Annotated in this window: 48 protein-coding genes and 1 other RNA gene (1 of these 49 running past the window's edge); 41 read left to right on the top strand and 8 right to left on the bottom strand. The window is 60.9% G+C overall.

Annotation, left to right across the window (positions count from 1 at the left end):
- The 13 genes from ACTQZK_RS09330 to recR form a co-directional block, all read left to right on the top strand.
- On the top strand, positions 1-360 hold the 3' portion of the coding sequence (locus ACTQZK_RS09330; protein ID WP_216528861.1) for a recombinase family protein. The gene continues 288 nt to the left of window position 1, outside the view; 360 of the gene's 648 nt are visible here — the last part of the coding sequence; its start codon lies beyond the left edge, outside the window; the stop codon is at positions 358-360.
- Positions 361-570: 210 nt separating this feature from the next.
- Positions 571-810 (top strand): hypothetical protein, encoded by a 240-nt coding sequence (locus tag ACTQZK_RS09325; RefSeq protein ID WP_114566261.1) that lies wholly within the window; start codon positions 571-573, stop codon positions 808-810.
- A gap of 312 nt (positions 811-1,122) precedes the next feature.
- Positions 1,123-1,632 (top strand): PadR family transcriptional regulator, encoded by a 510-nt coding sequence (locus ACTQZK_RS09320; RefSeq protein WP_216528783.1) that lies wholly within the window; start codon positions 1,123-1,125, stop codon positions 1,630-1,632.
- Entirely contained in the window at positions 1,625-2,005 is a 381-nt protein-coding gene (locus ACTQZK_RS09315) for a NifB/NifX family molybdenum-iron cluster-binding protein (protein ID WP_441899468.1), read from the top strand. Before ACTQZK_RS09320 ends, ACTQZK_RS09315 begins: the two co-directional genes overlap by 8 nt.
- A 152-nt stretch (positions 2,006-2,157) precedes the next feature.
- Positions 2,158-4,875 carry a hypothetical protein gene (locus ACTQZK_RS09310; RefSeq protein WP_441899466.1) on the top strand — a complete coding sequence of 906 codons (2,718 nt, stop codon included), beginning with the start codon at positions 2,158-2,160 and terminating at the stop codon, positions 4,873-4,875.
- A 54-nt stretch (positions 4,876-4,929) separates the two neighbouring features.
- Entirely contained in the window at positions 4,930-6,306 is a 1,377-nt protein-coding gene (gene hisS / locus ACTQZK_RS09305) for a histidine--tRNA ligase (protein WP_441899464.1), read from the top strand.
- Between the two features lie 51 nt (positions 6,307-6,357).
- Entirely contained in the window at positions 6,358-7,029 is a 672-nt protein-coding gene (locus ACTQZK_RS09300; RefSeq protein ID WP_441899462.1) for a hypothetical protein, read from the top strand.
- Between the two features lie 813 nt (positions 7,030-7,842).
- Positions 7,843-9,621, top strand: a complete 1,779-nt coding sequence (gene aspS / locus ACTQZK_RS09295) for an aspartate--tRNA ligase (protein ID WP_114566266.1) — start codon at positions 7,843-7,845, stop codon at positions 9,619-9,621.
- Between the two features lie 226 nt (positions 9,622-9,847).
- Positions 9,848-9,941: signal recognition particle sRNA small type (gene ffs, locus ACTQZK_RS09290), an RNA gene on the top strand.
- Between the two features lie 98 nt (positions 9,942-10,039).
- Positions 10,040-10,702 carry a VTT domain-containing protein gene (locus tag ACTQZK_RS09285; protein ID WP_114566267.1) on the top strand — a complete coding sequence of 221 codons (663 nt, stop codon included), beginning with the start codon at positions 10,040-10,042 and terminating at the stop codon, positions 10,700-10,702.
- 181 nt (positions 10,703-10,883) lie between these two features.
- Positions 10,884-13,070: a DNA polymerase III subunit gamma/tau gene (dnaX, locus tag ACTQZK_RS09280; protein ID WP_225749872.1), complete on the top strand. Its 2,187-nt coding sequence runs from the start codon at positions 10,884-10,886 to the stop codon at positions 13,068-13,070.
- Between the two features lie 79 nt (positions 13,071-13,149).
- Positions 13,150-13,458, top strand: coding sequence for a YbaB/EbfC family nucleoid-associated protein (locus tag ACTQZK_RS09275; RefSeq protein ID WP_114566269.1), 309 nt, complete (start codon positions 13,150-13,152; stop codon positions 13,456-13,458).
- A gap of 22 nt (positions 13,459-13,480) precedes the next feature.
- A complete protein-coding gene (gene recR, locus ACTQZK_RS09270; RefSeq protein ID WP_225749873.1) occupies positions 13,481-14,077 on the top strand; it encodes a recombination mediator RecR in 597 nt (198 codons plus the stop codon).
- A gap of 340 nt (positions 14,078-14,417) precedes the next feature.
- Here recR and ACTQZK_RS09265 read toward each other — a convergent pair whose 3' ends face one another.
- Positions 14,418-15,533: a LuxR C-terminal-related transcriptional regulator gene (locus tag ACTQZK_RS09265; protein WP_441899459.1), complete on the bottom strand. Its 1,116-nt coding sequence runs from the start codon at positions 15,531-15,533 to the stop codon at positions 14,418-14,420.
- A gap of 603 nt (positions 15,534-16,136) precedes the next feature.
- Here ACTQZK_RS09265 and ACTQZK_RS09260 point away from each other — a divergent pair.
- The 9 genes from ACTQZK_RS09260 (at position 16,137) to ACTQZK_RS09220 (ending at position 26,769) form a co-directional block, all read left to right on the top strand.
- A complete protein-coding gene (locus tag ACTQZK_RS09260; protein ID WP_441899457.1) occupies positions 16,137-17,987 on the top strand; it encodes an FAD-binding protein in 1,851 nt (616 codons plus the stop codon).
- A 250-nt stretch (positions 17,988-18,237) separates the two neighbouring features.
- Positions 18,238-19,593 carry a molybdopterin-guanine dinucleotide biosynthesis protein B gene (gene mobB / locus ACTQZK_RS09255; protein WP_418830594.1) on the top strand — a complete coding sequence of 452 codons (1,356 nt, stop codon included), beginning with the start codon at positions 18,238-18,240 and terminating at the stop codon, positions 19,591-19,593.
- A 1-nt stretch (position 19,594) separates the two neighbouring features.
- Positions 19,595-20,743 (top strand): 4Fe-4S binding protein, encoded by a 1,149-nt coding sequence (locus tag ACTQZK_RS09250; RefSeq protein WP_441899455.1) that lies wholly within the window; start codon positions 19,595-19,597, stop codon positions 20,741-20,743.
- Positions 20,744-20,818: 75 nt separating this feature from the next.
- Positions 20,819-21,565 (top strand): DUF975 family protein, encoded by a 747-nt coding sequence (locus ACTQZK_RS09245; RefSeq protein ID WP_216528790.1) that lies wholly within the window; start codon positions 20,819-20,821, stop codon positions 21,563-21,565.
- 189 nt (positions 21,566-21,754) lie between these two features.
- Positions 21,755-22,231, top strand: a complete 477-nt coding sequence (locus tag ACTQZK_RS09240; protein WP_216528791.1) for an RrF2 family transcriptional regulator — start codon at positions 21,755-21,757, stop codon at positions 22,229-22,231.
- A 10-nt stretch (positions 22,232-22,241) separates the two neighbouring features.
- Positions 22,242-23,570, top strand: coding sequence for a cytochrome c biogenesis protein/redoxin (locus tag ACTQZK_RS09235; protein WP_216528792.1), 1,329 nt, complete (start codon positions 22,242-22,244; stop codon positions 23,568-23,570).
- A 283-nt stretch (positions 23,571-23,853) separates the two neighbouring features.
- The gene (locus tag ACTQZK_RS09230; RefSeq protein WP_216528793.1) at positions 23,854-25,554 is read left to right on the top strand and encodes an FAD-dependent oxidoreductase; all 1,701 of its coding nucleotides are present in this window, start codon (positions 23,854-23,856) and stop codon (positions 25,552-25,554) included.
- Positions 25,555-25,560: 6 nt separating this feature from the next.
- Positions 25,561-25,926, top strand: a complete 366-nt coding sequence (locus tag ACTQZK_RS09225) for a cytochrome c3 family protein (RefSeq protein ID WP_216528794.1) — start codon at positions 25,561-25,563, stop codon at positions 25,924-25,926.
- A 180-nt stretch (positions 25,927-26,106) separates the two neighbouring features.
- Positions 26,107-26,769: a TetR/AcrR family transcriptional regulator gene (locus ACTQZK_RS09220; protein ID WP_216528795.1), complete on the top strand. Its 663-nt coding sequence runs from the start codon at positions 26,107-26,109 to the stop codon at positions 26,767-26,769.
- Between the two features lie 100 nt (positions 26,770-26,869).
- On the opposite strand, the gene ACTQZK_RS09215 is transcribed toward ACTQZK_RS09220, so the two are convergent.
- Positions 26,870-28,651 (bottom strand): FAD-binding protein, encoded by a 1,782-nt coding sequence (locus ACTQZK_RS09215; RefSeq protein WP_216528796.1) that lies wholly within the window; start codon positions 28,649-28,651, stop codon positions 26,870-26,872.
- Between the two features lie 305 nt (positions 28,652-28,956).
- Between ACTQZK_RS09215 and ACTQZK_RS09210 the strand changes: the two genes are divergently transcribed.
- Positions 28,957-30,444: a helix-turn-helix transcriptional regulator gene (locus ACTQZK_RS09210; RefSeq protein ID WP_441899451.1), complete on the top strand. Its 1,488-nt coding sequence runs from the start codon at positions 28,957-28,959 to the stop codon at positions 30,442-30,444.
- Here the strand turns inward: ACTQZK_RS09210 and ACTQZK_RS09205 are convergent.
- Complete coding sequence (locus ACTQZK_RS09205) at positions 30,441-31,124, bottom strand: alpha/beta fold hydrolase (protein WP_216528798.1); 684 nt, start codon at positions 31,122-31,124, stop codon at positions 30,441-30,443. The two genes, ACTQZK_RS09210 and ACTQZK_RS09205, sit on opposite strands and share 4 nt — an antisense overlap.
- Before the next feature lie 280 nt (positions 31,125-31,404).
- Between ACTQZK_RS09205 and ACTQZK_RS09200 the strand changes: the two genes are divergently transcribed.
- From ACTQZK_RS09200 to ACTQZK_RS09130, 15 genes are all read left to right on the top strand, one after another.
- Positions 31,405-32,793, top strand: coding sequence for a cytosine permease (locus ACTQZK_RS09200; protein ID WP_441899449.1), 1,389 nt, complete (start codon positions 31,405-31,407; stop codon positions 32,791-32,793).
- Between the two features lie 12 nt (positions 32,794-32,805).
- Positions 32,806-33,918 carry a DUF917 domain-containing protein gene (locus tag ACTQZK_RS09195; RefSeq protein ID WP_441899447.1) on the top strand — a complete coding sequence of 371 codons (1,113 nt, stop codon included), beginning with the start codon at positions 32,806-32,808 and terminating at the stop codon, positions 33,916-33,918.
- Positions 33,906-35,009, top strand: coding sequence for a DUF917 domain-containing protein (locus tag ACTQZK_RS09190; protein WP_114566283.1), 1,104 nt, complete (start codon positions 33,906-33,908; stop codon positions 35,007-35,009). The genes ACTQZK_RS09195 and ACTQZK_RS09190 overlap by 13 nt, the downstream gene beginning before the upstream one ends.
- 4 nt (positions 35,010-35,013) lie before the next feature.
- The gene (locus tag ACTQZK_RS09185) at positions 35,014-36,564 is read left to right on the top strand and encodes a hydantoinase/oxoprolinase family protein (protein ID WP_114566284.1); all 1,551 of its coding nucleotides are present in this window, start codon (positions 35,014-35,016) and stop codon (positions 36,562-36,564) included.
- 875 nt (positions 36,565-37,439) lie between these two features.
- Complete coding sequence (locus tag ACTQZK_RS09180) at positions 37,440-37,814, top strand: GntR family transcriptional regulator (protein WP_114568038.1); 375 nt, start codon at positions 37,440-37,442, stop codon at positions 37,812-37,814.
- A 22-nt stretch (positions 37,815-37,836) separates the two neighbouring features.
- Positions 37,837-38,769 carry a slipin family protein gene (locus ACTQZK_RS09175; protein ID WP_114568037.1) on the top strand — a complete coding sequence of 311 codons (933 nt, stop codon included), beginning with the start codon at positions 37,837-37,839 and terminating at the stop codon, positions 38,767-38,769.
- Positions 38,770-39,056: 287 nt separating this feature from the next.
- Entirely contained in the window at positions 39,057-40,664 is a 1,608-nt protein-coding gene (locus ACTQZK_RS09170; RefSeq protein ID WP_441899444.1) for a molybdopterin-dependent oxidoreductase, read from the top strand.
- Position 40,665: 1 nt separating this feature from the next.
- Positions 40,666-41,691: a molybdopterin-dependent oxidoreductase gene (locus ACTQZK_RS09165; RefSeq protein ID WP_441899442.1), complete on the top strand. Its 1,026-nt coding sequence runs from the start codon at positions 40,666-40,668 to the stop codon at positions 41,689-41,691.
- A gap of 30 nt (positions 41,692-41,721) precedes the next feature.
- Complete coding sequence (locus ACTQZK_RS09160) at positions 41,722-42,381, top strand: 4Fe-4S dicluster domain-containing protein (RefSeq protein ID WP_114568034.1); 660 nt, start codon at positions 41,722-41,724, stop codon at positions 42,379-42,381.
- Positions 42,382-42,383: 2 nt separating this feature from the next.
- A complete protein-coding gene (gene nrfD, locus ACTQZK_RS09155; protein WP_114568033.1) occupies positions 42,384-43,343 on the top strand; it encodes an NrfD/PsrC family molybdoenzyme membrane anchor subunit in 960 nt (319 codons plus the stop codon).
- A gap of 721 nt (positions 43,344-44,064) precedes the next feature.
- Positions 44,065-44,889, top strand: coding sequence for a transporter substrate-binding domain-containing protein (locus ACTQZK_RS09150; protein WP_114567680.1), 825 nt, complete (start codon positions 44,065-44,067; stop codon positions 44,887-44,889).
- A gap of 187 nt (positions 44,890-45,076) precedes the next feature.
- A complete protein-coding gene (locus tag ACTQZK_RS09145) occupies positions 45,077-45,730 on the top strand; it encodes an amino acid ABC transporter permease (RefSeq protein ID WP_441899440.1) in 654 nt (217 codons plus the stop codon).
- A gap of 41 nt (positions 45,731-45,771) precedes the next feature.
- Positions 45,772-46,539: an amino acid ABC transporter ATP-binding protein gene (locus tag ACTQZK_RS09140; protein ID WP_216528807.1), complete on the top strand. Its 768-nt coding sequence runs from the start codon at positions 45,772-45,774 to the stop codon at positions 46,537-46,539.
- 184 nt (positions 46,540-46,723) lie between these two features.
- Positions 46,724-47,206, top strand: a complete 483-nt coding sequence (locus ACTQZK_RS09135; RefSeq protein ID WP_114567675.1) for a YbaK/EbsC family protein — start codon at positions 46,724-46,726, stop codon at positions 47,204-47,206.
- On the top strand, positions 47,199-48,002 hold the full coding sequence (locus ACTQZK_RS09130; RefSeq protein WP_114567674.1) for a histidine phosphatase family protein: 804 nt from the start codon (positions 47,199-47,201) through the stop codon (positions 48,000-48,002). Before ACTQZK_RS09135 ends, ACTQZK_RS09130 begins: the two co-directional genes overlap by 8 nt.
- A gap of 6 nt (positions 48,003-48,008) precedes the next feature.
- Here the strand turns inward: ACTQZK_RS09130 and ACTQZK_RS09125 are convergent, their stop codons facing one another.
- From ACTQZK_RS09125 to ACTQZK_RS09110, 4 genes are all read right to left on the bottom strand, one after another.
- Positions 48,009-49,310 (bottom strand): MFS transporter, encoded by a 1,302-nt coding sequence (locus ACTQZK_RS09125; RefSeq protein ID WP_114567673.1) that lies wholly within the window; start codon positions 49,308-49,310, stop codon positions 48,009-48,011.
- A 41-nt stretch (positions 49,311-49,351) separates the two neighbouring features.
- Positions 49,352-50,176: a MerR family transcriptional regulator gene (locus tag ACTQZK_RS09120; RefSeq protein ID WP_114567672.1), complete on the bottom strand. Its 825-nt coding sequence runs from the start codon at positions 50,174-50,176 to the stop codon at positions 49,352-49,354.
- A 9-nt stretch (positions 50,177-50,185) separates the two neighbouring features.
- Complete coding sequence (locus tag ACTQZK_RS09115) at positions 50,186-50,851, bottom strand: GNAT family N-acetyltransferase (RefSeq protein ID WP_225749550.1); 666 nt, start codon at positions 50,849-50,851, stop codon at positions 50,186-50,188.
- 165 nt (positions 50,852-51,016) lie between these two features.
- Positions 51,017-51,982 (bottom strand): helix-turn-helix domain-containing protein, encoded by a 966-nt coding sequence (locus ACTQZK_RS09110; protein ID WP_114567670.1) that lies wholly within the window; start codon positions 51,980-51,982, stop codon positions 51,017-51,019.
- Between the two features lie 285 nt (positions 51,983-52,267).
- Between ACTQZK_RS09110 and ptcA the strand changes: the two genes are divergently transcribed.
- The 3 genes from ptcA (at position 52,268) to aguA (ending at position 56,200) form a co-directional block, all read left to right on the top strand.
- On the top strand, positions 52,268-53,311 hold the full coding sequence (gene ptcA / locus ACTQZK_RS09105) for a putrescine carbamoyltransferase (protein ID WP_225749548.1): 1,044 nt from the start codon (positions 52,268-52,270) through the stop codon (positions 53,309-53,311).
- 134 nt (positions 53,312-53,445) lie between these two features.
- Positions 53,446-54,939, top strand: a complete 1,494-nt coding sequence (locus ACTQZK_RS09100) for an APC family permease (protein WP_114567668.1) — start codon at positions 53,446-53,448, stop codon at positions 54,937-54,939.
- A 100-nt stretch (positions 54,940-55,039) separates the two neighbouring features.
- Positions 55,040-56,200, top strand: a complete 1,161-nt coding sequence (gene aguA, locus ACTQZK_RS09095; protein WP_114567667.1) for an agmatine deiminase — start codon at positions 55,040-55,042, stop codon at positions 56,198-56,200.
- A 245-nt stretch (positions 56,201-56,445) separates the two neighbouring features.
- On the opposite strand, the gene ACTQZK_RS09090 is transcribed toward aguA, so the two are convergent.
- Positions 56,446-56,862, bottom strand: coding sequence for a hypothetical protein (locus tag ACTQZK_RS09090; protein ID WP_216528814.1), 417 nt, complete (start codon positions 56,860-56,862; stop codon positions 56,446-56,448).
- Positions 56,863-57,671: the final 809 nt, after the last annotated feature.

Genomic DNA, 57,671 nt, shown 5'->3' with positions numbered 1-57,671 from the left:
TTTTTGACCAAGCAGCTGAACGTGGACGTTGTGGTGATGGACATGCCGCTGCTCGATACGCGAACGAGCGAGCGAAACGTCACGGGCACGTTTATCGCGGACATCGTTTTGCAGATCCTTTCGTACGTGGCGCAAGTCGAACGCGAGAATATCAGGCAGCGCCAAGCGGAAGGGATAGCGTCGGCTCGCGCTCGCGGCGTGCGCTTCGGCAGGCCGCCGAAGCAACTGCCCTGCGATTTCGGGTACGTGTACTCAATGTGGAGGGAGGGCGCGATTGGAAGCAAAGAGGCGGCGAGTCGGCTCGGAGTTGCTCGGAGCACGTTTTTCAAATGGACGCGCGAGTACGATGCCACGCGGTGAGGGTATATTTAAGTTCAACAGTAGGATTTCGGGTCTGAAAAAGTAGACGTTATTAGACCGTGTGGCAAGGCGCGTCGTACCGTCGAATACGCATGCCCTTCCTGAGTGCGTTTCTCGATCTTTAATAAAATACGATAATAGCCGACCGTTTCGAAAAAGTCTGCTATTTCAGCCGGAAGATGGGCAAGGGCAGAGGGAGGAACGCTTGTTGTGATCATGTCCCTGCTCGATTATCTGGTTTTGAATACATCTGCCGCTTACCTGTCTGATCTGCGCTTTAGGCTGGGGGAATGTGCCCATGCCTTGCGGGAGCTCGACAATCCGGAGGCATTCGCCCTTGATGAATGGAACCGGGCGGGCGTCTATCTGGTTTCCGCATACAAGCCCCAATCTTCATGTCGTGCCGCTCAAGATGCGATCGTGCGCTCTTTGGACGCGGTTTCGTCGTAGCCTTTCGTCGTGATCGGGGCTTGTCGCATTGCGAGGCCGGTGCGTCGACGAATCTTCCTGCTTGCTGAAAACCGCCACCGCCGTGAAATCGCGTGCCGTTTCGTTGCGAGCCGAACCCTCGAAAACAGCCGTTCTTGAATTCGTCGCTCTCCAATGAGCGGGCGGGGATCGGGCGAAACGAGCGCATTGTCGCGCTACGTTCCGTTTTGTCGTTCGTAGAAAGACTCCTTTCGACATCTATATGTTGACAGCATACATGTTAAAGGAGTATATATGTTCATGTCATATAGTACCCTGCATGAAGGAGGCGCTATGCCGCAAGGCGATTGCGAAACGTCGGGCACCCGAAACGGCGCTTCTTGCGGCGAGTCCGGTTTGGGAGCGGGCCGCAAGCCTTGTTGCCGCAGGCGAGGCGGCGGCGGTGGCGCGCTGGTGGAGCCGGCGGCGTTGGCTGCTCTTTTGCATGCGGGCGGATACGGGTACGACATGCGCAAGATCATTCTCGAGAAAACCGACGGTCACGTAGACGTTGACGTGGGCGGCCTGTACCGCAGCTTGCGTCGATTGGAAGAGGCTGGCGCGGTGGTGTCTCGCTGGTGCGACGAGGAGTCGGGCCCGCGAAGGCGGGAGTACGAGCTGACGCGCATCGGCGTGGAGATGGCCGAGCAGTGGCTCGAGGCGCTTCGCGATCGGCAGCGGCTTGACGAGTTGCTGGTCGGGTTGTTGGAGAGCGGTTTGGAAGAAGCCGACCGGAGCGTTTCCGCGTCGGATGATGCGGATCGAAGCAGCATCGCTTCGAAGAAAGAAGGAACAGATGAGTGAAACCATGAAGCTGGCCGTGCCCACGATGGGCCAAGCGGGGCTCGAGTCTCAGCGAGCGGGTCACTTCGGCCATTGCGATTGCTTTACGGTGGTCGAGATCGTCGACGGAGAGATTGCCGGAACGACCGAGGTTGCGAATCCGCCGCACGAGGAAGGCGGGTGCTTGCGCCCGGTGGGCCTTCTTGCCGACGCCGGCGTGAACGCGATCGTGGCCGCCGGCATGGGGATGCGCCCGCTCATGGGCTTCAACCAGGCGGGCATCACGGTCTACTTCGACAATCAGCATCCTCTGGTAGGCGATGCCGCCAAGTTGGTTGCAGCTGGCGACGCTCCGGTGATGTCCGCCGATCAGGCTTGCAACTATCATCACTAGGATTCCTCCCGCCCGGCGGCGCCCTTGCCGCCAACGGCGACGCTCTTCTTCTGGAAGCGCCCCCGGAAAGCATGTGCGATCCGGGGGCGCTCGATGTTGTGCGGTGCTTCTGTCGTGCTATGCTGCTCGGATACGACCAGGAAGGAACATCCGTGCAGCAGGTAGCAGGGCAGGACGGTCTGTATCGCATGAATGCGGGCGACAGACTCTTTAACAAGGTGCATGTGCTTGAGGCTGGGATGCCTCCCATTCCAGGTGCGTTGGACGAGCCTGGTTCGTACGGGTTCGTCTCTCGGGGGCTGCCGACGCCCGGCACGGGCGGATCGTACGTTGTTGCGCTTCCCGACAAGCTTACGGTGCGCGTTCTGGCTTACATCGATCCGTACGGACGCGTGTTTTCGACGTCCGAAGCGCTGAGCGCGCCGCCCGCGCGCCAGCCCGATCTCTCGTTCGCTCGCTACTCCGACCAGGCTTCTTCGTCGCGCGAGGAACGTGGTTGCGTGTACGTGCACGAAAAGGATGCCAAGCGCGAGGTCGCGCAGTACCTCAGCGCCCAGGGGAGGTACGCGCTGTTCGACTCCTGGTACGATTTCGGGCCTTATGCCGGAGGGCTTCGCTACGATCATGCGATGGCCCGCGCCTACCTGGCTTTCGTGCATCGGCCGTCTTTGGGCGCGCCGGCGGTACCCGAGCGTGGCCTCGAGAGCGTGTTCGAGCACTTGCGCGGCGACAAGCCTTTGGCGGCCATGCGCTCTATTGTTCTCGACGCGCGCAAAGCCGAGAGCGATCCTGCGTTCCGTCCTCCCGCGCTTGTGCGGTGCTTGGCGCAGTGGCTGGAGGACGCGGGGCTGGACGACCTCAAAGGCCGCGGTATGGAGGACGAGTCGGTGCGTCTTGTGCGGACTTCTCGCTACGCTGATACGTATTATGTGGCGGTCGATGACGAAAAGGCGCGGATACCTGTGCCTACGATATGGGCGCTTGAAGCTGCTCTCAATAGGTTCTTGCTGGTCAAAGAGGCGTTTGGGGATCGTGCTGCGTTTGCTACCGACGTTGATTGCGCGCGATGGGACGCGTACCTCATCGAGGCGGCCGCCGTGCAGCGCCCGCAGCTTGACCGGGCGGTTGACGCGCCCGAAGGCAACGAGGGCGGCGAATGGGATGCTCGCTGCAGGATTGCCGCTGCGATCGAGCGCCTGCGCTTGCCGTTTCGGATCGACGCGTCCTTTCGATTGGACGTTGCAGCAGGCGCGGTTGCCTTTGACGTGACGGTTCCTGACGCCTTGCTTATGCCGACGTGGGTTTGGAGCGAGGGCGTCGATCAGGATGCGTCGGGAAGCTGGCTCGCGGCTGATTGGGAGTTTCGCGATGCGCAGGCGCGCCGGTACGCTTTGCACCTTGGCTTGGTCTTGGTTTCGATCGCGTTCGAGGCGGTGGCGTCGGCGAGCAGGGTGGATGTGGCGGTGCGTCCTCTTTCCCGGAAGCAGGGCGACCAGGCGTCGGAAGGGGGAGAGTTTCCGCATGAAGATCGGACTCCCGCGTATGTTCAGGCTGCGTTCGACCGTGCGACGTACGAGCGCTTCGACGGTTTCGAGCAGGCTCGTGCGTTCGATCCCCTGCCTGCGTATCAGGCGTGTGCCGCCTGCTTCGATGGCGACGATGCTCAGGCGTTCGCGCACCTTGAAGGACTCGCCTCCAGTTCCGTGCGCGCCGATCTTCCTGAAACGTGCGACAAAGAGCTTTCCGACAGCGTCCGTTCCGTGTTGGGGGCGGATAGCAGCCGCGACATGCGCATCAGCTACGATGCGGCGTACCGTCGGTTGGCGGAAGGGCTGGCCGATCGCATCGTGCAGGCCGAAAGCGCTTCCGATGCCATTCGCATCGTTCGCGTTGCGCAGGAGGAGGCGGCCGCGGCTTCTGACGATCGGGCCGTTTCTTCGTGCACGCGTTTGATGGCGGCGCTTGCCGCCGGCAGCTTGGACGCACGCGACCAAAACGTCGTGGTTGGCCGGTACTTGGGGGAAGATCGCTGCCTGGTTGCGCTTGGCCGTGCGAAAGCGCTTGCCGAGCATGATCTGGGCCAGGCGGTCGACGTGCTGATCGATGCGGTGGCCGAGGCTGCCGCGCTTGACGGGTTCGTCGACGGATCGTCAACGGCGTACCGAGCGTTCGACTCGTACGTTGCCCGCGTTCTGTACAACCGAGCGCGATATGCGGGCGCGGGCTATCCGTCGCGCGCCGTACGCGATGCGGGCAAACGCGTACGGCTTGCCACGGATACGTTCTACCTTTGCCATCTGGAAATCGTGCGTCTGCTGGAGCATTCGTTCGAGCGCGCCGACGAGGCGCAGCGATACGGGCGTCGCGCCGTTGAGATAGCGCCCGCGACGGCCGCGGGCTATCGTCAGCTGGGTCGCGCGTACATGCTGGTAGGGGATATGGAGAACGCTTCCGCGACCCTTCTGGAGGGCCTGCGCATAGCTTTTCAGCCAAGCGATATAGCTATGGCTTACTATCAGTTGGCGTACGTGCTGTGGAAGATGGGGAGGGCGCGCGATGGTGCGGCTTGCTATTTGAAATCGCTTGCAACGTCGTCTATGGTGGCTGTTCAGGCTACGGCCGAGCTGCAGGAGCTTGTCGGGGACGCGGGCATCGATCTTCCCGCGCGCGACCAGGTGGATCTTGAATTGACGCGTGCGGGGATTCCCGTGGCGCCAACGTCGGACGTGCTGGACGCCTTGGACGAGGCGGCGGTTGCGGCCACCGACGAGGGGATGTTTCGCGTGGCTCGCAGCCTGATGGCCGCGCGGTCGCGTTACCGGCCGGACGATGCGCTCGTGAACGTGCTTCGTTCTTTGGAAAGCTCGTAGGTCTTTTACGTTACAATAGCAAGATTCCGAACAATAGAAACGAAGGGTCGACCCATGGCAATTCAATCTCCCGAGGGAACGCGCGATCTTCTGCCGGACGAGGCGAAGTTCTGGACGCATTTCAAGGCGACGGCGGCGGAGATTTTCGGTCGCTACGGTTACCTGCCGATCGAAACGCCCATCTTCGAGCAGACGGAGCTGTTCGTGCGCGGCATTGGCGAGGCTACCGACGTGGTGTCCAAGGAGATGTTCACCGCGATATCCGGCGAGAACCTGAAAAAGCTTCTGGAGGGCGGCAGCGTGAAGGCGAAGAGCCGCTTGTCCATGCGCCCTGAAGGAACCGCCGGCACGGTGCGAGCCGTGGTGCAGCACGACTTGGTCCCCCAGGGAGCCGCTCCTGCAAAGCTCATGTACGCCGGTCCGATGTTTCGCGCCGAGCGTCCCCAGAAGGGACGTCAGCGCCAGTTCAACCAGGTGGGCATCGAGTGCTTGGGCGCCGAGGATCCCAGCGTTGACGCCGAGGGCATCATCATGCTCATGCGGTTCTACGCCGCGATCGGCATTCCCGTGCGGGCTACTCGCCTGCTGGTGAACTCCATGGGGTGCGAGACGTGCCGTCCGGCGTACCGCGAAGTCGTGAAGGCGTACATGGACGCGCATGCCGACGAGCTGTGCGACGAATGCAAGCGCCGTGCGGAAATCAACCCGCTGCGTGCTTTCGATTGCAAAAACCCTGGCTGCGCCGCCGTTATGGAGGGTGCTCCGAAGATAACCGAGCATTTGTGCGACGATTGCCGCGAGCACTACCTGTCGGTGAAGACGTACCTCGACGGCGCGGGCTTGTCGTACGTCGAGGACCCGACGCTCGTGCGCGGCTTGGACTACTACACGCGCACGGTGTTCGAGGTTCAGGTGACCGAGGGAATGGGAAGCCAGAACGCCATCGGCGGAGGCGGCCGTTACGACAAGCTGACCGAGGAAGTCGGCGGACGTCCGACGCCGGGATTCGGCTGGGCTCTGGGTTACGAGCGGTGCGTGCTGGCGCTCGAGGCGGCCGGGCATGCGTTCCCCAAGGCGCAGCGCTGTGATTTCTTCGTTGCGTGCGTTGATGCGAGCGTGCGCGCAGAGGCGTTCTCTTTGGTGCAGGCGTGCCGCGATGCGGGGCTTGTGGGCGAGATGGACCACCAGCGCCGCAGCCTGAAAAGCCAGTTCAAGCTTGCCGACAAGCTGGGGGCTTCCATGGTTGCCGTGTTGGGGCCCGACGAACTGGCCCGGGGCGAAGTGACGGTTCGCAACATGCAGACGCATCGCGAGCGCGCGATAGAACTGTCCAAGATCAAGGCTCTGCTGGCTCATTTCGGCGGCGAGCCGTTCGATGGGCGCGCGCCTTCGGTCGATGAGGTGTTCGGCGGTTTGGACGACGCGGAATAGACGCGCTTGCGCGTTCGGGACGTTCGGGCGCGCTGTCTGAGGAGGCTTGGGATGGCTGCTGGCAAATGGAGCGGTGTTGCGAAGGGCGCGGGCGCTGCGGCGAAGTTCGTGGCGACCCATCGAAGCGAGATCAAGGCGGCAGCTGAAGTTGCCGCAGGGGTAGCTGCCGAGGTGGCGCCCAAGGTTGCTCCGGTTGCCAAGTCGGCTGCGGACAAGGCGGCCGCAGCAGCCAGGCAGGCCCGGGCAAGCGTCGAGCAGGCTGCGCAGGGAGTTTCCGATGCGCGGACAGAGGCCAAAGGGCAGAAGGAAGAGCAGCGGGTTCGACGCTCGGCAGTGAAAGACGTGCTCCAGGCGGCTGCGGTAAAGCTGTCGTCGCGAGAGTTTTTGGAATCTTGGGACAAGATGGCGGGCTTCGATCCGGAAGGCGTGGCCCATTACCTGGAGATTCCGGGGTGCTACGTGATCCTTCGCTGCAAGCACGCCGTGAGGGACGACGACTACTCCTCGTACCACGGCGTGTACGTAGGAAGCTCGGTCAACCTGGGAGCGAGCATTCGCGAGCACTTGATCGGGCTGGGCAATCCGGACGTGTACGCAGACGTAAAGTATCGTCAGCCCGTTTACATTTTGGCGTTTACCCAGGCCGAAGGGATCGAGGAGAACCGAAAAGGCCTGGTCGACTTGCTGGGCGCGGACGAGTCGTACAACAAGCCGAAATTGTGACGACGCGGTAGCGTCCCGCATGCGCCGCGAGTGCCTTGCGCTCGCGGCTGGCCCCTTGCGCTCGCGATGTTGCGTCCCGCGCATGGCTGGCCCTGCACATGGCGGGCTCTTGCGCGCGGCTGGCCCCTTGCGCTCGCGATTCCGGCGTTCTTGGCAGGTTTTGACGGTTTGAGGTCGTCCGAGACGCCCCTTCCCGAACACGCGAAAAATCGATCTACATTTCCCCAGGTGAAATACCATCTCCGATGAGAACAACATGCAAAGCGACATCAAGAGCCCGTCGCTACGACATCAAACCGCAAGAAACTGCCACGCAGGGCGGTTTTTCGCGCGCAACCCCTTGTCTGCAGGGGCACGAGCAGGGTGTCGGGCCTGTGGGCGCGTGGCGCCGATGCGACGATCGTCGGCGATGCGCGGAAGGCGGCCGGAGCGTGACGGCTCTCGTCGATGGCGCAGCGTCGTTGACGCGGTTCGTCCGATAGAGGGCTGCCGGGTTGAAGCTTTCGGCGAGGCTGCCCGCTTGGCTGCCTTCCTCGCACGGCCTGATTCGTCTCGCGTTCGCGCGATGCAGTGCGGTCGCGATGTTCGCGTTCGACCGCAAGTTGCAGCAGCCGCGCCTGGACAGCGGGATGAACCGCATGTTGGCGGATGCGGCGTCCTGGCGGGTTGTTCGCGCGCATTTTGCATGAAAAGACGCGATCAGGGGTTTGTTTTCCCTCGTTTGCCAGTACAATGACTAGGTTTGAGTAACGTCTGCTGTAACTACGAACGGCAGATGCAGATAGCAGTGCCAAGGAGCAAGGAACCATCATCATGACGGACTTCAGGAACGAATACTGCATGCACACCGCCACGTGCGGCGAGCTGCGCAAGAGCGACGTGGGGCGCGAGGTCGAGCTGTGCGGTTGGGCGTGGCACAATCGCGACCACGGCGGTCTTATCTTCATCGATCTGCGAGATCGTACGGGCTATACGCAGGTGGTCGTCGACCCCGATTGCGTGAGCGTTGACGACTTCGCGAAGGCCGAGCATTTGGGTCGCGAGTACGTGCTCAAGATTTCCGGCACGGTGCGCGAGCGCGGCGCCGAAGCCGCAAACCCCAATATGGCTACGGGCGAGATCGAGGTTCTGGCGAAGGCCGTCGAGGTCTTGAACACGTCCGTCACGCCTCCGTTCTCGATCGAAGACGGCATCGAGACCGACGAGACCACCCGCATGAAGTGGCGCTACCTGGACATTCGCCGTCCTGAGATGTTCGAGGCCCTGCACTTGCGTCACAAGGTCGCCCAGGCCATGCGAGGCGCTCTCAACGATCGCGGCTTCCTGGAAGTGGAAACCCCCATTCTGGCGAACTCCACGCCGGAGGGCGCGCGCGACTACATCGTGCCCAGCCGTCCGAACCCGGGCCGTTTCTACGCGCTTCCGCAAAGCCCCCAGCAGTTCAAGCAGATGCTCATGGTGGCCGGCGTCGAACGCTACTACCAGATTGCCCGCTGCTTCCGCGACGAGGACCTGCGCGCCGATCGTCAGCCCGAGTTCACGCAGGTGGACATCGAGATGAGCTTCGTGCGCGGCGACGACGTCATCGACATGATGGAAGACGTCATGGCCGAGACGCTGAAGGCGGTGGGCGTGGACCACGAGTTCCCGCTGCAGCGCATGCAGTACGCCGAGTCCATGGAGCGTTTCGGCAACGATCGTCCCGATACGCGCTTCGGCATGGAGCTCAAGGACATCACCGACATCGTGAAGGACACGGGCTTCAAGGTGTTCTCGAGCGTGGCCCAGTCCGGCGGCGTGGTGAAGGCCATCAACGCGAAGGGCGCAGGCGACTGGAGCCGCGGCGAGGTCGAGAAGCTGGCCGACATCGCCGCCGAGAACGGCGCGAAGGGCATGGCTTGGATCGCGTTCACGACGGACGGCAACGAGAAGAGCCCCATCATTAAGTTCTTCAGCGACGAGGAGTTCGCTGCCCTCAAGCAGGCTATGGACGTGGAGCCGGGCGACCTGCTGCTGTTCGCGGCCGACAAGCCCGCGGTGGCGAACGCCGTGCTGAGCGCGCTTCGCTTGCACATGGCCGACGCACTCAACGTTCCGCGCGAGGGGCATCAGCTCCTGTGGATCGTGAACTTCCCCATGTTCAAGTACGACGAGGACGAGAAGAAGTACGCCGCCGAGCATCATCCGTTCACGCATGTGCTGGACGAGGACGTGGACAAGATCGAGTCCGCTCCGCTCGAATGCGGCAGCTATTCCTATGACCTGGTCATGGACGGCTTCGAAGTGGGCGGCGGCACCATCCGTATCCACAATGCCGAAGAGCAGCGTCGCGTGCTGCGCGTGTGCGGCTTGACCGACGAGGAAATCGACGAGAAGTTCGGGCACCTGATCCACGCGCTCGAGCTGGGCGCTCCGCCGCATGGCGGCATCGCCCTGGGTCTTGACCGTCTGGTCATGCTGCTGGGCGGCAAGTCGTCCATTCGCGACGTTATCGCGTTCCCGAAGACGAGCTCCGCGAGCGACCCGATGACGGGCGCCCCGAGCGCCGTGACGGGCCGTCAGCTCAAAGAGGTCAACCTGCGCACGCTGTAAAGGCGCGCAATCTCTCATCTTGTCGGGAGCTCGCTGTGCAAAGGCGAGCTTTCGATTGGCGGGAACAAGGCGGGGGAGCGGGGTCATCGACTCTGCTCCCCCGCTTCATTTAGACTTGCAACGGGTCTGTGTGCTTTTGGTTGCTTCAAATAAGTCGGTTGGCTTGGATTTTGCGAGATCGTATATACTAATGCCTCGCATGCGCGAGCATGCTCGAGAATATCTCGGATGGGCCGGGGCGGCGCCATGTTCCGAACCTGGTCAGGTCCGGGAGGAAGCAGCCATAAGGGACCGCTGACGAGCGCCCCTGCCTATCCGGGATATTCTTTTATCTTGACGGCTTGCGGCCGACGGGTTGGCCTGCCTTTCCAGCCGACCGGGCGCGACTGCAGTTTCGAGTGCGCTTCGAGGAAACCCCATGGAAATCATCCAGTTCTTCATTGACTTGCTGCAAGACCCTCGCGGCTTCATTGCCGAATGGATTGCGGCGTTCGGCATGGGCGCGTACATCCCCATCTTCTTGATCATCTTCATCGAGACCGGCGTGGTTATCATGCCGTTTCTGCCCGGTGATTCGCTCCTGTTCACGGCGGGTTTGTTCGCGGCCGACGGCGGCGGCTTGAACTTGGCGCTGCTGCTTCCGGTGGTGTGGGTGGCGGCGATCTTGGGCGATTCGTGCAACTACTGGATCGGTCGCGAATTCGGCAAGCACATCATCGATTCCGGGCGCGTCAAGTCGATGACGCCCGAGCGCATCGAGAAAACCGAAGGCCTTATTAACAAGTACGGCCCGCTGGCGATCTTCCTGGGTCGTTTCTTCCCGTTCATCCGCACGTTCGTGCCGTTCTTTGCAGGTTTCGGGCACATGCACTACCGCAAATTCTTGCTGTTCAACATCATCGGCGGTATTACGTGGTCCACCGTCTTCGTGCTGCTGGGCTACTTCTTCGGCGGCATCCCGGTGGTGCAGGAGCATTTCGAGCTGGTGATCGTTGGAATTGTGGCCATTTCCCTTATACCGGCCGTAGCGGGCGCGATCAAGGCGAAACTGAGCTCCTCCAAGGCGAAGGCTGGGAAATAGCCCGATCGTAGCATTGTGACGCTGCCCCTGCTGATGCTGTGGTGGCGCGCTGCGGCGGCTGCGCGGAAAGCGCGCTTCTTCTATAATGGGCAAGAACGCAGAAAACGCGGGCGCATGCCAGTGCAGGGCGCCCGCGTTCGCATAACCACGGATGCATACGGGAAAGCGGGAGCCGCGCGCTATGGCAGAGGCATTGTACAGAAAATACCGGCCGCAGATATTCGAAGACGTCGTTGGCCAGGAGCATATCGAACGCACTATCAAAAACGCGATCGAGCAGGATAAGGTAAGTCACGCGTACCTGTTCACCGGCCCGCGCGGCACCGGCAAAACCACTACGGCGCGCTTGCTTGCCAAGGCGCTTCTGTGCGAGCACGGCCCTACGTCCGAGCCTGACGGAACGTGCGATGATTGCACGATGATCGCCAACGGCGAGCATCCCGACGTGTACGAATTGGACGCCGCAAGTCGCACGGGCGTGGAGAACGTGCGCGAGGAGATCATCGGTCGCGTTCAGTTCGCTCCTACGCGCGGTCGGTACAAGATCTACATCATCGACGAGGTTCACATGCTGTCGACGGCGGCGTTCAACGCGCTGCTCAAGACGCTTGAAGAGCCGCCGAGCCACGTGGTATTCGTGCTGGCTACTACCGATCCCCAGAAGGTTCCCGAAACCATCCACTCGCGCTGCCAGCGCTTCGATTTCCGCCGCATTTCGGCTGAGTCCATCGTGTCGCGACTGGGCGCCATCTGCGTGTCCGAGGACGTGGAGTTCGAGGGCGAGGCGCTTGACCTGATCGCCCATCGCGCTGAAGGCGGCATGCGCAACGCGCTGACCTCGCTTGAGCAGCTTATCGCGTTCGGCGAGGGCAAGGTTACGCTCGAGGTGGCCGAGCGCATGCTGGGCGGGGTGGATACGAACGATCTGGCCGAGATCATGCAGGCCATTGGCAAGCGCGATGTGGCCACGTGCTTTCGCTGGACGGCGGAGTTCGTGGAAACGGGAGCCGATCTGGCTCAGTTCACGCGCGATTTGGCCGAGCATGTCCGCAATCTGTACGTCATGTCGCTGACCGATGCCGACGTTGCTTTGGAAGTGGGCGATACCGAGCGGCGCGAACTGGTGAGCGAACTGCCGCTGTTCGGGGCGGATCGCCTGTCGCGTCTGCTCGGCGTGCTGGGCGACTTGTCTGCCGAATTGAAAACGTCGACGAATCCGCGCTTGTCGTTCGAGATTGCGCTCACGCGCATGGTTCGTCCCGATTCGGATTTGACGCTCGAGGCGCTTGCCGAGCGCATCGAAGCGCTGGAAAGCGGGCATTCGGCCGTTGCCCACGTGACGTCGGCGGCGGCTCCGGCGGCCGTTCCTGCGGCGGCCCCGGCATCTGCGCCTGTCGCCCAGCCTGCCCAGCCCGTTCAGCCTGTTCAGGTTTCGCAACCTGCCCAGCCCGTTGCGGCTGTTCACGCTGCGCCCCAGCCTGCACCCGCTGCCCAGCCTGCGCCTGTGTCGCAGAACCCGGCGCCCGCGGCCGCTCCGTCCGCGACCGCCTCTCCGGCTTCTGCTGCTCCTGCGGCTTCCGCTTCCGCCGCAGTTGTCCAGGCGGATCCTGGCGCACTGGCGGCGGCTTCGGGCCAAGTTGCCGACAGTCTGCAAAACCCTGCGGCTCTCCAGCGCGTTTGGCAGGCTGTTCTTGCTACGCTCAAGAAGAACAAGGCCGCTTACGGCGTTTTGTTCCTTAACACGAAGGCCGTGTACGATGCGGGCAAGCGCATCCTCTTGATCGAATTCCCTGCGGAAAACGCCTTCGCGTTCAAGGCTGTGCAGAAGCAAGATGTCCAAGATGCCGTGTCCGCCGCATTGGCTCAGGCGTGCGGTTCCGCGGTGCCGTTCGCGTATTCGCAGGCCGGTGCAAGCGCCCCCGCGTCTCCGGCTGCTGCTTCCGCTGCTCGACCCGCTTCGGCGGTCTCCGCATCTCCTGCGGCCTCTGCCGCGCCTCGTGCGCAGGCGGCCGCATCCCACGCGCAGGCTCCGGTCGCTTCGACGTCTCGTCCGCAGCCCCAGCCCCAGCCCCAGCCGCAGCCGTCTGCGGCGATGCCGGCCTACGATGTTCCTCCGTACGAGGACGAGCAGGTGCCCTACGACGACTTCGACGTTCCTGCGCCTGCGATGCCCGATGCTTCGCCGGTGCCTGCCGCGCAGCCGGCTCGGATGCCGCAGCCTCAGAGCGCGCCCGCTTCCATCCCGGCTTCGGCACCTGCTTCAACCCCTGCGACCGTGCAGAGCTCTCCCGCCGACCCCAGCGACCTGCAAGCCATTCTTGCCGCCGGTTTTGGAGCTGGCGTGGTTGTGGAAGAAGTGAAAGAATAGGAATCCGCGCCGTTCGAGGTTCGGTTGATGTGCCGGACCGGTCGATCGCGTGCTAACGAACCTGAAAGGAAACCGTACTATGGATATGAAGAAGATGATGAAGCAGGCTCAGAAAATGCAGATGGAGCTTGCTCGCGCGCAGGAAGAAATCAAGGACATGACGTTCGAGGCTACGGCTGGCGGCGGCATGGTCAAGGTTGTTGCGACGGGCGACATGGCCATCAGCAGCATCACGATCGATCCCGAGGCCGTTGACCCCGAGGACGTGGAAATGCTTCAGGATATGGTGACGGCTGCTGTCAACGAGGCGCTTCGCGGCGTGTCCGACATGAGCGCCACGCGCCTGAACGCCGCGACGGGCGGCATGAGCATCCCGGGCCTCATGTAGATCAGGCGAAGGGGAATTTGTCATGCACGCAGCGCCGTCTATCCAGAAACTGCTCGATGAGCTGGAGCGCTTGCCTGGAGTTGGTCCGAAGTCCGCCCAGCGCATAGCGTACTGGATACTAAATGCCGATAAGGCGACGGCGCTGCGTCTTTCCGAGGCTATCGCCGAGGTGAAAGACCAGGTTTGCTTCTGCAAACGCTGTTTCAACTACGCCGAGGACGATCTGTGCGAGATATGCCGCTCGTCCAAGCGCGATGCGAGCACGATCTGCGTGGTAAGCGAGCCGCGCGATATTCCTCCCATCGAGCGAACGACCGTCTATTCCGGGGTCTACCACGTGCTGGGGGGCGCGCTTTCTCCTATGGAGGGCATCGGGCCGGATAGTCTGCGCATCGCCGAGCTTATGAAGCGCTTGGCAAGCGACGAGGTCCAAGAGGTTGTGTTGGCGACGAATCCCAACGTGGAAGGCGAGACCACGGCTGCGTACCTTGCGCGCCTTATCAAGCCGCTGGGAATTCGCGTCACGCGCCCCGCAAGCGGTTTGCCCGTAGGCGGCGATTTGGAGTTTGCCGACGAAGTCACGCTTGGTCGCGCTATTGAAGCTCGCAGGCCGTTGTAGCAGGCGCAGCGAGCGTCCGTGCGTGACGGCCGATGCCCGCGGGGGCGTTTTCGGGCATAAAAAGGGGACGTCTCCGTCCCAAAGATAAGAAGAAGGGTTCTGCCCCCTCCAAAAAACAGAACCCTTTTCTTTATCGAAGCATCAAGCTTCTGTAAAGCAGGTTGTAGTATACCACCGATCTCCACGAAATCACAACATGTTTTTTCGGCGAATAGCAAAGGGCTATATTGACCTGGGGAAATACTTGCTCAGAAAAGCTTAATATTCCAAAGCGTTTCCTTCTTGAAGCGGTCTCTGGAGCGTTTTCGCGACCTTCGCGCGCTACGTTGCAAAGCGGTTTTTAGGCGCGATCCTTTGTGAGCTTCAGTATGTCTTCGCGAGACGATACCTCCAACTTACGGTAAATATTATGAATGTGCGTTCGGGCGGTGTTGGGAGAGATGAACAGCACGTCTGCGATATAAGCCCCGCTGTGTCCTTCGGCAAGATACGAAAGGATCTCTTGCTCGCGGGCTGTCAGATTGTACGTTTCGGCCAGTTGGGCGCAGCGCACGGATGCGGGAGTGGGGCCGGCGTTCGATTGTCCTGTAGGTTCGACGCGGTCGTTTTCGTCGCTTGAGGTCCATTGCGTTTCGCGCTGGTATCGAATATGCGACGAGAAGACCATCGCGAATGCGTACAGCGTAGTAATTATCGTCACTACGATAGGGGTTACGTGGTCGTCCATCACGGTGGCAAACGCTTGGCCCGTGAACGACGCGGCTGCAAAGAGGAAAACCGCAAGCGAAAAGACCGCGTCAGATGGGAATTCGCCCGCATTGGCTATGGCGCACAGTGTTGCAAGGGTGAGTATGGCCGCTAATGCGTAGAGGGCATACGTGAGGTACGTTGCCAGCTGTTCTCCCTGGCCTACGGTAGCCGTGATGCTGGTGACGGCTAAGAGCAGCATGGCCATAAGCGGAAGGAACGTTTGATGCATACCGCCGCGCAGCGATAGCTGCCTTTTTCTTAGCAATGCATACGCCAGAAGAATTGCTGCATCGAGTGCAAGCATGGCTAGGTAGGCGTCCTGGCTTTGGTTGAACGACGTGCGCATTACCGCCATAACGAAAGCGAATACGATCAGACCAAGGCCTGGAGCTGCAAGGACATCAACAAGGGATGCGGCGATTGCGCGCGGTTCGCCAGTTGACCAGCGTTTCGCTTTTTTGCAAGAGGGGACGGTTGCGCCAAGCGCCAACGGTACGATGACTGCTGTTATTGAAGCCAGTACGAACAGCGCGGTTACGCCAGCCAACGGTAGAATGCTGTAAAGATGGCATAAGAGCGCCGAGAGGATGCTAGCGAGAGAAACTATTTCGAGGGCGCGTTTGATCTTGAATCGAGTACACACGCGGCCCCAGGCAAGCACTAAGCACGTGTCTGCTAGTGCCGTGGTGAAAGCGAGTGCCACCACCGAGGTTGTTCCGAAGCTGCCGGACCAGGCGAAAAGAGCATACGTAAGCGAGCAGCAGAGGTAGATTGCCCCTCCGAACGAACTGAGCATCACGTAGGGAACGCGTTTTCCGGCAAGGGTGAGCCCAAGGAACAGGGCCCCTAAAACGGTCGCGCACAGAAGCGTGGTCTCGGCGAAGGTTCCTATGAAGGACTCGGCGTGCTCGAACCTTAAAAACGATATGACGGCACCTGAGTAGATTAGAAGCGTTGAAAACAAGCAGCCTAATCCTACGACCAAGGCGATTGCGGTCATTGGCGACTCGTTGGAAGTTCTTGGTTTCTGGTTGTCGCATGCCTTGGCCATGCGGTTCCTCCTGGCTGCTTGGGGCAGGCTGCATTATAGCATTGCTACGTCTCTTCGTTAATCAAAATGCTTGTTTGATCTGCTGAAACGCATGAGATTGAGAACATCTACGTAAAAACGTTGAGCGCCTTTGCCTTCGCTGAAGGCGAAATCAACGGTTCATCGGATAGCGCCAAACCGGTCTTCTGGTCAGGATGGAGCATGTTGAAGCCAACGCAGTGCACGTTGGGAGTTGGAGAGCGAAGGAGAGGGAGAGCGATGGAGCTTTCACGAAGGAATTTCCTGGCAGGAGCGGCGAGTGCTGGCGTCCTGGGCGTCATGGGGCTAGCCGGCTGCGCTCCGCAGCCGGCTAAGGAGCCGGTCAAGGGAAGCGCGGCTGCGGGCGAGGCCGCTTCGGCCCGCCCGGCATACTATATGTGCGACGAGAATTGGCTGGGATCCGCGCCCGAGATTGCCGATGGCGACATTGCGGAGACGAAGTCTTTCGACGTCGTGGTAGTGGGCGGCGGTCATGCTGGCACGCAAGCGGCGTTGGCTGCTGCGCAAGAGGGCGCGAGCGTGGCCGTGATCGAGAAGCACAACGACGGCGAAATCGTGTATCGGGGCGACGACATCTGCTCGTACAATTCGAAGCTGCTGGAAAGCTGGGGCTTTGGTCCGTACGACCTGAACGAAATCGTGAACGAGTACGTGCGTCGCGCTAATGGACGGTGCAGCACCGATGTCATTCGTTCGTTCGTGTACAACTCGGGCGAAATGATGGACAATCTGGCCTCGCTCGTCCCCGACACGTCGAACGTGTTCGATTACAAGGGTGGCGAGTGCATCGTTCAGATCGCTTACGACAAGCCGAACGGAAGCGATTATCCGGTGGAGGTGTCCGGTTACAAGATGTGGGCATCCACCGTGCAGACCGTTGGTACGAAAAACGCTAATCCGGTGGGCAAGAATGGCTTGATGGACGTTTCCCGCTTGGCCGAGCTCGAGACGTATTGCCGCGATGCCGCCGAGGATTTGGGCGCGAAATGGTTTTGCGGCCATGCGGCGGTGCGTTGCGTGCAGAGTGACGAGGGCGCAGTCCTTGGCGTTATCGCTCAAGATGCCGACGGATCCTATGTGCGCTTCGACGCATCCAAGGGCGTTATCCTGGCCACGGGCGACTTCGGTGCCAATACCGACATGGTGTGGGAGCTTTGCTCGGAATGCGCTGAAAACGCCGAGCGACATGGCGTGGATCGGGAGACGTTGACGGGTATGACCGACTGCGATGGCTCCGGTCATAAAATGGGCTGCTGGGCGGGCGGTGCCATCGAGAGCCATCCGCGCCCCGTGGCCGGCGACGCGCCTTCCATTTCGTTCGGTCCCTGGGGTTCGGCTCCAAGCTTGTGGATGAACTGCAAGGGCGAGCGCTTCATGAACGAGTCGTATGCGGGGTTGGTGCTGGCTCAGTCGTGCCGTCAGCCTATTGATCTCGAAGCGGCCATGGTGGGCAACTTCGCCATCATGGATAAAAAGCACATGCAGTATATTCAGGCGGGCGGCCTTGATCACGGTGCTCCTAACTGGGGATTTCCTGAGGGCATCGAAGAATATCGGGCGCAGATGGACGGCGCAGACCCCTCTGCTGGCACCATTGAGGTTCGCGGTCTGGAAATTGCGAACCGCACGAGGCCGTTTGTGAACGAGGTGTTCGTCGGGGCTACCGTGGAGGAAGCGCTGAAAAATGCCGGGCTTTCCGGGGAGGCTCTCGAAACCGCAAAGGCCACGGTCGAGCGTTACAACGAACTGTGCGCTGCTGGAGTGGATGCAGATTACGGCAAGCCGGAGAATCTGCTCATTCCGATCGACGAGGCCCCGTTCTATATTGCCAAGCAGGGCACCGAGCGCTTGTACGGTCCTGGCCTGAACACGCTTGCGGGCTTGTGCGTCAACGGAAGCTACCAGGTGCTTACGGCTTCGAAAAACGATGTCGTCAAGGGCCTGTATGCGGTGGGCAACACGATGGGCGAGCGCTACGGAAACGCTTACAACTGTCCCTCTGCGGGCAACAACATGGGCAACGCCATGACGAGCGGCCGCGTGGCTGGCAAGCATGCTGCTCGAGGCTAAACGACTCGCGACGATGCTGGGAACGGCGAGCGAGCGGTGATGCAGCGCACCGTCCGTCCGCGCATGTCGGCATCGTCTTTTCCTCCCTCCTGCGAAGGCCGCGCTCGAGCGCGGCCTTCGTGCGTTCGGGCGCGGCCGGCATGATCGGTTGCTGGAGGTGGACTCCGATGCGCCGGTGCCGCCCGCGTTCGCGTTTGCGCTCGCTTCCTGTCAAGCTCCCTTCCGTGCGTCGTGCTATACTGAGCGCCGAATGAACAGGGGGAAGCGCATGGTGAACATTCCTAGTCCGGCGGTGTCCATAGTTGGACGCCATAATTCGGGCAAGACCACGCTGATCGAAAAGCTTATCACTGAACTGGTGGCTCGAGGCCTCGACGTGGGTAGCGTGAAGCACCACAGCCACGTGGGCTTCGATATCGATATTCCCGGAAAGGACTCGTATCGCCATCGCGCCGCCGGTGCAAGCGAGACGGTGATTGCGGCTCCGGGCCAGATGGCGCGCGTGAAAACCGTCAAAGGCGAAATCGAGTGCGCTGAAATCGTGCGTAGCATGCCCGGTCACGACATCGTGGTGGTGGAAGGCTATCGCAAAAGCGGGCTTCCTACCATCGAGATCATGCGCTCGGGCAACGAAGCCGACGCACGCGTAGCCGACGTGTTCGCCGAAGGCGCGCGTTGCGGTTGGCCGCTCGGCACCGACTTCACGCAGTTCACGCGCGGTACGGTTCCTCCTGCTGACGACCCGGCCGCTCACGAGATGCTCGAACGTTCCCAGCAAGCGCCTGCTTCAGCAACGGGCAGTCACTTCGCCGTGCAGCATCCCGATCATGCCGATATCTCCAACAAGCTTCCCACGGCGCAGACTGTTGCCGTGGTGACCGATATCGCCGATGCGCATCGCGCTGCCGAGACGTACGGCATCCCCTCGTTCGATTTGAACGACGTTTCCGGATTGGCGGATTTCGTCGCGCAGCGCTACGCTCGGCCGCGTGTGACCGTGGTGATCCAGGCAGGCGGGGAGAGCCGTCGCATGGGTCAGAGCAAGGCGACGGTTCCGTTCGCGGGCCGCCCCCTTATCGCCCGCATGGTCGAGCGACTTGCTCCCGCTTCGGATGACTTGATCATCACGACGAACGAGCCGGAAAACCTGACGTTTCTGTACGACATGTTCCCGCAGTACCGCATCCAGTTCGTGCGGGATGCGTGCGAATGCCGCGGTGCGCTGCCGGGGTTGTACACGGCTCTGCAGGCGGCCGGCAACCCGTACGTTGCCGTAGTGGCGTGCGACATGGTGTTCGCATCGCCGTCGCTTGTTGTTGCCGAAGCCCTGGCCATGAACGAGTCGGGAGCCGACGTGGTGGTTCCCATCAACAAGCACGGCTACGAGCCGTTCCATGCAATGTATCGTCGCTCGGGCTGCCTGCCTGCCGTGACCGCGGCGCTCGACCGGGGAGAAAAGCGCGCCCAGGCGTTCTTCGCCGACGTGAACGTGCTCGAATTCCCGCAAGCGCGCGTCTTGGAGGCTGAGCCCATGGGCGGCTGCTTTATTAACGCGAACACGCCCGAAGAGCTTCGCTCGTTGGAAGAATCTTTCTTGGAGGGGTAGCATGCCCAACCTTATCGACATAGTCGAAGTGGCGGAAGCGCTTGAGAGCAAGGCCGTTTACTTGGCCTCCGATCGCTGCACGGTGGTGCGAAACCGCCATTCCTCGTGCACGAAGTGCTCGGACGCGTGCCCGACCGGCGCAGTTGAGGCGGTCGACAACGTGCTGTCGCTTAACAGCGATGCCTGCGTGGCATGCGGGGCCTGCACGACGGTCTGCCCCACCGAAGCGCTCATTCCGTTGCAGCCGCTTGACGAGGACCTTGCTTCAAGCGTGGCGGAAGGCGTGGTGAATACCGAAGGGATGGCCGTATTCGCGTGCGCTCGCATAGCGTCGAAGCGCGTGGGCGATCCCCGACGTTACGCGGAGGTTCCGTGCTTGGCTCGCATGGAAGAAAGCGTGCTTCTGGGGCTTGCCGCGCGCGGCGTGGAGGATATCGTGCTGGTTGACGGCACGTGCTCGACGTGTAAATTCAGAGCGAATGTGCCGGGGATCGACGCCACCGTTCGTTCGGCGAACGATCTGATTGCCGCGCAAGGTTCCGAGATCCGCGTGAGGCGGGCGTCGGCGTTTCCCGAGGAAGTGTTGCTGCAGGACAAGCGCAGCTTGCTGGGTGAATCGCGCCGGGGATTTTTCACCAGCGCTCGTTCGCGCGCGGTGGATGCGGCCGGGAAAACCGCCGAAGTGATGGTGTTCAAAAACGATGGCACCGCTGGTCCGTCGCTACGCGATCGCCTGCGCATGTCCGACGCGGGAACGCTTCCGCAGTTCAACCCCGAGCGCCGTATGCGCGTGCTCGACGCCATGGATGGGCTGGGCGCTTCGACGGTGCCTGAAATCGATACGCGGCTGTTCGGGTCGGTGTCGATCGACGAAGAAGCATGCAGCTCATGCGGCATGTGCACGGTGTTCTGTCCTACGGGAGCGCTCAAGAAGAGCGAGATGAAGCCCGCGGACGGCGAAGGCAGCTTCCTTGAATTCTCCGCGGCCGATTGCGTGCAGTGCCGCCTGTGCTCCGATGCATGCTTGAAGAGTTGCTTGACCGTAAGCTCTACGGTGAGCACCGATGAGCTGTTCGACTTCGAGCCGCGCCTCATCCATCTGCCGAACCCTCCGAAGCGCACCGGTATTCTGGGCGGCCTGAAGCGCTAGTCGAGCATTCGGATGCGGGCGGTCTCTTTCTGGGGTATGCTAGGCTTTGAGCTTGCCGGATAAAAGGAGGCCGCCATGTATGCCCGTCAGGTTCGCGCCATCGCTCGGAGTGCTCTGCGGGGCATGTGGGGCGTTGCGCTCGTTGTTGCCCTGGTGGCCGTGATCATAGGCGACGTAAACGCCGCCGTGCTGCCGTCTTTCACCGTTCAAGCGGGCGATGCTTTCTATACCGTCGGCAGTTCTGACGGATTCTCGTACTTGGTGCATATTCCTTTCGCGTTCGAGCTTGCTTTTGCGGAGCCGTTCGGTTTCTTGGGCGTTGTCATCGGCATCTACGGCGTTGTTGTTCTGATAATCGGCGGGGCGGTGCGGCAAGGACTTTGCCAGTTCAGCATTAACCTGATCAAGAAAGATGCCCCTGCGGAATTCAACGTCTTGTTTTCGAAGTTTTCGAACTTGGGCAAGTGTCTTTTACTGAATCTTGCCATGTGGCTTCTCATTTTTGCATGGTCGTTGCTGCTCATCGTTCCGGGTATCATCGCCGCCTACCGCTACGCTATGGCTCCCTACATCATGGCGCAAAATCCGGATATTGGCGTGATGGACGCCATCGGCCAGTCCAAGGAGCTTATGAGGGGGCACAAAGGCCGGCTGTTCTGGTTGAGCCTGACCTTCATTGGGTGGGTGCTCCTGTCGGTTTTGACCTTTGGGATAGGCTTTCTCTGGCTGAACCCCTACATGGAGGCGGTGCAGGCGGCTTTCTATCTGGAGCGAACCGATCAGCTTCCAAGCACGTACGAAAACAGCTCCGCTTTCATCTAGCTCAGAGAATCAAGGCGGGACAAGCGTTTGCGCTCGAAGTTCTTGGAACGAGCTTTCGAGCCTTCGGCGAGGTTGCCATATGTCGATTTGTAAACTGTATTGAAAACGAGTACAGAACTGTTGTATAAGTAGGTGCAGCAGACAGGGGCCGATTGTCCTCGATCGGCCCATTCGATTTTCGGAGTAAGTATGAACAGCGATTTCATGGTAGCGGTGCACGCGCTTGTGTATTTGAACCATAAGGCGGACACCGTTTCGAGCGAGGCGCTTGCCGAGAACATTTGCACGAATGCGGCGCGCGTGCGCAAGGTGATGGTGCCGCTCAAGCGCGCGGGCCTGGTGTCGACGCGCGAAGGAAGCGTGGGCGGATACCGATTCGCGGCCGATGCTGCTGAAGTGAGCCTGCGAACGGTGGCTGACGCTTTGGGCGTGCGTTTCGTCGAATCGACCTGGCACAGCGGCAGTCATGACATGGATTGCCTTATCGCGTGCGGGATGGCCGATGTCATGGACGGCATCTTCGCCGACCTGAACAAGCGCTGTTTCGAGGAGCTTGATCGCACGAGCGTAGCCGACATCGATGCGCGCATATTCGAGCCGAGCGCTCGAGACGCCGATCGTGCGACCCATCCCCATTCGCTGATCCCAAGCAATTCGACCGATTAGGAGACGTCCCATGGGTTTTTCTCTCGAAACGAGCATTCCCGCTTTGACGGTGTTCGTGCAAGGACTTCTGAGCTTTTTCTCTCCCTGCGTGCTGCCGTTGATTCCGTTGTACGTGGGCTATCTTGCCGGCGGCGCAGGCAAGGTGGGCGAAGACGGGCTCATCGAGTACCCGCGCAAGAAAGTGTTCGTGAACACGCTGTTTTTCGTTGTTGGCGTGAGCTTCGCGTTCTTTTTGCTGGGCTTTGGGTTTACGGCGCTCGGGCAGTTTTTCACGGGCAACCAGCGCGTGTTCTCGATGGTGGCAGGCATCATCATGGTGGCGTTCGGCCTGTACATGCTGGGCGCGTTCGGCAAGACGCGCCTGATCGAATCCGAGCGTCGCCTACCGTTCAACCTGGGCTCGTTCGCTATGAATCCCCTGGTCGCCTTGGTGTTGGGCTTTACGTTCAGCTTTGCGTGGACGCCGTGCGTGGGGCCGGTGCTGGCAGGCGTTTTGCTTATGGCGTCGTCGAGCGCGTCGGCGGCGTGGGGCTATGTGCTGGTGGCCGTGTATACGCTGGGCTTCGTGCTGCCGTTTTTGATGGTGGGCTTGTTCACCGGCGAGGTGCTGCGCTTTTTCCGCACGCACGGAAACGTGGTCAAGTACACGGTGAAGGTGGGAGGAGCGCTGCTCATCGTCATGGGCTTGATGACGGTGACGGGATGGATGAACGGCGTGACCAGCTACCTGTCTTCGTTCGGCGCCGCTCCCGCCGCGCAGGAGCAGCCTGCTGATGGGGCGGGCGATGCGGGCAAGACGAACTCGGACGAGCAGCCTTCGTCGTCCGCATCGTCGCCTGATGGGGACGCTGCTGGAAAGGGTTCCTCGGAGGATGCCGCTTTGGCTCCCATGGCCGATATCTCCTTGGTTGATCAGGATGGCGTGGAGCATAAGTTGTCCGATTATCGCGGCAAGACCGTGTTCCTGAACTTCTTCGCCACGTGGTGCGGGCCGTGTCAGCGCGAGATTCCCGATATCGAGGCACTGTACCGCGATCGTGGTCAGAATCAGGGCGATCTGGTGGTTCTGGGCGTGGCGAATCCTAAAACCGCCGATAGACCGCAGAACAGCGATGCTTCCGAGGGCGATGTGAAATCGTTCATCAAGGAATACGGCATCACGTATCCGGTGCTGATGGACACAAAGGGCCAGTTGTTCAGCGCGTACGGGATCAGGTCGTTTCCCACTACGTTCATGATCGACAAAGACGGTAACGTGTTCGGATACGTCACCGGCATGCTCACCGCCGACGTCATGAACAGCATCGTAGAGCAAACGATGACCGGCGTGCGGAAGTAGGTTTTGCGCGGAGGTTTCTGACCGCTCGTTCCGTTCTGGGCGAGCGGTTTTTTGTCTTGCGACATTCCGGGTGATGAAAGGCTCTCGCTTGCAGTCGATGCGGGGCTAAACCGTTTCTAGCCGTCCTAATAGTGCTCCTGGTTTTTAGGGTGCTTAGGCGCGGCGCGAGATCTCTTACTTTACAGCGTAAAGAAATCGCGTTACCATTTGCTTTACAGTGTAAAGAAAGCACTGGGGGAGTCCGGCTTAAACGCCGGACCAAGGCATCAACAAAGGAGGAGCAATGGGAGAAGCGGACGTTTCACGTCGTTCGTTCCTGAAGGGCGTCGGCTTGGCCGGGTTGTCCGCTGGGGCGATGGGCGCATTCGGATCTGCGGGCATCGCGTTTGCCGATGACGCGGCAGCTGGTGCGTCATCAAGCGATGCGGGCGATGTGTACCGACAGCTTGCCAGCGACACAAACCTGATTCCGGTAAACAAGGCTGCTTGCCCTGGACCGCGCGGGCCGGTCGGATTCGAGGATCGCGACATCGCTGCAAGCGAAATAGGGTCTACCGAAGACTGCGACATCGTGGTGGTGGGTGCCGGCATCGGCGGCCTTATGGCAAGCCTCAAAGCTGCAGAAGAAGGCGCGAAGGTTATCTGCATTGAAAAAATGACGAAAGGTCGCGGCTGCTTCGAGTGCTTTGGCGCCGCAGGTGCGAAATGCCAGGAAGGCACAGCTATCGACAAGGTGGCGCTGCTCGATGAGATATATCGAAGCGCATATTGGCGCGTGCGTCCTGAACCCACGCGTACGTATGTTGATCGCTCGGGGGAGGCTACGGATTTCTGGCAGTCGATGCTGGACAAGGGGCAAAACGGCTTCGTTATATCCAAGGTTGAAGGGGCTCCCTCTACTAACGGCATGCCTGCGTTGAACCCGCTTATTGATACCGAGCTGGGTTTTTACGACAGCCCCTCGCTTCCGCCCGATGCGGGCGTGCGTTCTGGCTATTCGGGCATTTACGTGTGCCTTGAAATGCAGGAAGTAGCAAAGCTCTACGACAATTTGGATCTGCGCTTTGAAACTCCCGGCGTGCAGTTGGTTCGTGACGAGTCCGGTCGCGTAAGTGGCGTTATCGCTAAAAGCGGTGATACGTACGTGAAGATCAATGCCGGCAAAGGCGTTATTCTTGCCACTGGCGGCTACGATGCGAACCCTGATCTTATGCAAGCCTGGACGCGACCGGAGGACTACGCGACGTCGAGTTGGTGGAATCCCGGTTGGGGGACTACCGGCGACGGACACCTGATGGGTATCAAGATAGGTGCTCAGATGGATTCTTGCCCGCAGCCGATCATGAACTTTCGTTGGGGTAATCCGGATTCGTTTTACGATGCACGTACGTGGAACGCTGTCTACTTCGCGCTTATGGTCAACGGTCAGGGAAAGCGCTTCGTGCGCGAGGATCTTCCGTTCCAGAGCGTGTCCAATGCTCAAAACGCCCAGCCCGGTTATGGAAAGAATTGCTGGCAAGTGTTCGACGAGACGATGTTCGAAGGCATGGAAGACGCGGTCGACGAGTTTAAGGAGAAGGGGTGGCTCTTCGAGGGTTCCTCTCCTGAGGAGCTTGCAAAGCAGTGCGGCGTAGATCCCCAGGGTCTCGCGGACACTATCGCACGTTACAACGAGTTCTTTAAGGATGGCGTAGACAGGGATTTCGGGCGTGATCTCTCCCAAACCATGCCGTTTACGGGTACGCGCTACTTTGCCCTGACTACGAATAGCTGCGTGCTAGCTACGGTTGGCGGATTGACTATCGACGGCGACTGTCGTGTGCTTGACGCGGATGATCAGGTTATCGAGGGCTTGTACGCTGTCGGCAACGCATCGGGGAACTTCTTTGCAGGGAATTACCCGCGTCATATTCCAGGAACGTCTATCGGTAGGGCTGTCACGTTCGGCTACGTGGCTGCCGAGCATGCCGTGAAGGGAGCGTAAGGAACTATGTTGAATGCGAACCGATCCGCACGCGTGAAAACTGTCGTTTTTGCCGCCGCGCTGTGCTTTTCGCTCGGGCTTGCGGCATGCGCGCCAAGCGGAACTCAGGAAAGCTCGTCGTCTGTGGCGACGACGCAAACATCTGGCGACGTCGCGGGGGCTTATGTGTCCGATGAGCAATGCTTGAGCTGTCATGGTGGAAGCTACGAGGCTCTTGCTGAAACTACGTCATCGTACGGAGCCAGCAACCCTCATGATTCTATCCACGGAGGTTACAATTCCTGCGTGAATTGCCATGCGAAGGACAAGGAGGTCACCGACAACCAGTGCCTCCATTGTCATGATTGGCCCCATAATCCCAAGACGGCCTAGGCGCGATTCGCCGCTTGTCTGCATAGCGGTTTAAGTCCCTGCTTCTTGATTGCGTAATACGCAGGCCGGCCTTTGTGCCGGCCTGATTGGTTTTCGCATGATGTGCGTCCGGCGCCTCGGGGCGCGCGAATCGTCGTGCTATGCTGATGATGAAACGTATGCGCGTCGGGAGGGAACATCGTGGGCTCGGAGTTTGCGAGGAATCGAAAATGCGGACTGAACAAGGACGTTATCGTTGATGCTGCCTACCGCATGATCGATCGCGATGGATTGAGCACGTTTACCATGCGCGCGCTCGGAGCGGAGCTGGGCGTTTCGGCCATGGCGTTTTACGCGCACTTTTCTTCGCGCGAAGAAGTGCTTGCGGCGGTGCTTACGCGATTCATGGAAACGATGGATACCGACCCCGTTCCCGGTGAACGCTGGGATGATACGCTGCGCCGCACCATGACCTCGATCCATCGGGAGTTCTTCGCGCACCCGCACATGCACGATGTGGACAACGGAATAGATCCGTTCGTTTCGTATGCGGGACTGGCGGCGCATACGGAAAAAATCGTATCCCTGCATCTCGCGCAAGGGATGCCGGAGGACGTTCTTGCCAAAGCATGGGCGATGGTCGATGCGTTTCTCTCGGGATTCAACGCCAGCGCAATCGGAGCCGCTCGTCTTCGAAGCGCAGAAGAGACGCATGGCGATGAGTCCTCTTGTCTGCCTCCGTGGCAACGCATCGTGCGCAGCGCCTATACCGAAGACTCCTTTGCCAACGGTATCGAGATGATCATTATCGGCGTGAGGGGGCTGGCTGCGCCCGATCCGTGCGAATGGCGCACTCCTGCCTAGACTGCAGATGGACATGCGAAGCGCCCACCGAGATAGGTGGGCGCTTCGTGCTGGAAGGTCGCGCGTGGGAGGGGTGTGCGCGACCGTAAGGGGTATTGCGCTATTTGGCTGCCAGCAGCTTGACCACATGCAGCGCCTCGGTCATGGTGCGACCGCAAGCTACGCCGTGCATCTGGTCGGGATAGTTGCCGCTGAACAGGGAGCCCGAGCAGTCGCCGGCGCAGTACAATCCTTCGATAGGCTCAAACTCTGCATTGAGGGCCTGGCAGTCTTCGTTGATGCGAACGCCGTCGATGGTGGTCAGCAGCGTGCCGCCCAGCGTAGCGCCGAAGAACGGAGGCGTGCGAAGCTCGGACAGGCGGTACGCTTCCTTTCCGAAGTCCACGTCTTCCTGAGCGTCGAACAGCTCGTTGTAGCGCTTGCAGGTGGCTAGGAAGTTCTTTTTGGCATCGGCATCGAAGCCCAGCTTGTCGGCCAGTTCCTCAAGCGTATCGGCCATTTGCAGGCGGCCGTCTGCAAGCTCTTTCTCGAAGTACTTTTCCAAATCGTAGGTGCCGTCTTCGCGCTTGACGCGCTGAACGCCCATGCGGGTGCCGGCGCTGCAGCCCAATGTGTGGAAGCGCTGCACGTCTTCGCCGAAGTTTCCGTCCCACACGCTAATGTACACGCCGCCAGGCTGCTGAGCTGCCGCATGCGGCAGATAGTCGTAGTCGGCGGATTCCAGTGCGAAGCGCTTGCCTTTTGTGTTCACTTTCAGGAACGGCTGCGTGCCTGGGTTGAACTGGCCGTTGCCCGGGAACTGCGGCTTGCCGGCTTCGATGGATTCCTGGGTGTAGCCGGCGGTGGTTCCGGGAGCTACCAGGCCGCGGTCGAAGATCATGGTCGCGCTGGTGATATCCTTTACGGCACCAGCCCACAGGGCGGCTTTGATGCCCATGCCGTCGTTGTTCTGGTTGTAGCCCAAGGCGGTAACCGAAGCGGTGGTGATGGGGGACAGGGCGGACAGCATGGTGGGGTTGGCGCTGTAGCCGCCCGTTGTCAGCAGCACGCCTTTTTTGGCGTTGATCTGGGTGTAGCCGTTGTCGGTCTTGAAGATGGCGCCCGTTACCTTGCCAGACTCGTCGGTAACCAGCTTGGCTAATTCGTGCTTGTAGGAAATCTGGTAGCCGTTGTCGTTCATGATTTGCTCGAACAGCTTGTTGCGCTCCGGAATGCCGTCTCGTCCGCCTTCGGCATTGCCGTAGTGATGCTCGCCGCACGGAGTGTAGAAGGGGGTGGCGCCCATGCCGCCGGGCATTTCGAACTCATCGGCGATGACCTTCGCGCCAGCAGCGCTCATGTACTTGTCGACGTACTCGAACATGTCGTTGCTCTCGTTCATCCACATGTTGATGAGAGCCTGGTCGCACGTTCCGCTGGAGTAGCGAGCCCATTCGCCATGCAGACGAGCGCGGTCGGTGTAATAGCCCTGGTCGGTGAAGGGCTTGGTGTCAACGGCATTGAACCAATGGCGCGTGGCGCCTACTTCGGAGCCCTTCTCGCATAGGATGAAGTCCATCTTCTGGTCAGATGCGTAGGCGCCTGCGATCATGCCGCCGTTGCCGGCGCCCACGATAAGAAGATCGGTGTCCTTGGTTTCCGCGATGTCGCTTTCGGCGATTTCGGGCGCAGATCCCAGCCAGTCAACGGTTATGGCGCTGCTGCCGTTGTCTGTGGCTACAACGCCATTGGAAGCGGCTTTCGCTTCGGTGGAGCCTGCTGCTTTAGCATCGCCCGAGCCAGGAGCTTGCGGAGCGCAGCCGGCTAGCCCAATAGCGGCAAGCGCGCCGGCTCCTGCCATGCCGCCCAAAAAACTGCGACGAGATATTCCCTGTGATTTCATACGTTCCTCCTTCAAATGTGTTCTCTTGCCGCCCGACAGCGTCATGCGGCATCCCTCGGTCTTCACCTTATCGACGTTGCGCGGTGCTGAAACCACCCTGCAAGGGGCGTTTCGATTGGGGTCGTCGGGTGGCTTCTGCTCCCCCCGATGGGGTGATTTGTGCGCATTATGCCTGATGGGAATTGGATTGACGCTTCCTGCGCTCGCAGCACGGGCGTGTTTCACGTACAATGGGGACACGTGATCAAGGGGGGGGAGGGACCTTGCAATCGGTTGCACAACGAATTCGTAGCTTGGGAGAGGCTGTGGATTCGGTTACGTTGCTGTGCGTGGTGGGCTTTGCCGTCATGGGGTTTGTTGGCGGAGTTTTAAATGCCAGTTTGTATGCGCGCGTGGCCGAGTACTGCGGGATCGCTCGCGAGGTGGCCACGCTGTTTTCGGGCGCGCTGTTTTTAGGGGTGTTCCTCGTCGCCTCGCGCAAGCCCGTTCTGCTTGATCGACGGCTGTTAACCGTAGGTGCGCTCGGCTGCGCAATCACGGCGGCTTTTGTGCTGGAATTCGCGCTATCCCTTGGCAACGGGCCTCTAACGATTGTTGGCTTCCTGTTTTCGAACGTTGCTTCGGTTTGGGCTTCCGTCATGCTTTTATGCACTCTGGCGTCCTTGCGTTCGATGGAAGCGGTGCTGGTTGCTGTGGTGTGCGGCACGGCGCTGGGCGAGGTGGTGCGCGTGGTTCATCCGCCGGTGTTGTTCCAGGTGGGTGTTGTCGAGGTTGTGGCCTGCCACGCGCTGGTCATCATGTTGCTGTACCGTCGCGGCGGTCTAAGGCTTGACCAAGTGGCGCGCGGCGCGTCTCCGGCCAGTCTTGAGCTTTCTAATCCTGAATCGTTTTTGCAGCCAGCGCACGCTTTGTTTTTATGTGCGGCGTTGTTTAGCGTGGCAACGGGGTACGGTTTGACGCTTAACGAAGTTTCGCACGCCCCGGTAGGCGTGGAGATTTCGGCGTTTGTTCTGATGGGCGTGGCGGTCTGGATGCTGCTCTCCGGCGGGGAGGGCAAGGAGGATCTGCTGTTCTCCTTTTCAGTACTGCTTGTGGTCGCCGGATTCATCATTGCTCCCTTTACTTTTTTGACAGGCATTCCTTCGGCAAATGCTTTATTGCGCATTGGCGTGCGCTGTTTCGACATGCTGGTGTGGCTGGTGGTTCTTTCGGTTGGAAGGCGCAACCTGCTTGCATTGCTGCCGACGTATGCGCTCATACGCTGCATGAACGCTGTCGGCACCGATATAGGCGCCGTTGCCGGTCATACGACGAACGACTTGGTGGGGACGAATGGCGATGCCGCCATGCTCATTGCCGAAACGGTGCTGTTCGCGTTCGTTGCTTTCCTGTGGTTGGGCTTTCGGAAGTTCAGTTTCACTGACACTATCCAGGGCGTAGTGGGCATGGGCGCGTCGGCGGATCGCGCGCGGATGCGGAACGAGTTGTCGGAAAACGAAACTGCGCCGCGGGGCGAAAGGGGAGACGCGACGACGAGCGTTGCGGTTGCGCCGAGCATTGAGGAACGATGTCGTTTTATCGGGGTGGATTGTGGTTTGACCGAGCGCGAAACCGAGATATTCGCGATGTTGGCGCGTGGGCGCAACGGGCAATTCGTCATGGACTATTACGTAGTTTCTCGAAACACGGTGAAAAGCCACGTTAAGCATATATATGCCAAATTGGGCGTTCACTCTCAACAAGAGTTGATTGACTTGGTGGAGGATTGGCGCGCGCCAGCGGCACGGCCTTAGCGTTCGAGCAGGAAGCGCTCGACTTCGCGGTTGAATGCTTCGGGGTTCTTGGCTGCCACGAAGTGATCTCCGGGAACGAACGTCAGGCGCGCATCGGGCAGGCTTTTCGCGATCAGCCGCGTGTGGCCCTCCTCGATCATGTCGTCCGTGCCCGCTATCACGAGCGTCGGCACGTCAAGTCTGCTCAACTGCCGCGGATCGATGTTCGGGTCGTTCACCATAAGCCCCAGCATCTCGGCGTTGTCATGCGCCTTTTTGCTCCAGCGGGCAAACAGCGACGCCGCGCGATACCCCAGTTCAATGGGAATCTGCACGGATCGCTTCACGCCGGCTGCGTTCAGGTTCGCGCCGTTCAGGACAAGGCGGTCCACGCGATCCGGATGTGCGAGCGCGAACGTGAGCGCGATGTTGCCGCCGTCCGAGAATCCCAGAACATGGGCGCGTTCGATAGCGTGCGCGTCCATAAATCGCAGCAGGTCGTCGGCGAACTGGCGAATGGTGAACGGGGCGCTCCCTCGCGGCGATCGGCCGTGCCCGCGTGTGTCCAGGGCGATCACGCGAAAGCTGCGCGAGAATCGTTCGATCTGATGCTCGAAGTACGTTGAGTCCTCGCCGTTACCGTGCAGCAAGATGAGCGGCGTGCCGGATCCTTGCTCGCGGTAGTGCAGCTTGACGTCCATGGCACGCCCCTCCTTCGTCCTGCAATCGTTTTGGCGCTCCGCCTATCATAGACTACGCGCGTCGCTTGCGCCCCTTGCTTTGCCATCCGGCTCCCATCCAGCCCCGTCCAACCCCTGCCCGCTCGCACCCGCGCCGCGACCCGAACCCCCCCCATCTCGTCCGCACGTCGCCTCCACCCGGCCTCATCCTGCGCGCTTTGCCCCTCCCGTGCGCAGGATCGGTTGTGCTACACTTCGAAGTCATCCTTATCCGAACATGAACAGCGAAAAGGGGACGCGCATGACGTCTTCAGCACGTGATTTCCCTGCGGCGGCTGACGAAGCGGCGGCATCGCCAACCGGCATTGCCGCCGGCCTGCACGTTGCCGAACCCGATCGGAAGTCTTGGCTGGACATAGCCTTCGTCCGCGCAGGCGGCATGTTCAGCGCGCCCACGCTCATGGTCGGCGCCGCTTTGGGCATGGGACTGGCGCTGTCGGGGGCCGCCCTCGCTACGCTGGCGGGGTTTGGATTTATTGTGGCGTATATGTGCTTCGTCAGCATGCAGGCTGCTGACCTGGGTCTTCCTACTGCTTCTTTGGCTGCGCCGGCGCTTGGGCGCGCGGGCGCTCGCTACCTGGTTTCCCTTATCGTGGGCGTGGTGACCATTGGCTGGTTCGGCGTGCAAACGGCGGTATGCGGAGCTTCGCTGTCCCTTATGCTGCTCGATGTGTTCGCCATCGAAGCCCCGGTGTGGGCTTGCTCGGTTGCCTTGGGCGCCCTCATGCTGATCACGGCCGTCATCGGGTTCAACGGCCTGAAATGGTTGAGCTCGGTCGCCGCGCCGCTGCTGGTGCTTATCTGCTTGTACGGTGTGGGAGCTTCCATCGCGCGCGCAGGAAGCTTGGAGCCGCTGTTGGGGTACGTGCCGTTGCCGGCCGACGCCATCGGGTTCATCGCCGGCGTCAACATGGCCGTGGGCTTGTTCGCGTTCGCGGGGGCCACGGCTGGCGATTTCGCTCGATTCGCGCGCACGCGCAAGGATGCCGTGCTCTCATGCGTGGTGGGCGTGATCCCGGCCGCGCTCGTGGCGCTGGTGGCGGGCGCTTCGTTGGCTATCGTCACGGGCGAGTCCGACATTGCCGTCATCATGAACTCGGTAGGCCTTCCGGCAGTGGGCCTGGTGGCGCTCGTGCTGTCGGCGTGGACGGTGAACGCGGGCAACGTGTACTCGGCGGGGTTGGGCTTCGCCGTCATGATGGGTCGTGACGAAGACGGGTCCAAGTGGACCACGGCCGTGTCCGGCGTGCTGGGCATCGTGCTGGCGGTGGGCGGCATTCTGGGGCAGTTCGAGGCGTTCCTCACGGTGCTTTCCGCATGCGGCCCGGCTCTTGCGGGCGTGATGATTGCCGACTACTGGCTCGTGCGCAAAGGCCGCCCTGAAAACGTGCGCGTGCAGGAGGGCTTTTCGGTTGCGGGCCTGGCCGGGCTTGCAGTCGGTATCGCGGTCGGCGTGGTGACCGGCGGCACGTTCGCCCTTGTTCCCGGGCTTGAGTTTCTCGACATGCCGTTTTTCATCGGGCCGGTGAACGGCATAGCGGTATCTATGGTGGTTTACGTTGTTGCTTACAAGCTGGCCAAACTTCCCGCATTCCCCGGTACAATTCAACTTATCGTTCATCGCAAGTAGGGGGGCAGCAGCGTGCGTCTTATCCAGGTGGAGGACATCGCCGATATAGCGTTGGGCTCGTCGCTTCTGGGTGCTGGCGGCGGGGGAGATCCGTACATGGGCTCGCTCGAAACCACTGCTGCCATTTGCGAATGCGGCCCGGTGCGTCTGCTGGATGCCGACGAGGTGCCCGACGATTGGACGGTGGCGTCCATCGGCAGCGTGGGCGCGCCTTCGGTGGTGCTCGAGAAGGGCGTTAACGGCCAGGAGTACGTTCGCGCGCTCGACCTGCTGGAACGCAGGCTGGGCCGCTCCATTGACGCGTTCGTCTTGGCCGAGGCCGGTGGCTTGAACTCGCTGGTTCCCATTGCCGCGGCGGCTCGCGTGGGGATACCGGTGGTCAACGTGGACGGCATGGGCCGCGCATTTCCCGGATTGCAGCAGGATACGTACTGCATGGCCGGCGTGCCCACTACGCCCATGGCGTTCGTGGACGAGAAGGGCAACCGCGCCCTCATCGAAACCGTCGACAACGATTGGACCGAGGCCATCGGGCGCGCGGTGACCACGGCATGCGGCGGCTCGCTCATCAATCTGGGAGCTTCGATGTCGGGCGCGAAGATGAAGGAGTGCGCCGTTCGCGGGACGGTTGACCTGGCTCAACGCCTCGGCCGTATTATCCGTACGGCGAAGGACGCGCGCGAGCGCTCCGCCCGTGCGTTCTTCCTGGAGGAATCGGGCGCGCACCTGTTCTTATGCGCGAAGATCGTCGACGTGCTGCGCGAGACGCGGGATGGCTACAACTTCGGGCGCGCCGTGCTGGAAGGCGTGGGCGACGATAGGGGGCATGCGGGCTCGGTCGTGTTTCAGAACGAGAACCTGTACGCCGAAGTGGACGGGCGCGTTGCCATGAGTGTTCCCGACTTGGTGTGCCTGGTGGATGCCGATACCTTCGTGCCGGTGACCACCGAGTCGCTCAAGTACGGCAAACGTGTGCTATTAGTAGGATTGGCGTGCGACGCTGCATGGCGCACGCCTCAGGGCGTCGCGTTGGGCGGCCCTGCGTTTTTCGGTTTCGACATACCGTACGTGCCGGTTGAGATAAGCTACGCATCGTTCGAAGGAGAAAAAGCGTGCGAGAACTAGGAATTCAGGAAATCGAGGACATCGCTTTAGGTGCGGCGCTGCTGGGCGCCGGCGGGGGCGGCGATCCCTACATCGGCAAGCTCACGGCTATCGGGGCGGTGAAGGAATGCGGCCCGGTGCAGATGATCGGCATCGACGAAGTTCCCGAAGGCGCGCTCATCATGCCGGCGGCGTCCATGGGCGCTCCCACCATCCTGGCCGAGAAGGGCGTCGGCGCCAACGAGTTCGCCAAGCTGTTCGACATGGTGTCGCGCTACTACGGCAAGCCCATCTACGCCACCATGCCCATCGAAGCGGGCGGCGTGAACTCCATGCTGCCCATTGCCGCCGCTGCGCGCCTGGGCATTCCCATGGTGGACGTGGACGGCATGGGCCGTGCTTTCCCGGAGCTGCAGATGGTCACGTTCACTATCGGCGGCGCGTCGGCTACGCCCATGGCGTTCATCGACGAGAAGGGCAACTCGGGCATTCTGGATACCATTACGAACAAGTGGACCGAAGACATCGCTCGCGCGGCCACGATGACCTGCGGTGGCACGCTGACCATCGCGCTGTTCTGCATGGATACGCAAACGTGCAAGGAATACGGCGTGCACGGCATTGTCACGCGCTCCGAGGAGCTGGGCCGCGCAATCCGCTTGGCGAAAAGCGAGGCGTCGGCGGCGGGTTTGACGCCCGAAGAGTTCTTCCTCAAGTTCACGGGTGGCTACAAGCTGTTCAAGGGTAAAATTTCCGACGTTCTGCGCGAAACGCGTGGCGCGTTCAACTTTGGCAAAGTGGTGCTTGAGGGCATTGCCGAAGATCGGGGCAGCCAGGCTTACGTCGAGTTCCAGAACGAGAACCTGAGCTGCGTGGTTGACGGCGAGATCTTGGCCACCACCCCCGACCTCATTTGCCTGGTGGACCCCGACACCTTCACGCCGGTTCCCACCGACGCGCTCAAGTACGGCAAGCGCGTGATGGCGCTGGGCCTGGAGTGCTTCGGCATGTGGCGCACGCCGGCCGGTATCGATCTGGTGGGGCCGCGCTACTTCGGCCTGGACACCGACTACATCCCCGTTGAAGAGCGCTGCATGCGGAAGGGAGCATAAGGCTATGTACAAGTTGGGAATCGACGTAGGCGGCACGAACACCGACGCTGTTTTGATCGACGAGGATTTAAACGTTGTTGCCGCGGTGAAAAACCCCACGTCAGGGGATATTTACAGCGGAATCATGGGTGCGGTGGACGCCGTTTTGGCCGATAGCGGCGTCGATCGCGCGCAGATCGGGCAGGCCATGCTGGGCACCACGCAGTGCACGAACGCCATCGTGGAGCGCAAGGGCCTGGCGCCTATCGCCATCTTGCGCATCGGCGCGCCCGCTTCGGTGGGTATCCCGCCCATGGTGGACTGGGCGCAGGACATCGCCGCGGTCAGCGTGGACGCCGCCATTATCGAGGGCGGTTTCGAATACGACGGCAAGCGCCTGGCGGAATTCGACGAAGCGGCGTGTCGTGCGTTTTTCGAGGGCGTGCGCGGACGCGTGGAAGCCGTGGCTATCTCGTGCGTGTTCTCCACGGTGCGAAACGACGATGAGCTGCGTGCCGCCGAGATTGCCACCGAGGTGCTAGGCGATGACGTGCACGTGTCCATTTCCAGCGAGATCGGCTCGATGGGCCTGATCGAGCGCGAGAACGCTACCATTTTGAATGCGGCGCTCTACGATGTGGCGCGTCGGTTTACCGAGGGCTTCGCGGCCAGTCTTGCCGACAAGGGCGTGGTGAACGCAGAGGTGTACCTGTCGCAGAACGACGGCACCCTCATGACCATGGAGCATGCGCGCCAATACCCCATCCTTACGATCGCCTGCGGCCCCACGAACTCCATTCGCGGCGCAAGCTATCTGTCGCGCATGGCTGACGCGATCGTGATCGACGTGGGCGGCACCACCACTGACCTGGGCGTGCTTTCGCACGGGTTCCCGCGCGAAAGCGGCGTGGCCGTGACCATCGGCGGCGTGCGCACCAACTTCCGCATGCCCGACGTGGTGTCCATCGGCTTGGGCGGCGGTTCCATCGTGCGTGTTGCCGACGACGGCAGCGTGACGGTCGGCCCGGATTCGGTGGGCTACCAGATTGCCGAGCGCGCGCTCGTGTTCGGCGGCGACGTTATGACTGCCACCGACATCGCCGTGCGCTTGGGCATGGCCGAAGTGGGGGATGCGGCGCTCGTGGCCGATATCCCGCAGGATGTGGCTGCGCGCGCCATGGACGCCATGCGCGAGACGGTGGAGGAAGCCATCGACGTGATGAAGGTGTCGAGCGACGACATCGACGTGGTGCTGGTAGGCGGCGGCGCTATCGTGCTGCCGCGTGACCTGGCAGGAACGGCTCAGGTGCTTACGCCCGAGCATGCCGGGTGCGCGAACGCTATCGGCTCGGCCATCTCGAAGGTGAGCGGCGTGTACGAAGCGTTGATCGACTACGACGTGACGCCGCGCGAAGAGGCGTTGGAGAACGCGCGCGTCGCTGCGTGCGAGGCTGCCGTGGAAGCCGGTGCCATTCGCGATACCGTGGAGGTCATCGATGCCGAGGACGTTCCCTTGGCGTACTATCCTGGCCATACGAACCGCGTGAAGGTGAAGGCTGCGGGAGACTTGGCGTAAGCAAGGCGGATGCCTGCAGGTCCGCTGGTCCAGGCAGGGACAATGCGATTTTCAAGGGCGCTCTGACGAACTGGTCGGGGCGCCCTTGTTTTTCGGCGCCCGCGTGCATGATGCGAAGGTCGCGGGCGCGAAGGGCTCCAATTGCTGCGGAAGGCAGCTCCGGCGCAGCATGGGGAAGGGAGAAGTCGGCAATGAGCCATCGAATGCCCCTTCGCCGTTCTTGCGATGCCGGCGCGGGAGGCCGACGCGTGCGCGCCGTTCGCCCCTTTCGCTAACTTGCGCACGAAAAACCGCTCCCGCTGGCAGATTTTCACGTTTAGGGGTCGTCGAAGTTGGCGCCGTTCCCGTTGCCGTTTGGCTTGCTTTCCGTTATGCCTGGTCACGGCCTTGGGCTGTTGCGCTGCGCTTTTGCGAGCGCTTGTCTGGTCGGCTCAAGCGACCTCAAACCGTCAAAACCTGCCGGCGGGAGCGGTTTTTCGCGCGCAAGCGCCGCTGTGGGGGCAGGGACGGGAGGTGGGGGCGGCGCGGGAGCGCGAAACGGGGGTGTGGCGACGTGGGAGCGCGAAACGGGAGCGCGAAACGGGTGCGCACTCCGCGAACGAGGTAGGCGACCGGCGAAGAGCTGGCTCGGTTCGTGCCGCCGAACCAGAGGAGCCTGCGCGAACGGGGCGGGGCCGGGAGCGGTGGGCGGGGTGGCAGCGAGCTTGCGTCTCGCCAGTCCCGCGCCGCGTCCCGTTCCCTCGTCCCGCCAGACGCCCGCCGGGCTTGGATCCGCACGTTTCCCAATGCGTTCGGATTGTGCTGCTTGGATGACCTCTTTTGAATCATGGTATCATACATATGCAGGATGCTTTTGAGAGGCGGAGTCCACCCCTTTGTTTGAATCATTGCACATAAACGAGAAATCCGGCGTGCCCGTATGGGTGCAGATTCGCAACAACTTGATCTTCCTTATTAAAAGCGGCCAGATCAAGCCGGGGGATGTGCTGCCAACTGTACGCGAACTTGCGACGCAGCTTGGCGTGAACTACAACACCATTCATAAGGTGTACCAGGATCTTGAAGCGGACAATCTCATTTGTTCGAGTCGCGGCAAGCGATCGTTCGTTGCCGACGTCGACAAAGATGTACTGCAGCTACCGGAATCTCCCGTGGACCTTGTTATCGACGAACTGGTACGCGTGGCTCGGGAGAGCAACGTCTCGGAGGGGGACGTGTTGGTGCGGGTGAAGGAACGCTTTTCCGAGTAACCGATCGAATAGGGGAGATAACATGGGGGAGAGGTCGTTTTTCAGCGAGCCCGAAGAGCGGGATCGCTCGAGCGTTTCGGCTGAGATCGAAGACAATTTCAAGGATACGGCTACAAGTCGCTGGGGCGCTACGATGTTGCGCTGGGTTCTGGTTCTGGCCGTTGTGGCTGTTTTCGGACTGATTGCATGGCTTGCATCGTCGGTTGCGATTCTTGTGGTCGGCATAGTGGCAGGTGCTGTCTTGTTCAGCTGTGCGCATGTTGTACTTGAATGGGAGCGCGCCGTGGTTATGCGCTTTGGTCGGTTCAACCGCGTGGCCGGTCCCGGTCTTATCCTTATGATTCCCTTTGTCGAATACGCGTCGGCGGTCATCGACTTGCGTATGCGGTCGACGTCGTTCAAAGCTGAGCAGGTACTGACCTCCGACTTGGTTCCTGTGAACGTAGACGCGGTCTTGTTCTGGATGGTGTGGGACGCGGGCAAGGCGTGCTCTGAAATTCGCAACTTCGAGCGCCTGGTGTTCTGGATTGCCCAAACCACGTTGCGCGACGTGATCGGCGGCGTCAATATCGCGCAGATGGGCATGCGTCGCGCCCAAATCGACAAAGAGATCGCAGCCATCCTTGAGCGGAAAACCAGCGAATGGGGCATTACGGTGGTGTCGGTGGAGATCCGCGACATCAAGATCCCCGAAGAGCTGCAGGAGGCCATGTCGGCTGAAGCCCGCGCTGAGCGCGAGTACAACGCGCGCGTCATCTTGGCTGAAGTTGAGAAGGAGATATCCGAAATGTTCGTGGACGCCGCGCGCACGTACAAAGAAGAAGATGCGGCGCTGCAGCTTCGCGCTATGAGCTTCGTGTCGGATAGCGTGAAGGAGAAGGGCGGCCTTGTGGTGATACCCAGCGCGTTGTCGGATGCGTTCGAGGGGTTGGAGAGCCTTGCTAGAAAAGGGTAGGACATTTTCGGCAAAATAGGTCTTTGAACAGCAAAAACGATAACCGGGTTCCTTGTTGAAAAGGAGCCCGGTTATCGTTTTGGGCAAAGCTCGATCCATTCTTGAAAAAGAATCATATATCACTAAGACAAGTATCACATATTTGTATGATTTATGATACGATACAGCTTGGAGGTAAAGCGACGGGGGAGCTAGACCGCTCGAAATGCTTGAGACGAGCAAGATTCGAGGCGTCTGTCCTCTTCGCGCCACAGGGAGAGAAAGGAAGGGGAATGAAAAAGAAGTTCGTGTGGGTAACTACAGTGCTCTTGGCCGGATCGCTTTGCGCTGTTGGCTGTGCGCAGCAGGACCCGGCGGCAGAGGGCGATGCTTCGGGCGAGGGGAAACAATACGCCAACAGCATCGAGGAGTCCGAGGCGGTGCTTGCCGAGGAGAATGCCCGCTGGCAGGAGATTAACAAGGAGTACGCTCCTGAGATTCGCACGCTGGAAGACGGAACCAAGGTCCAGCGTACGCCATCCGAGTATCAGTGTTACCACTGGAACCGCCCCTATGAAGAAGGTACGACGTACAATAACTATTTCTTGGATGCCGACAACCGTGGTTGCGGAGCTTGCCACGAAGATCTTGGCGACGCCTTGTCCAACATGGAATATGCTCACCCCACCGTATGGAACGATGCGCTAGGCAGCAAGCTCACCGTCGATCAGTGCATGCTGTGCCACAGCGCCGATGATGGCCAAGAAATGGGTACCGTGATGCACGCCGTGCACTATGGCGAGCGCAACGGCGCCAACTTCGAGGACCGTGGCGGAAAATGCATCAGCTGCCATAACATTACTGAGAACGGCAACGGTGCTGAGCTTTGGGACGAGGTCAAGTACGACCATCTGGACGGGATCGTTAAAGTGAAGGATGTCCAGGGCGAATTCAAGTTCGACCAAACCACCACCACTGCACCCGAAGATATGTTTACCTACGATTGGATTCATTCCAATTACGATCACCTGATCCATATCATGGGTAAAAACGTCCTTGATGCGGAAATGCCGCAGGACTTCGTGGACAATTGGGAAGTCACCATAAACGGCCTGGTGAACAAGCCGTATACCGCCAAGCTTGCTGATCTCATCGCTGAGGCCGAGGGCGCCGGTGCAACGGTTACAAAACTCTCCAAAATCCACTGCGTGGACAACATGCCTGGAGGTGGCGGTATTTCCAACGTAGAAATCACGGGCATTCCGTTGAGCTGGCTCATTGAGAAGGGCGGCGGCGCAAGCAAAGACATCACCGGTGTGTTGTTCGATCGTCGGGAGTTTCACACTAATGGCGAAATGACGCATAGCAACCGTGGCGTGCCGGAGGCAAGCTTCGACGACGTGTACCTGGTGTACGAAATTGGCGGCAAGCGTCTCGATCCTAGTCAGGGTAGCCCCTGCATCAACTGGGTCGAGGGATGCGATGCTCAGTCATTCGTGAAGCAGTGCATGGGCTATACGCTGACCGACGAAGAGAAGCCTTGGGAAGACTGGATGATGAATGGCTTCAACTCGTATGGCGAGGGCCCGTACATCAACAAGCCCAACGCCTCTATCCTGAAGGTCCCTGAAGGCATGATCATCGAGACCGGGAAGCCGTTCACGTTCGAAGGCTATGCCGATGCGTACGACGAAGCGGTCACCAAGCTTGAGTTCTCCATGGACAACGGCAAAACGTGGACTGCCTACGACTTGGGCCAGACCGATCCTCGACAGTGGGTGTACTGGCACTATACGTGGACGCCCGAAACCGACGGCAGCTACGTGCTGACGATCCGCGGCACCACGGAAACGGGTCTGGTCAGCGTTAATAACCAAAAAGTCATGGTTACTGCTAAGAGCAATGTGGAGGGATAACATGAGACATTCCATTGGGACGAAGGTGCTGGGTTGCACGATGGGTGCCAGTATCGCGCTGGGCGGCATAAGCGCGTTCGGTCCCGGGGTAGCGATTGCGGCGGAGGATTTAAGCCCTGTTCAAGTGATGCGGCGCAATGCAGTGGACTACGTCAAAGTTGCGAACGTGGCCGGTAGCTTCTCGTTTTGCCAGGACACGCTCACGCCAACCGACGAGGTGTTCAACCTGTTCGGCACGGCTGCCACCAGCATGTGCGCCAAGCCTGGCTATGCCTTTGATGCGGTGACTCACGAGAGCTACTATGTCAATATCGGCGGCAATGTGGAGAAGGTGCGCACCATAGGACTCGAGGAAATCGAGCGCATGAAGGCCGAGACCGAGAAAATGCGCTGCACTTGCAGCATGAGCCCCGCGCTTGCCATGGCCAGCGTCACAGGAGTTAAAGTGTCGGACATGCTTTCCTTGGTTGACGTTGATCCGCAGGTTAACACGATCACGTTCAAAGACAAGGATGGCTATGGCCTGCCGATGCCGCTGACGTATGTGACGGATAAAGAAGCAATGCTGGTGTACCAGATCGGCGACCAGAAGCTTTCGGACGGCGAGCGCTTGCAGGTTTGGATTCCCGATACCGTGGCGAAGTACTTCACGCGTGCGGTTACCGATATCGAGCTATCCGTGTCCGACGAGGTTCCCGAGGTTCAAGGCCCGGATGCAGACTATCGTGCCAAGGTGAGCGTGCTCAACACGGTTTCCGATACGTTCAAGGTTGGAGACATGGTCACGTTCGAGGGCTATGCGGATGATTGCGGAAAGCAGATCAAGGCCGTGGAGTTCTCTCTGGACAGCGGACAGACGTGGAGTGCGTTCGATACGTCTGAGGCCACCACGCAGGATTGGGTGCATTGGCACTTCGACTATGTGACCGAGGAGCCGGGTTCGTTCAAACTTGACGTTCGGGCCGTTGCCGAAGACGGCGTTGTTTCTCCCCTTGCTTCTAGTGTTGTGTTTAACGTCGAGGAATAGCCGCCGTCGACATTGAAAGTAGGTGTAAACATGGGAGAAGAAGCGAACGTAACGCGCCGAGTGCTCTTGCGGGCATCGGCCGCGGGCGCATGCGCGCTTGCGCTGGGAGGAGTTGTTACTTCTGGCGATGAGGCGCGCGCTCAAGAAGTGGATTTGGCGCCTGAGCATGACGGCGTTCGGTACGGTTTCTTGGTTGCCTTGTCTCGCTGTTCTGGCTGCGGGCGTTGTGTTGAAGCATGCAGGAAGCATAACGGCCTGGCCGAAGATGCTCCTGGCAGGCGGACTGTTTCCTCGTACCAGCGTAAAAGAGGACGGACGTTCTTTATCTCCACATCCTGCATGCATTGTGCCGATCCGAGCTGCATGAAGGTTTGCCCGGCTGGTGCGATCTCGAAGGACGTTAACGGTGTTGTGCGGGTAAACAAGAACGTGTGCATAGGCTGTAAGTACTGCTTCCAAGCGTGTCCGTACGAGGTTCCTCGATACGATTCGGCTGCCATGGATAAGTGCGATTGCTGCCGTGGGTCGGGGCTTTCTATTGAGGATGAGCCGTACTGCGTGCGCGCGTGCAAATTCGGCGCTCTGCAATTCGGACCTTTGGACGAGCTGATGGAGTCTACAGGGGGCTCTGCGGTTCCCATCGCCCAAGCGAACGATCCGTCTTGCTTGCTGCTGGGAACGGAGAAGTGAGTATGGAGATGCAATCGATATGGGGTTGGCAGCCCGCGTTGTACCTGTTTTTAGGCGGCATGGGAGCTGGGGGGTTCGTTACGGCAGCGGTGCTCTATCTGATAGACCAGAAGCGTCACGCCAAGATTATTTGTGCTTCCATGTGGGCATCAGCGGTGTGCTTGGGCGTTGGCTTGCTGCTACTGCTGTCCGAACTGACCCAACCGATGCGCGGGCTTATGATGTGGCAAAGCTTCAGTCACTTCACCTCGTGGATGACATATGGTGCTTGGGGTGCGTTTGCGGCCATTATCGTGTTCGGCTTGTCGGCGGTGCTGGCCGTGGGCAAAGTGGAAAGGCATCTTGCCAACAGCGCGGAACGAGCGAAGGGGCTTGTTCGCATGCGCAAGGTGTTGGCGGTCATCGGCATTGCGCTCGGTTTGTTCGTGGCGGTGTACACGGGCATGCTGCTCATGATGGCTCCGGGCGTGCCGCTATGGAATACGTTGTTGCTGCCGTGTTTGTTTGCGGTATCAGGTATCGATACGGGTGTTGCGCTGGTTGAGGTGACGGCTGTGGTGCTGGCAAAAAAGGATCCTTTGGCATCTCGTGCTTCTTGGTTGATGGAAGTCGCGGTGGTGGCGCTCGTGATCGTGGAATGCTTCGTACTTGGCGCTCTTTTGGTTTCTTCGTTGGGCGGAGAAGGGTCGGCCGTAGCAGCAGCAGCTGCCCAGTCCGCCCAGATGCTCGCTACTGGTTCCCTTGCCCCGCTTTTCTGGGGTCTGGTGGTCGGATGCGGCCTTGTGTTGCCTTTGGTCGCGTCCGTTGTCGGGCTGGTGAAGCACAAGAAGGGTACGGGCAGATTGATGGCGTGCGGCGCTGTGGGCGCGCTCGTCGGCGGGTGCGCGTTGCGCTTCCTGGTTCTTGCCGCCGGCGTCCATGCGGACGTGGTGGGCGAAACGGTCATGAGGATGATCGGCTAGCACGACACGATCTGATAGCGAAAACGGCGCCTCGGAAATGCTCCGAGGCGCCGTTTGCTGTAAGGCCGTTCTTGCGATGCCGGCGCGGGAGGCCGACGCGTGCGCGCCGTTCGCCCCTTTCGCTAACTTGCGCACGAAAAACCGCTCCCGCTGGCAGATTTTCACGTTTAGGGGTCGTCGAAGTTGGCGCCGTTCCCGTTGCCGTTTGGCTTGCTTTCCGTTATGCCTGGTCACGGCCTTGGGCTGTTGCGCTGCGCTTTTGCGAGCGCTTGTCTGGTCGGCTCAAGCGACCTCAAACCGTCAAAACCTGCCGGCGGGAGCGGTTTTTCGCGCGCAAGCGCCGCTGTGGGGGCAGGGACGGGAGGTGGGGGCGGCGCGGGAGCGCGAAACGGGTGCGTGGCGGCGCGGGAGCGCGAAACGGGGGGTGTGGCGACGGGGGTGCGAAGCGGAGATGCCCGAACCGGCGAGACGAGGCGGGGCGCGGCGACGGGGAGGCGGTGCGGGGGCTCGAAACGGAGGCGCCCTCCGCCCGCCCCGTCGCCGTGTCCCGCCTCGCTCCGAGCGACGTTCTGCCGCTTGCCGCGTCACGTCCAAAGAGGGGCTTTCCCTTTTCGTCATCTATGCTATACTCTGCTCCAGCACTTTAGTGCAGTAAAGTAAAAGAGTGGCAGGATGCATACCGGGGAAGGGGCGGATCCTGCGCGACATGATGGGAGAGGCAATGAAGAAGAAGCTTTTGGCGATTGTCGCAGCTGCGGCGACGCTGGCGCTTTCTGCGGTGATGCTGGCGGGTTGTTCCGGCGGCAACCAGGAGGCAGACAATGCGGCTAAGGACGGCCAGTTCACGCTGACGGTCGGATTCGACCAGAGCTATCCGCCCTACGGCTACGTGGGCGACGACGGCCAGTTCACGGGCTTCGATTTGGAGCTTGCCAAGGCCGTGGCTGAAAAGATGGGCTGGAATCTCAAGCTTGAGCCTATCGACTGGGACGCCAAAGACGCGCTCATCAACAGCGGCTCCATCAACTGCATCTGGAACGGTTTTACCATGGAAGGCCGTGAAGACGGGTACACGTTCTCCGAGCCGTACATGTACAATGAGCAGATGGTGGTTGTGAAGTCCGGAAGCGACATCAAGACGCTTGAGGACTTGAAGGGCAAGATCGTCCTGACGCAGGTTGATTCCGCGGCGCTGCACGTGCTGGAGGACGAGAAGGGTCAGAAGGCCCTTGCCGATACCTTCAAGGAGCTTCAGACCATCGGCGATTACAACAACGCGTTCATGCAGCTTGAGTCCGGCATGGTAGACGCCGTGGCGTGCGACCTGTCCATCGCCAGCTACCAGATGGCCGCTAAGTCCGATGCGTACGTTAAGCTGGGCGTTTTGGCTCCCGAGAACTACGCGGTGGGCTTCAAGAAGGGCGACACGGAGCTTGCCAAGCAGGTCACCGACGCGTTGAAGCAGCTGGATGACGAGGGCTTCGTCAAGCAGCTGTGCGAGAAGTATAAGGATCAGGGCATCACGTACGACAACTGGGTGCTGTAAAACTCCAGGCGGCCGACCGGCCGCCTGAACCGCTCGACGCTGCGAAGCGCTGACGCACCCCGCTTTGCCCCTTGTTCGCTTGCCCTCACGTGCAAAGCACGCTCGGCCGCGAACCAGGGCAATTCGGGGCACGTCAGCGCTTCTCGCTGACTTTGCTGGACCTGCGACGTTTCAAGAAAGGCCGGGTATGGAATTCTCCACCATGATGGAGCTTTTGCTTTCGGGCTTCGTGTTCACTCTCCAGATCTTCGTGACCACGCTTTTGGGGGCGCTCCCCTTGGGCATCCTGGTGGCGCTTGGCCGCATGAGCCGGTTCAAGCCGATCGCGCTCATCACGCGGTTCTACATATCGGTCATGCGCGGCACCCCGCTCATGCTGCAGCTCATGGCTCTCATGTTCGGGCCGTACTACCTGTTCGGCCTGCAGATGGGCAACGATTGGAAGTACGTCGCCTGCTCCATCGGCTTCATCATCAACTACGCGGCCTACTTCGGCGAGATCTACCGCAGCGGCATCCAGTCCATTCCGCGCGGCCAGTACGAAGCGGCTTCGGTTCTGGGCTACTCGCGCCTCCAAACCTTCATGAAAATCATCCTTCCCCAGGTGGTCAAGCGCATTCTTCCGGCTATGGGCAACGAGGTCATCACGCTGGTCAAAGACACGTCGCTCGCGTTCGTTCTGGGCATCATGGAAATGTTCAGCCAGGCGAAGGCGCTGGCGGCGTCGCAGATCAGCATGGTTCCGTACGTGATCGCCGGTGCGATCTACTGGATATTCAACTTCATCGTCGAAATGATCCTGACTCGCATCGAGAAGCGTCTCAACTATTACCGCGACTGATCCGCCTCGTTGTTTTCTGACCTGCAAGAAGGAGTAGAGCCATGACCGAACAGACGCTTGTGCAGCTGGATCACGCTCGTAAGAGCTTCGGCGACGCGCACGTGCTCAAAGATATATCCCTGACGGTGCGCAAAGGCGAGGTGGTGGCCGTTATCGGCCCGTCAGGCGGCGGCAAGTCCACGCTTCTGCGCTGCCTGACGCTGCTGGAAACGCTTGATGCCGGGCGTCTTGCGTACGGCGACTTGGTGGTTGCCGAAGACGACGGGACGGGGCGGGCGAAGTACGCGTCGAAAGCGGTTCTGCGCGAGGCGAAAACGCGCTTCGGCCTGGTGTTTCAGAACTTCAATCTGTTCCCTCACTACTCGGTGATCAAAAACCTGACCGACGCGCCCCTCCATGTGCAGAAGCGCCCCAAGGACCAGGTGATGGCCGAGGCGAAGGCGCTGCTGGCGAAGATGGGCCTGACCGGCAAGGAAGACATGGTTCCGTGCGAGCTTTCCGGCGGCCAGCAGCAGCGCGTGGCCATTGCCCGGGCGCTGTCCCTCGATCCCGACGTGCTGTTCTTCGACGAGCCCACCAGCGCGCTCGACCCTGAGCTGACCCAGGACGTGCTCAAAGTCATCCGCGACTTGGCTGACGAGCGCATGACCATGGTCATCGTCACGCACGAGATGGGCTTCGCGCGCGACGTGGCGGATCGCATCGTGTTCATGGACGGCGGCGTGATCGTGGAGGAAGGCCCGGCGGCCCAGTTGATCGAGAACCCGCAGCACCAGCGCACGCGCGCGTTCCTTTCCAAGTACGAATAGGGGAATGCGGCAGGATTCTTGAAGACGCCCGCTTTCCGTTCGAGTCGGGCGGGGCGGGCGAAGCGAACGCGCAGGGAGGCGGGGCGAAGGGTGCCCCGCCTCCCTGTTCTGTACGGGAGTTTCGACCGGAAACGTCCAGGAGATTGCTATACTGGGCCGGTCGTTTGAAGATGGGAGGCACGACGTGGCTATCGATAGAGTGCGGACGTTTCTTGAGGAGCGCGGCATGGGAGATCGCGTGCTCGAGTTCGAGACATCGAGCGCAACGGTTGATCTTGCGGCCGCCGCGGTGGGCTGCGAGGCGGCGCGCATCGCCAAGACGCTCTCGTTTCGCGTGGGGGATCGCGTTGTGCTTGTGGTGGCCGCCGGTGACGCGCGCATCGACAACCCCAAGTTCAAGGCGCAGTTCGGCGCCAAGCCCAAGATGCTCAAGGCCGACGAAGCCGAGCCTTTGATCGGGCACGCGGTAGGCGGCGTGTGCCCCTTCGCCGTGAACGAGGGCGTCGAGGTGTGCCTGGACGAATCGCTGCGACGCTTCGACGTGGTCTACCCGGCAGCGGGCAACGCGGCGAGCGCCGTGCGCCTGACCCCCGATGAACTGGAGCGATGCGCTTCTCCCTGCGCCTGGGTTGACGTGTGCAAGCTGCCCCAGGACTCCCATGAATAGGAAGCTCGCGCCGCAGGGTCCCCTGTCCGACTCCCTTGTGCGCGACGAAGCGGCCCCCGTCAACTTCTACGTGGTCCGCCATGGGCAGACGCTGTTCAACGTTATGGGGAAAGTGCAGGGGTGGTGCGATACTCCGCTTACCGACGAGGGTATTCGCGCAGCTCAGGCACTTGGGCGCGGATTGGCTAGCGTGGATTTCGCAGCCGCCTACTCAAGCGACAGCGGTCGCGCCGTGCAGACGCTCGACCATCTGCTGGACGCGCGGTCGCACGCGCGCGGTGAATCCTACGTTGCTCCCGAGCCGTTCTTGTCCCTGAGCGGCGGCGAGCCGTCCTGTTCGGGCGTTTCGTTTCCCCTGGCCCATGACGCGCGGTTGCGCGAATGGTGCTACGGCGATTTGGAGGGCGAACCGGGCGAGCTTCTGCATGCGACGCTCACGGCGGGCTTCGGGGCCGATCTTTCCTTCGAGGAGCACAACCGCCGCCTGCCCGAGGTGGCCGACGTTCTGGCGAATGCCGACTGCTCGGGGCGCGCTGAACGCTTTGCAACGATCGAGCAGCGGCTCCGCGGCTTCTTCTGCGAGGCTGCTGCGACCGTGCAGCGTTCCGGCGGCGGCAACGTGCTGGTGGTGACGCATTCGTTCGTAGTGCGCACGATCGTGTACCTGGTCGATCCGCTGCGCGTCAACGATCCCGTGAAGATCCCCAACGCGAGCGTCACGGAGCTTGCGTTCGACGGCTCGGCGTTTTCGCTCGGGCGCATCGGCTCCACGTCGTGGCAGGAGCGCGACCGCTAGCCTGCGCTAGCGGTCGGCGGCGGGAGCGGCCTCCGGGGACGCCTCTTCGCCGGAGGCCTCGCTTTCATCGTCCAGGTGGCGCATCGGCTTCACCAACAGAGCCGCTACGGTGATAAGCCCCCAGCACGCCATGAGGATCAGCGCCGCCGGCCTCTCTCCCAGCGTGCTCACGGCAACAGACGTGGCGAACACGGCTACCGGAGCGGCAATCAGCATGATGGAGTTCTGGGTGCCGAACGCGCTGCCGCGCGAAGCGTCGGGGATGCGGTCGTACATGAAGAATCCCAATAGCGCCGAGGCCGGGCCCGCCGCAATGCCCAGCACGAGCGCGCCGAGCAGCATGAGGGGGAAGGGCGGCAGCGTGCTGAGCAGGGCCACGCCCACCGCCATGCCGACGAGCGACGTCACGTACCACGCGCGCCTGCTCAAGCGGGGCGCGAGCGCCGCGTATGCAAGCGAGCTTATCAGCATGCCGCCGGAAAGCGCCGACAACACGTAGCCCAAAAGCTCAGGCTGGCCCGTAAGCGTGAAATGCACGGGAAGCACCAATCCCTGAAACGACCCCATGACCATGACGATGCCGAACGAGAACAGGGTGGAGCAGGCAAGGACTCGATCGCTGCGAAGCAGTACGCGCAGTCCCTCTCGCAACGCGCCGAACGCGGCTGCTGCGATACCCCGGGAAGGGCTGGGGCTTGCGGCATCGATCGGTTCGCCTGCGGCGGTTTCGGGAACTCCGACAACGCTCGGCAGGGTCATGGTAACGATGGCCGCCGCGGCGGAGAGCGCCGCCGTGAACCAAAGGGCGGAGGTTCCGCCGACCGTGCCGATCAGCAGCGCAGCGATCGCCGGGCCCACGATGGTGGTGAGCGAGTCCAAAGACTGCGACATGCCCATGAATCGTTGCAGGTCAACACCGTCGCGCTTGGTGACGGTGGGCAGCAGGGCGTCGCGTGCGGTCATGCCCGGGATGTCTCCGACAGCGCCCATAAGGCCCAAAACGACGAACCACCAGAAGTTCAAGCCCCAGATCATATCGACGATGGGGATGAGCGCGACGCTGGCGGCGGATATCAAGTCCGAGAGGATGGAGATGTTTCGCCGGTTGAAGCGATCGAGCGCGGCGCCGCCCAGAACGCCCAGCAGCATCTGCGGAACGGCGCATACGAGCGCCAGGGCGCCGGCCGCCAGTGCGTCGCCGGTGGTGGCGAGCAGGATGAGGGGGAGCGCGATGGCTGCGATCGAGTTGCCAAGAAGCGAAAGCGTACTCGAAACGAGGAAGCGGATGGTAGTGCCTTTGCCGTGCATGATAGTCCTTTCTGCGTCGGTGATCTACCGAGCAGTAAAAACTACGACGTAACGTCGGGGTCAAGCATCAGCTCCCGTTTCTTCATAATTCGTCGCTCCATCTCCTCCTCGATGCGATCTTGCGCGTACACCTGGGCTTCGTTCAGCCCCTGCTTCGCCATCTCGTCTATGAGCAGATCGGCCGGCGTGTCGAAGTCTCGATCCCAATTGTCGGGATCGAAGGAATCGATAATGGGATCAAGGCAGTTCATGGTCTCGGCCACCAGGCGATCGATCTCTTCGCGCGGGGTGTCGGGAGCCAGGTTTTCGAACCGATCCTGTATCTTATGCAGCCTGTCCAGAAGCCCGCGCTGATCGAGTGCGGCGACGGCGCGTTCCAGCTCCGCTACGTCCTCGTCGGTGTAGAGGTGCCCGGCAATGAGGAGCGTTTGGCGGTTCCCTGAATGGATGGAGGCTGTCTCGTACGCATCGCCCATGAGGGTTTTCGCAGCACGTGCGAAGCGTATCGGCAGGTCAGGATCGAGCTGCTCGCGTTTCAGCAGAGCGATGGTGCGCCGCTGCTCTTGCAGGTGCGCAATTTGCAGCTCCAGCTCTCGGTCAAGCTCGTCAAGGGCGGCGTCGGCGTTCGGGCCGGACGCCGCTTCCAGGTTCGCGTCCATCTCGTCGAGCACTTCGCCGATCCGCGAAAGCGAGAACCCCAAAGCCGAAAGCCGTTTGATGCGCAGCAGGCGCACCAGGTCCTCCGCCTCGTATTCGCGGTACCCGTTTTCCGCGCGCGACGGCTCCGCCATAAGCCCGATGGCGTGGTAGTGCCTCAGCGTGCGCACGGTCACGCCTGCAAGCTTGGCAAGTTCGTTGCTGCGCACGGAAGGCTCCTACGCGACGGGTTGCGGATCACGCACCATGCAGCGTTCGACCAGGTCGAAGCCGGGTGCCGTTTTGCGCTCGACGGTGATGAAACCGTAATGGCCGTAGATCTGCTCCAGGCGATCGGTGTAGCAATCCAGGTACGTGCGCAGGTTGCGCGCGTCGGCGTAGGCCAGGATAGGCTTGATAAGACGACCGAACGCCCCGCTGCCGCGACGGGCGGGATCCACGCCGATGGACACGAAGTAGATGAAGTCTTCGTCGCAGGCGGCATGCGCGAAGGGCCAGTTCGTGTCCGACAGGGGTTCCATGGCTTCGGCGCGCGGCAGCAGCACGGCCTGTTCTTCCGGCGTCAGCTGTGTTTCCACCAAGCTCCAGGACCGCTCCTCAAGATCCGCCCATGCAGCATCGCCCAGATCGCTGCGCAGGAAGGCGTTCGCCACGCCGGCATGGTCGGGCAGCGCGTGCACGCAGCCGTAAGGCGCGGTGGTCATGAAGTCCGACCTGATCGATGCCTGAGTGATGGCAAGCTTGCGGTCTTCGTCCGCATCAAGCGCGTCCAAGCATGTGACGTACCAGAGCTCTTCGCGAAAGCAGGTGCCCAGCATGCGCGCGAGTTCTTCAAGAAGGTCGGTTTGATCAGGTTCGATGGTGACAAGGCCGGACGGGTTCATGACAAGATCCTTTCGAGGCTTCGGCGTTGTCGCGACGGTGACGTATCAACGCTGCGACAACGCCGAAGCGGTGCGTGCTCCTCTGTTGCCCCTTGATTCTCGCATGACCGCGCTTGCTTGTCGAGCCGCCCCCGTACGCTCGAAGGTTGGCCGCGCGGCGCCGCTTTATTCCTTCCAGAAGTCGCGCGCCAGCTCTTGGCGGCTCGCGTGGTCGGTCTTCTTCAGGATGTTGTGCACGTGCGCCTTCACGGTTCCCAACGCCAGTTGCAGCTCGCTTGCAATGTTCTGGTTGTCCTTGCCTTGCAGCACAAGGGCCAAGATCTCGCGCTCGCGCGCCGTCAGGCCGTGCCGCTCGCAAAACGTGGGCAGCAGGTCGTCGATGTGCCTTTGCACGGTGGGATTCTCGGATGTCGGCGGTTCCTTGAACCGCATGCGAAGCGTTTCCCCCGACTCTTTCAAGCTGAAGAACGCGAAGGCCAGCATAAGGAAGTTCTCGCAGAAGTTGCGCTCGGATATGTAGAGGGGAAGCATGGTTGCAGATACCGCTTCGGGGTTCCAGACCAGCATCATGAACGTATCTTCCACAAGGATGCCCAAGGTCAGCGCTATCGTGATCAGGAACAGCGGCTCCTGTCGCTTCATGCGCGTTTTTTCTATCTCGTTCGTAGAAGTCCAGTACCGGCGCAGCAGGTAGGCAAGGCACCAGATCAAAAACACTTGCCGCATGCTGTAGAACAGCCACTGCTTGAATTGTCCTTCGGGAAGGATGATGACGATCGCGCCGCTCAAAATCACGAATCCTACAGCGGGAACGATTCTCAAAGCGAGCCTTTTTTCATCCACGAAGTCACAGGCGACAAGCCAGAGCGATTCGATAACGCCGGCTGCGAACAAGATTCTGAGCAGCGGTTGATCGATGGCGTAGAACGCGTCCAGGGGGAAATCCGTATTCTGCCCAAGGTATTCGTTTTGGAAGATGATCGCGAGATCAAGGAAGTAGAACAGGAAGAACGCCACCATGAACAAATGGCTGCGCCTGCGGGAGACGAAGTATGCAGAAAGCGAAATCGTCCCTGCGGCAACGCAGACGAGCATGATGAGAATCGTATAGAAATAGAATGCGATCTCCAAGGCGATACTCCCTCGTTTTCCGATGGACGAAGTGTCTGTGCCGCTTTCGGTAATTCTACCTCGCAGGTTTAGAAGGGTGTAGCGAGGTTGTAGGGCAATTGGCGACGCTTACTATAACACCTGATCAATCAATTAAACACCCAAGATTATTTGAGATATAGAAGAGGCGTGCGAAAAATAATCTTCATTATTCCTTCACAAGAAGCCATCTTGGCAGCATGGTAGGCGCCAAGAGAAGCGGCCGGGAAAAGGCATCGGCCGCGGCAGTCAATAAGGAGGACCAGCATGGCCGTGAAGGACTACATCGACACCAACGACTTCACCAAGGAAGAGCTGCTCGACATGATCGAGCTGGCGCGCTCCATGAAGACCATGATCAAGGAGGGCGGGCGCTACCCGCAGGTGCTCAAGGACAAGACGCTCGGCATGATCTTCCAGCAGGTGTCCACCCGCACCCGCATCTCCTTCGAGACGGCCATGACCGACCTGGGCGGCCACGCGCAGTTCTACGGCCCGGGCACCATCCAGCTGGGCGGCCACGAGACGCTCGAGGACACCGCGCGCGTCATGGGCTCGCTCGTCGACATCCTCATGGCCCGCGTGAACCGCCACCCCGACGTGGTGGGCCTGGCCGCCAACAGCGCCGCCCCCGTCGTCAACGGCATGTCCGACTACAACCATCCCACCCAAGAGCTCGGCGACCTGCTGACCATGATCGAGAACCTGCCCGAGGGCAAGAGGATCGAGGACTGCAAGCTGGCCTTCATCGGCGACGCCACCCAGGTGTGCGTGTCGCTCATGTTCATCGCCTCGAAGATGGGCATGGACTTCGTGCACTTCGGCCCCAAGGGCAAGCAGGTCACCGACGGCGGCCTGGTGGTCGACTCCGACGTCGACATCATGGCCATCGCCGAGGAGAACTGCAAGGCGTCCGGCGGCACCGTCACCGTCTCCGACGACATCGAGTGCATCAAGGGCGCCGACTTCATCTACACCGACGTGTGGTACGGCCTGTACGACGAGGAGGAGGGCGGCGAGTCCTACATGGACGTCTTCTTCCCCAAGTACCAGGTGACCATGGAGATGATGGACTTCGCCGGCCCGGACTCCAAGTTCATGCACTGCCTGCCGGCCACCCGCGGCGAGGAAGTGACCGACGAGGTCATGGACAGCCCCGAGCGCTCGCTGTGCTGGGTCGAGGCCGAGAACCGCAAGCACTCCATCCGCGCCATCCTGGCCTACCTGTGCCCGAAGACCGTCGAGGACGCGGCCGTGGCCGACGCCGCCGAGGCCCGCATGAACGCGGTGCTCGAGAAGATCAGCAAGTAGCAAAAGAGACCTTGGCGGGTTGCGCGGCGCGAGGCGCGCAACCCGTTCCCATGATCGAGCGCTCCACCGGGCTGGGCCCGCGTCGCCAAGCCGGCGCGGCTCGGTGGAGCCGAACCCCTGGAAGGGGGATACGCATGAGCAACAAAGTTAAAAAGTTTTCATTCATGAGCGTGATCCTGTCGGTGATCTGCGTCGTGTTCGTTGCCGAGGCTGCAGCACCCGCAGCCGCCATCGGCAACCAGCAGTTCTTCTGGTGGATCTTCCTCATCATCACGTTCCTGCTTCCGTACGGCATGGTGGTGGCCGAACTGGGAACCACGTACGATTCCGACGGCGGCTTGTACGACTGGATCCGCGAGGCGTTCGGCGATCGCTGGGGCAGCCGTGTGGCCTGGTACTATTGGATTAACTTCCCGCTGTGGATCGCGTCTTTGGCAACGCTGTTCCCCGATATTCTGGGCATGGTGTTCGGCGTTGAGTTCGAGCTGGGCCCGGTGCTTGCCATCGAGCTGGCATTCGTATGGATCGTCGTGTTCATGAGCTTTTCGAAGGTGTCCGATTCCGCGTGGATCCTCAACGGCGGCGCCATCCTCAAAGTGCTCATCGCGGTGTCGGTCGGCGGTCTGGGCATTTGGTACGCCATGAACAACGGCTTCGCCAGCGATATGTCCCCGGCTACGTTCGTTCCCGACCTCACCAACACCAACGCGCTTACGTACCTGTCCATCATCCTGTTCAACTTCATGGGCTTCGAGGTCATCTGCACCTTCGCCGACGCCATGAAGAACCCCTCGCGCGACATCCCCAAGGCCATCATCTTGGGCGGCCTGGCCATCGCTGCGATCTACCTGTTCTGCTCGTTCGGCATCGGCGCTGCCATTCCGGCCGATCAGATCGATCCCGACTTCGGCATGATCTACGCGGTCATGACCATGGTGGGCGAGGCTTCCCCCATCTTCATGCTGATCTGCGTGGTGTTCCTGGTCACGCTGTTCGCGAACATGGCTTCCTGGTCCTTCGGCGTGAACTTCGTGGCCGACTATGCGGCGAAGCACGGCAACATGCCCAAGCTGTTCGCCCATGAGAGCGCGAAGACCGGCATGCCTACGGGCGCGGCCATCATCAACGGCGTAGTGGCGTCCTTGGCCCTCATGCTGCAGTTGATCCCGATTCCGGCTATCTCCGAGGGCATCTTCTGGATGCTGTTCTCCATGAACGTCGTGTTCCTGCTGATCAGCTACATCCCCATGTTCACCGCGTTCCTGAAGCTGCGCAAGGTCGATCCGAACCGCCCGCGCGTGTTCACCTTCCCCTTCAAGGGCAAGCTCATGTACGTCATGCTGGCCGTCCCCGCCATCGAGCTGGTGCTGGCTATCATCGCTACCATCGTTCCGTTGAACGGTTCGGAAGAAGAGCTTTCGAAGATTCCGATGCTGGTTGGCGTGCTGGTGTTCGTCGTGCTGGGCGAGGTCGTGCGCATCTGGTCGAAGCGCGGCCGCACGGAGGAGTACAAGGGCCTGACGCCCGAACTGGCTGCTGAGCGCTTGGCCGAGGAAGCCGCCGAAGAGGCGCGCGAGGCTTCGCAGAGCGCTGCGGAGAAAGACTCCGAGGCTCAGCCAGTAGCGTAAACGCTGCGATTTCGATTGGACGGGCGGGGCGATTCGAACGTCCCGCCCGTGGGAGAATCTACGAAACAGGATTTGCAAACCAAACAGAAAGGTGTGCATCATGAAGACGATTACCGAATCCCAGTCCACCCCGAAGGCCGACGGCTACCGCATGCCCGGCGAGTTCGAGCCGCAGACCCGCATCTGGATGGCATGGCCGCACCGCACCGACACGTGGGCATGGGGCGCGAAGCCCGCTCAGAAGCAGTACGCGGCGGTTGCGCGCGCCATCGCCGAGTTCGAGCCCGTCACCATGTGCGTGAACCAGGTCGACTACGCCAACGCCAAGGCCGTGTTCGAGGACGACGAGAACATCACCGTCATCGAGATGACCACCGACGACGCATGGGTGCGCGACACCGGCGCCACCTGGGTGGTCAACGGCGAGGGCGACAAGCGCGCCGTGCATTGGCACTTCAACGCGTACGGCGGCTTCGAGAACGGCCTGTACTTCCCGTGGGACAAAGACGAGCAGATCGCGCTCAAGATGGCCGAGATGAGCGGATGCCGCCGCTACCGTCCCGAAAGCCTCATCCTCGAGGGCGGCTCCATCCACGTGGACGGCGAGGGCACGGTCGTCACCACCGACATGTGCCTGCTCGATCCCGGCCGCAACGCATCCGTGACCGACTACGAGGCATGGTCCGAAGAGCTGCGCGCGTACATGGACGAGGGCCTGAAGAACTACCTGGGCGTCGAGAAGGTCATCTGGGTGAAGGACGGCATCGACCCCGAGGAGACGAACGGCCACATCGACGACGTGGCGTGCTTCGTGGCCCCCGGCAAGATGTTGTGCATCTGGTCCGACGATCCGGACTACCCGTTCTACAACGAGTGCCACGCCGCTTACGAGACACTGTCCAACGCCGTGGATGCCAAGGGCCGCAAGCTTGAAGTGACGAAGCTCGTCATGCCGGTGAAGCCGCTGTACATGGACCAGGCTTCTTGCGACTCCATCGATATCGACGAAAACGCCGAGCCGCGCGTTGCCGACGAGCCGCTGATCGCGTCCTACATGAACTTCCTCATCGTCAACGGCGGCGTCATCGTGCCGCAGTACGGCGACGAGAACGACGCGCTGGCCGTCCAGCAGATCCAGGCCGCGTTCGACGAGGCTTGGGGCGAGGGCGCGTACAAGGCCGTGGGCGTGAAGACCGACCAGGTGGTCTTCGGCGGCGGCAACATCCACTGCATCACGCAGCAGGAGCCTGCCGGCAAGTAAGTTGATCGATTGCGGCGGCTTGCGCTTTGCCCAGGCTGCCGCAATGCAATTCCGCCTTTTCCGCGAAGCCGCTTGGTTCGATGCGAAAATCCGGTGCGCACCGGGCATCGAGCCGAGCGGCCAAAGAGCGACCCGTATCGTCGGGTCGCTCTTTTCAATGAAGCAGGGGGACAGGTTATCGCCTCCGTCCCCCTGCTTCATTCGCATCTTCGCCTTGCCGGTTCGTTTTCCGTCGAACGCGATCGCTACGACTTCTTGGTGATCTCCGTCTTGCATTTCGGGCAGACCACGCGCAGGGTGCCTTTTCCGCGCGGAACCGAAAGGGCTTGGCCGCAGTTCTTGCAGGTGAAGTACAGCGTGGTTTTACGGTTGACCCACTTCTTCTTGGCAAGGGCGTACGCGTGTTTCGGCTTGGCCATGACGCGCTCGTACACGGCGTTTTCTTTGCGTCGTTGGGCGAAGTTCTTGGAACAGGTGCGGAACAGGGCCAAGGCCATGCTTATCAGCGCGACCCATGAGAATGCTTCCAGGTAGGGAAGCACGGATAGCAGCATGGAGATGATGCCCAGCGCCATCAGGCCGTTCGACAATCCGTCAAGCCCGTAGCGCCCTTGCATCCATCGAGCGGTCTTCAATGCTATGCGCTGAAAAAAGTCCTTCACGTGTGCTGCCTTTCGCCGAGTAAGCTGTTGCGGTTTCATGGAGTGCCATTCTACCGCAGAGCGCCCTGCAGGCTCCGAGTTTTGAGCTGCTGCAGGGCGCGTTCCCACGATACGAGGTTTGCGAAATGCGCACGAGCGGGCTTCGCGCCTGTTGCCCAACGGTTTATTAGCCTTGCGACGGAAGAAGGCGTCGTCGTGGCTGAACGGCTGATGCCGCGCGCGCTCGGCTCGGTGGCTGCTGCCCGCGTTGGCAGCGGGCATCCTGTTTTTGCACGATTCTTCCCCCAATGTTGCGTTCAAAGGGCCTACTAAGGGGATGTCTTCGATGCGATTGTGCGTTTTGCCTGGTCGTAAATGCTTGCCGTCGGTGCGCGGGCCTCGGTATGTGCTCGCACGCAACATTTCGGGAAGAATCGTGCATTTGGGCGCGCGAGCGTGGTCGTCGGCCCGCTCGCGCCGACCTTGGTTTGGGTAGGGGCGCGTGCGAAATGTGGGCGCAAATGAGGACCTGTGACACGATATCGGGAGCCAGAAACGCGCTTTCGCGTCTTGAGGGAGCGTCCTGTTTCTGCGCCTTGCAACATGTGTAAAGCTCCCGCACGTTTTCGGTTAGCGCGTCGTGACGTAGCAGAGGCGCGGGCGCGTGCCGCCTTGGAACGCGAGGCTCGCCAGCAAGCCGCCCTACTCCAGGGCGCGTAGGATCTCGTAGTGTAGAAGCTCCTTCTCGATGACGGGAGTCATGGCCTGCCGACCGTTCGCGCGCGAGCTGCGCGACGTAGGCGTTGAAGTCAATTTTGGGCATGCGGCTT

It is taken from the genome of Paraeggerthella sp. LCP19S3_G8 (genome assembly GCF_052119225.1).
In the GTDB taxonomy this organism is placed as follows: Bacteria; Actinomycetota; Coriobacteriia; order Coriobacteriales; family Eggerthellaceae; genus Paraeggerthella; species Paraeggerthella hominis.
This window is presented reverse-complemented; position numbering and strand designations above follow the sequence as displayed.

Excerpts from the sequence above, each read along its gene's own strand:
- ACTQZK_RS09320 (WP_216528783.1), top strand. The coding sequence starts at position 1,123 with ATGCCGCAAGGCGATTGCGAAACGTCGGGCACCCGAAACGGCGCTTCT.
- ACTQZK_RS09205 (WP_216528798.1), bottom strand. The coding sequence starts at position 31,124 with ATGGACGTCAAGCTGCACTACCGCGAGCAAGGATCCGGCACGCCGCTC.
- ACTQZK_RS09150 (WP_114567680.1), top strand. The coding sequence starts at position 44,065 with ATGAAGAAGAAGCTTTTGGCGATTGTCGCAGCTGCGGCGACGCTGGCG.
- ACTQZK_RS09130 (WP_114567674.1), top strand. The coding sequence starts at position 47,199 with ATGAATAGGAAGCTCGCGCCGCAGGGTCCCCTGTCCGACTCCCTTGTG.
- dnaX (WP_225749872.1), top strand. The coding sequence starts at position 10,884 with ATGGCAGAGGCATTGTACAGAAAATACCGGCCGCAGATATTCGAAGAC.
- ACTQZK_RS09285 (WP_114566267.1), top strand. The coding sequence starts at position 10,040 with ATGGAAATCATCCAGTTCTTCATTGACTTGCTGCAAGACCCTCGCGGC.
- ptcA (WP_225749548.1), top strand. The coding sequence starts at position 52,268 with ATGGCCGTGAAGGACTACATCGACACCAACGACTTCACCAAGGAAGAG.
- ACTQZK_RS09225 (WP_216528794.1), top strand. The coding sequence starts at position 25,561 with ATGTTGAATGCGAACCGATCCGCACGCGTGAAAACTGTCGTTTTTGCC.
- ACTQZK_RS09275 (WP_114566269.1), top strand. The coding sequence starts at position 13,150 with ATGGATATGAAGAAGATGATGAAGCAGGCTCAGAAAATGCAGATGGAG.
- ACTQZK_RS09140 (WP_216528807.1), top strand. The coding sequence starts at position 45,772 with ATGACCGAACAGACGCTTGTGCAGCTGGATCACGCTCGTAAGAGCTTC.
- ACTQZK_RS09315 (WP_441899468.1), top strand. The coding sequence starts at position 1,625 with ATGAGTGAAACCATGAAGCTGGCCGTGCCCACGATGGGCCAAGCGGGG.
- ACTQZK_RS09100 (WP_114567668.1), top strand. The coding sequence starts at position 53,446 with ATGAGCAACAAAGTTAAAAAGTTTTCATTCATGAGCGTGATCCTGTCG.
- ACTQZK_RS09175 (WP_114568037.1), top strand. The coding sequence starts at position 37,837 with ATGGGGGAGAGGTCGTTTTTCAGCGAGCCCGAAGAGCGGGATCGCTCG.
- ACTQZK_RS09200 (WP_441899449.1), top strand. The coding sequence starts at position 31,405 with ATGACGTCTTCAGCACGTGATTTCCCTGCGGCGGCTGACGAAGCGGCG.
- recR (WP_225749873.1), top strand. The coding sequence starts at position 13,481 with ATGCACGCAGCGCCGTCTATCCAGAAACTGCTCGATGAGCTGGAGCGC.
- mobB (WP_418830594.1), top strand. The coding sequence starts at position 18,238 with ATGAACAGGGGGAAGCGCATGGTGAACATTCCTAGTCCGGCGGTGTCC.
- ACTQZK_RS09240 (WP_216528791.1), top strand. The coding sequence starts at position 21,755 with ATGAACAGCGATTTCATGGTAGCGGTGCACGCGCTTGTGTATTTGAAC.
- ACTQZK_RS09235 (WP_216528792.1), top strand. The coding sequence starts at position 22,242 with ATGGGTTTTTCTCTCGAAACGAGCATTCCCGCTTTGACGGTGTTCGTG.
- ACTQZK_RS09215 (WP_216528796.1), bottom strand. The coding sequence starts at position 28,651 with ATGAAATCACAGGGAATATCTCGTCGCAGTTTTTTGGGCGGCATGGCA.
- ACTQZK_RS09145 (WP_441899440.1), top strand. The coding sequence starts at position 45,077 with ATGGAATTCTCCACCATGATGGAGCTTTTGCTTTCGGGCTTCGTGTTC.
- ACTQZK_RS09160 (WP_114568034.1), top strand. The coding sequence starts at position 41,722 with ATGGGAGAAGAAGCGAACGTAACGCGCCGAGTGCTCTTGCGGGCATCG.
- hisS (WP_441899464.1), top strand. The coding sequence starts at position 4,930 with ATGGCAATTCAATCTCCCGAGGGAACGCGCGATCTTCTGCCGGACGAG.
- ACTQZK_RS09230 (WP_216528793.1), top strand. The coding sequence starts at position 23,854 with ATGGGAGAAGCGGACGTTTCACGTCGTTCGTTCCTGAAGGGCGTCGGC.
- aguA (WP_114567667.1), top strand. The coding sequence starts at position 55,040 with ATGAAGACGATTACCGAATCCCAGTCCACCCCGAAGGCCGACGGCTAC.
- ACTQZK_RS09245 (WP_216528790.1), top strand. The coding sequence starts at position 20,819 with ATGTATGCCCGTCAGGTTCGCGCCATCGCTCGGAGTGCTCTGCGGGGC.
- ACTQZK_RS09250 (WP_441899455.1), top strand. The coding sequence starts at position 19,595 with ATGCCCAACCTTATCGACATAGTCGAAGTGGCGGAAGCGCTTGAGAGC.
- ACTQZK_RS09165 (WP_441899442.1), top strand. The coding sequence starts at position 40,666 with ATGAGACATTCCATTGGGACGAAGGTGCTGGGTTGCACGATGGGTGCC.
- ACTQZK_RS09300 (WP_441899462.1), top strand. The coding sequence starts at position 6,358 with ATGGCTGCTGGCAAATGGAGCGGTGTTGCGAAGGGCGCGGGCGCTGCG.
- ACTQZK_RS09115 (WP_225749550.1), bottom strand. The coding sequence starts at position 50,851 with ATGAACCCGTCCGGCCTTGTCACCATCGAACCTGATCAAACCGACCTT.
- ACTQZK_RS09260 (WP_441899457.1), top strand. The coding sequence starts at position 16,137 with ATGGAGCTTTCACGAAGGAATTTCCTGGCAGGAGCGGCGAGTGCTGGC.
- ACTQZK_RS09125 (WP_114567673.1), bottom strand. The coding sequence starts at position 49,310 with ATGCACGGCAAAGGCACTACCATCCGCTTCCTCGTTTCGAGTACGCTT.
- ACTQZK_RS09185 (WP_114566284.1), top strand. The coding sequence starts at position 35,014 with ATGTACAAGTTGGGAATCGACGTAGGCGGCACGAACACCGACGCTGTT.
- nrfD (WP_114568033.1), top strand. The coding sequence starts at position 42,384 with ATGGAGATGCAATCGATATGGGGTTGGCAGCCCGCGTTGTACCTGTTT.
- aspS (WP_114566266.1), top strand. The coding sequence starts at position 7,843 with ATGACGGACTTCAGGAACGAATACTGCATGCACACCGCCACGTGCGGC.